This is a genomic window from Flexivirga sp. YIM B11880 (assembly GCF_058148645.1).
On the sequence record NZ_JBMAMH010000015.1, the window covers coordinates 1 to 57,671 of the forward strand.

The following is a 57,671-nucleotide window of genomic DNA, read 5'->3' on the forward strand; positions in this document are numbered from 1 at the left end:
GCGAGGTCAGCGCCCGTATGACGCCCGGCGCCGTCCCCCGCGTCGTCGTCGCCGGGGACGAGCGGGAAGTCGCCCGAGCCGGCGCCGCCGCACACGCGCACCTGCCGCCGGTCGCCTGGTCCACCGCGCACGCAGCGCTCGCCGACGGGCCGGTGCTCGTCCAGGTGCCCCGGCGCGGCTATCTGCCGACCCTGCGCTGCGGCCAGTGCCGGCAGATCGCACGGTGCGGCCACTGTCACGGCCCGCTCGGCCTGACCGCCCCGACCGCGCCGGCGGCGTGCCGGTGGTGTGGCCGGACGGCGAGCCCGTGGCGCTGCCCTGAGTGTTACGCCACCACCTTGCGCGCAGCCGTCGTCGGGGCGCGACGCACCGCGGAGGAGCTGGGCCGTGCGTTCCCCGGCACGAGCGTCGTGCGATCGGGAGCGGGTGAGGTCATCGGCTCGGTCGGACCGGAACCCAAACTGGTCATCGCCACCCCCGGGGCCGAGCCGGTCGCCAGATCCGGTTACACCGCAACGCTGTTGCTCGACGCGTGGGCCTTGCTCGATCGCTCCGCACTCGACGCCGGCGAGGAGACCTTGCGGCGCTGGCTGGCCGCCGCGGCGCTGACCCGGCCCGCCGCCGACGGCGGCACGGTCGTGGTCTGCGGTGCGGCATCCGGCGTCACCCTGCCGCCGGTCGAGGCGCTGGCCCGGTGGGCGCCCGCGGCGTTCGCCGAACGCGAGCTGGCCGCGCGCCGCGAACTCGACCTGCCACCCGCGTCGTGGATGACGCTGCTCAGCGGCGCCGCCCCAGACCTCGACGCGTTCGCGGACGCGGCCGGAGAGACACTCGGCAGCGACATACCGCTCGAACGCATCGGTCCGATGCCGGCGCCCGGCGGCGCGGAGGGCACCACGCTACTGCTGCGCACACAACCGTCCCACGCCACTGCCGCGACCCGGGCGGTCAGCGCGGCGCGGGCGGTTCGCAGCGCGCGCAAGCTGCCGGGCACGGTCACCGTGCGCGTCGATCCGAGCGGCGCACTGCTGTGATCGCGGCGGGAGCGCACTCCCGGCCGCCCGGCCAACCCGAGAGCAGCGACATGCGTCGACATCGCTAGTGTCTGGATGGTGAGCCAGCAGCAGTCCCTGTCCGCCGCGGAGGCAAACCTGAACCCGTCGCCGGTCGACGCCGTGGTCTTCGACCTCGGCAATGTGCTCATCGACTGGGACCCGCAGCCGGCGATCGCCGCAGGCGTCGGTGAGCAGCGTGCCCGCGCGTTCCTGGCGGCGGACGACTTCGATTTCGGCGCCTGGAACCACGAGCAGGACGCCGGCCGCAGCTTCGCTGAGGCGGAGGAGGCCGCGGTGGCGGCATACCCGCACTTCGAAGACGAAATCCGTTCCTACCGTGTCAATTTCGCCAAGTCGCTGCGCGGCGCCATCGACGGCACGGTCGCCATCCTGAAGCAGTTGCATGCCGCCGGCATCCCGTTGATCGCGCTGACCAACTGGTCGGCGGAGACCTTCCCGGTGGCGCTCGAGACCTATGACTTCCTCGACCTGTTCGACGACATCGTCGTCTCGGGCGAGGAGGGCGTCGCCAAGCCCGACCCGGAGATCTTCGAGGAGCTCGGCGACCGGATCCGGCACTTGGGCAGCCTCGACGACTGCCTCTTCATCGACGACAAGCTCGCCAACGTGCAGGCGGCGGCCCAAGCGGGCATGGACGCGATCGTCTTCACGACGCCCGAGGAGTTGCGTGCCGACCTGCTGGTGCGCGGGCTCCCGGTGGAACAGTAGGGACCACGCATGTCGATCACGCCGATCCGGCTGTACGGCGATCCGGTCCTGCGGACACCGGCCGCGCCGGTCACGACGTTCGACAAGGAGCTGCGAACGCTCGTGGCGGACCTGACCGAGACGATGCTGGACGCGCCCGGCGCCGGTCTCGCCGCGCCGCAGCTCGGTGTCGGCCTGCGCGTTTTCACCTATCACGTCGACGGAGTGCTCGGGCATCTGGTCAACCCCGACGTGGACCTGTCGGCCGAGCTCGAAGTGGACGACGAGGGCTGCCTGTCGATCCCGGACTTCTCCTGGCCGACCCCGCGGTCGTTGTCGGTCGTCGCCCGCGGTTTCGACATGTATGGCGAGCCGGTCGTCCTGGAAGGCAGCCACCTGCTGGCCCGGTGCATTCAGCACGAGACCGACCACTTGGACGGGATCCTGTTCATCGACCGGCTGGACAAGGAGCAGCGCAAGCTGGCCCTCAAGGAGATCCGCGCCGCCGAATGGGCCGGACTGCCCGGCCCGATCATCCGGGACAGCCCGCACACCAACCCGGCCTACGGAGCCTGACATGCGCGTCGTCTTCGCCGGCACACCCGACGTGGCGCTGCCCAGTCTGCGCGCGATCGCCGGCTCACCGCACGAGATCGTCGGCGTGGTCACCCGGCCCGACGCCCCGGCCGGTCGCGGCCGCAGCCTGCGACCGTCACCGATCGGCGAATTCGGCGCCGAGCTCGGTGTGCCCGTGCTGAAGCCGCGGTCGGCGAAGGACCCCGCCTTCGCCGCAGAGCTCGCGGAGCTCGAGCCCGACGTCTGCCCGGTCGTCGCCTACGGATCGCTCGTGCCGCGCAAGGTCCTCGACATACCGCGGTTCGGCTGGGTCAACCTGCATTTCTCGCTGCTGCCCGCCTGGCGCGGCGCGGCGCCGGTGCAGCACGCGATCCTGCACGGCGACGAGGTGACCGGCGCGACGGTCTTCCTGCTCGAGGAGGGAATGGACACCGGTCCGGTGCTCGGCACGATGACCGAGACGATTCGCCCGGCCGACACCAGCGGCGAGCTGCTCGGCCGGCTGGCGGACGCAGGCGCCGGCTTGCTGGTTGCCGCGCTGGACGGGTTGGAGAACGGCTCGATCACGCCTGTGCCACAGCCTGCCCAGGGCGTGTCGATGGCACCCAAGATCACCGTCGCCGACGGCGAGATTCGTTGGACTGAGCCCGCATTCGCGATCGACCGCCGCGTGCGCGCCTGTACTCCGGCGCCGGGTGCGTGGACGAATTTCCGGGACACCCGGCTGAAGATCGGCCGCGTCACCCTCGCCGCGCCGGATGACGTCCAGCTCGCACCGGGGGAGTTGCTCGCCACCAAGAAGGCGATGTATGCCGGGACCGGCACCACGCCCGTCCGGCTGGACGTCGTGCAGCCGCACGGCAAGAAGGCGATGTCTGCAGCGGACTGGGCGCGCGGCGTGCGTGTCGCAGAAGGAGAGACTCTCTCGTGACCGATGGTGACCGACGCGGTGGTTTCCGCGACGACCGCGGCCGGCAGCGCCCGGCGTCGCGACAAGCCGGCGGCAAGAACCGCACGGCAGTGCGCCCCGCCGACCGCAGGCGCGGCGGCGACCCGACCCGCAAGGCGGCCTGGCAGGTCAGCCGCGCCGTGGCCGACGGGGCCTACGCCAATCTGGAGTTGCCGAAGGTGCTGCGTGCGGCCGGCCTGCACGGGCGCGACGCAGCCTTCGCCACCGAGCTGACGTATGGCGCGATCCGGATGCGTGGCCTCTACGACGCCGTCATCGAGTTCGCGGCCGGTCGGCCGGTCGGGCAGATCGACCCCCCGGTCCTCGACACGTTGCGGATCGGCGCTCACCAGATCCTCTCGATGCGCGTCCCGCCCCACGCAGCCGCGTCCGAGACCGTCGCGCTCGCCCGTGAGGTGAACGGCACCGGTGCGTCGGGTTTCGTCAATGCGGTGCTGCGCCGGATCACTGAGCGCACCCGTGACGAATGGGTGCGGGAGGTGACTGCCGGCCGTCCGCGCGACGAGGCGCTGGCCGTCGAACACTCGCATCCGGCGTGGGTGGTGCGTGCCTTGCGCGGCGCGCTGCGCGCCGGGGGAGTGACCGACGAGGCGGAACTCGACACCGCGCTCGTGGCCCTGCTCGAGGCCGACAACGCGGCGCCCGCCGTGTCGCTCGTCGCCCGGCCCGGGCTGGCCACCGTGCAGGAGCTGGTCGACGCCGGAGCCGAGGCCTCGCAGCTGTCGCCGGTGGGTGCGACTCTGCCCGGCGGCGACCCGGCCGACATACCCGCCGTGCGGCAGACGCGAGCAGCGGTGCAGGACGAGGGATCCCAGCTCGTGGCGCTGGCGTTCGCCGCCGCTCCGCGCGGCGGTGCGGGCGCGCAGGAGTGGCTCGACCTGTGTGCCGGACCTGGCGGCAAGGCGGCGCTGCTCGCGGCCCTGTCGTTGGAGCAGCCCGACGTCACCGTTTTCGTCAACGAGCTGAGTGAGCACCGCACTGAGTTGGTACGCCGCACCATGCGCGCGGCGCTGGACGCGGGAGCCGAGGTGATGATCGGCACCGGAGACGGACGCGAGCTCGGTGCCGAGGAACCGAACACCTACGACCGGGTGCTGGTCGACGCGCCGTGCACCGGCCTCGGGGCCTTGCGCCGCCGTCCCGAAGCGCGCTGGCGGCGCAGCCCGTCCGACGTCACCGACCTGACGGCGATCCAGACGCAGTTGCTCGGCTCGGCGCTGGACGCGACCAAACCCGGCGGTGTGGTCGCCTACGTGACCTGCAGCCCGCACGTCGCCGAGACGACCGAGGTGGTGCGGTCGGTGACGCAGAACCGGAGCGACGTGACGATCGAGGACGCGCGTCCGCTCTTCCGCGACGCCGCCGGTCAGCAGCTTGCCGACCTCGGCGGCGGCCCGACCGTGCAGCTGTGGCCGCACCTGCACGGGACCGACGCGATGTTCTTCGCCTTGTTGCGCAAGGGCTGAACTCCTAGATGATCCAACCCGATTCGCTATGACACATCTGGAGGGCGCGTGTTGATCGCACCGAGCATCCTGTCGGCCGACTTCGCCAACCTCGAGCGCGATCTGCACGCCATCGCGAATGCCGACTGGGCGCACGTGGACGTCATGGACTACCACTTCGTGCCCAATCTGACCATCGGCCTGCCGGTCGTCGAGGCACTGCAGCGGGTCAGTCCGATCCCGCTCGACTGCCACCTGATGATCGACGACCCCGACCGGTGGGCGCCGTCGTATGCCGAGGCGGGTGCGCACAGCGTCACCTTCCACATCGAGGCCGCCCGCGACCCGCGCAAGCTGGCCAAGGACCTGCACGCCGCCGGCGCCAAGGCGTGTATGGCGCTCAAGCCCGGCACCCCGTTCGCGCCATACGAAGAGCTGCTCGACGTCGTGGACATGGTCCTGGTCATGACCGTCGAGCCCGGCTTCGGCGGCCAGAGCTTCATGGCCGACCAGATGCCGAAGGTGCGCGAGGTGCGCGAAGCGATCAACCGGCGCGGCGGCGAGATCCGCGTCGAGGTGGACGGCGGAGTGGCCGCCTCGACCATCGAGCAGTGCGCGGAGGCCGGGGCCGACGTATTCGTCGCCGGCTCAGCGGTTTACGGCGCCGATGACGCCGCGGCTGCGATCGACCAGCTGCGTGAGCTCGCCACGTCCTGCGCCCAGCACCACTGAGTGCCATCCCATCGCCGCGTGCCAGACGCGCGCCCACTGTGCCGAGAGGCTCACAACCACATCGACAGGCTCAGAACAATCGGGCGAGACGCCCGATTTTTCTGAGCCTGTCGGTCATTGCTGAGCCTCTCGGCAGGTATGCCGGTCGGTGAGGCTTGACTGGCCGTGGCATACTTGCTGCCGAACGTGCTCCGGGGTCGGTGAAATTCCGAGCCGGCGGTGATAGTCCGCGACCCGGCTGCTTCGGCAGCCGGTTGACCTGGTGAAACTCCAGGACCGACGGTTAAAGTCCGGATGGGAGGCGCACGTGGGGTGTGCCCTCTGGCAGACCCCGGCGGCAGTGCAACGTCAGCAGTTCTGGCGGATCGCGACCGCTCGTCATCCCCGGAGCCGGTGAGACCGGACCGGGAAGGAGTGGCGAGGCGGTGCACAATCCCTCAGTTTTCGAGCAGCCGATGCGTGCTGCGCTCGAACTCGCCGCGCGCGGACCGTTTGCCGACCCCAACCCACGGGTCGGCTGCGTCCTGGAACTGGACGGCGTCGTGGTCGGTCGTGGCTGGCACGCGGGTGCGGGCACGCCGCACGCCGAGGTCGTCGCCCTGGCCGACGCGGGGGAGCGCGCGAGAGGCGCCACGGCATACGTGACCCTCGAGCCGTGCGCCCACCAGGGCCGCACCGGTCCCTGCGTCGACGCCCTCGCCGCCGCCGGCGTGGCTCGCGTCGTCTACGCGCAGGCCGATCCCAACCCGGTGGCGCAGGGGGGTGCGGCGCTGCTGCGCGCGCGTGGCATCGAGGTGCACGGCGGCGTGCTGAGCGCGGAAGCGGGCGCGCTCAACGAGGTCTGGTCATTTGCCGTCAGGAACCAACGCCCTTGGCTGACCTGGAAATTCGCGATGAGCCTGGACGGTCGGTCCGCGGCTTCGGACGGCACCAGCCAGTGGATCAGCAACCCGCAGTCACGCGCCGAGGTGCACGAGCTGCGGACCCGGGTCGGCGCCGTCCTGGTCGGGACCGGCACCGCCCTGGCCGACGACCCGCACCTCACCGCGCGCTCCGCGACCGAGCGTGTCACGGGCCGCCAGCCGTTGCGCGTCGTGGTCGGGGAGCGGGAGCTGCCGGCCGGGGCAAGAGTGCTGGACGATGCGGCGCCCACCGTGCAGTTGCGCAGCCACGAGCCCGACGTCGTCCTCAAGGACCTGCACACCCGCGGCATCCGCTCGGTGCTGCTCGAAGGTGGCGCGACGCTCGGCGCGGCGTTCCAGCGGGCCGGGCTGGTCGACGAGGTGGTCGCCTACGTCGCTCCGGTGCTGCTCGGCGCGGGCACGGCCGCCGTCGGTGACATTGGCGTCGGAACCCTCACCGACGCCGCAACCTGGACCCTGCACGACGTCCGACGGCTCGCCGACGACGTGCGACTCACCTATCGGAGGAAGTGACGTGTTCACCGGCATCGTCGAAGAACTGGGTATGACGAAACAGATCACGCGAGAAGGAGACTCGGCTCGCCTCACGCTCGAGGCACACGCCGTGCTCGAGCAGGTCGAGCACGGCGCCTCGATTGCGGTCAACGGCGTCTGCCTGACGGTCGTGGAGCACAGCGCCGACGCATTCACGGTCGACGTGATGGCCGAGACTCTCGACCGGAGCAGTCTCGGGGCGCTCGCTCCGGGCCGGCCGGTCAACCTGGAGCGGGCGATGCGCGCCGACGGCCGGCTGGACGGCCACATCGTGCAGGGCCACGTGGACGGTGTCGTCGAGGTGGTCGGCCGGGAGGAGCACGAGCACTGGACCGAGGTCCGGCTGTCGCTGCCGGCGGGTCTCGCGCCATACGTCGCGGAGAAGGGCTCCGTGGCGCTCGACGGCGTCTCGCTGACCGTCGCCTCGGTCAGTGACGACGACTTCACCGTCTGCCTCATCCCGACCACGCTCGCGCTGACGACCTTCGGCGAGCGAGCGGTCGGCGATCCGGTGAACCTCGAGGTGGACGTGCTCGCGAAATATGTCGAACGAATGGTCGGCCTGCGGGCCGCGGAGGTGGCTGAGTGAACTTCTGGGAACATCTCTACGACGCGTCGATCACGATCGGCGGTCACGGCATCACGTGGCGCGAGATCATCGGCAACCTCTTCGGACTCGCCTCCGCCATCGGCGGCATGCGTCGCAAGGTCTGGGCCTGGCCGGTCGGCATCATCGGCAACGTCCTGCTCTTCACGGTCTTCTTCGCGCTGGGCTTCACCGCGCACGGTGGCCAGGTGATGTTCGGACAGGCGGGGCGCCAGGTGTTCTTCGTCCTGACGTCGATCTACGGCTGGTGGCTGTGGCAGCGCAACAAGGCCGGCCGGCGGACCGACGCACCGGCGGTGCAGCCACACTGGGCAACCTGGCGGCAACGTCTCACCATCCTCGGGTTCGTCGTCGTTGCAATCATTTTCGTGCAGTGGATCTCGCGCATCATCGGCGTCGGCTGGCCGGCCCCGAGCTGGTACTACTGGGCGGATGCCTGGATCTTCGTCGGCTCCATCGTGGCGACGTACGCGATGGCACGTGGCTGGAACGAGTTCTGGCTGGCCTGGATCGCGGTCGATCTCGTCGGCGTGCCGGAGCTGATCCATTTCCAGTACTACCCGTCGGCGGCGCTCTACGCCTTCTACGCCTGCTTCGTCATCTGGGGCTTCTTCGTGTGGTTGCGAGTGAGCCGTGCTGACCGGGCTGCCGCCGTCCACGAGGAGTTGGTGACGTCATGACTGATCGGATCGAGGCCGCGCTGGCCGAAATCGCTGCCGGTCGACCGGTGCTCGTCGCGGACGACGCGGACCGCGAGAACGAGGTCGACCTCGTGATGGCGGCGCAGCACGCCGACGAGCGGTGGATCGGCTGGGCCGTCCGGCACGGCTCCGGCGTCATCTGTGCGCCGATGCCCCATGCAACCGCCGACCGGCTCGGACTGCCGCCGATGGTGCGCGACAACCAGGACCCGAAGGGCACGGCATACACGATCTCGGTGGACGCGGCCGGGCTGGCCACCGGGATCAGTGCCGCTGAGCGCGCGAAAACGCTTGCGACGCTGGCAGATCCTGCCTCCGACGTGGCCGATTTCACCCGGCCCGGGCACATCTTCCCGTTGCGGGCGCGCGACGGCGGGGTGCTCGAACGAACCGGTCACACGGAGGCTGCGGTGGACCTCGCGCGGCTGGCCGGTTGCTCGCCGGTAGGTGCGATCGTCGAACTCGTGCACGACGACGGGTCGATGATGCGACTCGGCGACGCCGAGGTGCTCGCGGGGCGGGACGGCCTGGTGATCATCACCATCGAGGACCTCGTCGCGTGGCGCAAGCTGCACGACCGCGTCCTGTGCCGCGCCCGCACCAAGCTACCGACGTCGAACGGCACGTTCACGATGTTCGGATACACCGACCTGCTCACCGGGCACGACCATCTCGCGCTGGTGTCGCCGCACGGCATACCAGACGAATCTCCCCTGGTGCGAGTGCATTCCGAGTGCCTCACGGGCGACGCGTTCGGCTCGACGCGGTGTGACTGCGGGCCGCAGCTCGACGAGGCGATGCGCCGGCTCGGCGTCGAGGGGGGCGCGCTGGTCTACCTGCGGGGACACGAGGGCCGCGGGGTGGGACTCCTGGACAAGCTGCGTGCCTACGAGTTGCAGGACACCGGGTTCGACACCGTCGATGCCCAGACCGAACTCGGGCTGCCCGTCGACGACCGCGAGTTCGGCGCGGCCGCCGCGATCCTGCGTGATCTCGAGATCACCAGCCTGCGGCTGCTCACGAACAACCCGCAGAAGGAGAAGCAGTTGGAGGCTCTGGGCCTGCAGGTCCACCGGGTGCCGCTCGTCACCGGTCGGACCGTCAACAACAGCCGTTACCTCGACACGAAGCGCGACCGCCTGGGCCACCGGCTGGGAGATATTGCATGAGCGAGCGAAGCGAACGACCGAACAAGCACAGGGCGAATGGCAAGACCCGACGAAGGAGGGGCTTGGCATGAGCGAGCGAAGCGAACGACCGAACAAGCACAGGGCGAATGGCAAGACCCGACGAAGGAGGGGCTTGGCATGAGCGGGCACGGTGCACCGGATGCCGCGGCGGTCGATGGCAGTGGCCTGCGGGTCGCGGTCGTGGCCGCGTCCTGGCATGAACAGGTGATGGACGGACTGATCGACGGAGCACGTCGCGGTCTCGAGGCATGCGGGGTCGCGGACGCACCGGTGGTGCGCGTGCCGGGAACGTTCGAGCTGTCGGTGGCGTGTGCGCAACTGGCTCCGTCATACGACGCGGTTGTCGCGCTCGGTGTCGTGATCCGTGGTGGCACACCGCATTTCGACTATGTCTGCACGGCGGCCACCCACGGGTTGACCGAGGTCTCGGTCCGCACCGGGACGCCGATCGGTTTCGGTGTGCTCACGTGCGACAACGACGAGCAAGCACTCGATCGCGCAGGTCTGCCGGGATCCGCGGAGGACAAGGGATTCGAGGCGGCAACGGCGGCCGTCGCCACCGTCGTGGCGCTGAGCGGCCGATGAGCCGGCTCGTCATACGGCTCGACTCAGAGTGTGGTCCAGCTGCCGCCCTGGGGTGCGGTGCAATTAGCCTTGGCTGACGTGAAGACGTTCGATCAGCTGTTTGCTGAGCTACGGGCCAAGGCCCAGGACCGGCCGGCGGACTCCGGCACTGTGCGCGAACTCGACGCCGGCGTGCACTTCATCGGCAAGAAGATCGTCGAGGAGGCTGCCGAGGTCTGGATGGCCGCGGAGCATGAGGGTGTCGAGCGCACCGCCGAGGAGATCAGCCAGCTGCTCTACCACCTGCAGGTGCTGATGGTCGCCCAGGACATCGCGCTGGAGGACGTCTATGCCCACCTCTGAGCTGCTGCGGGTCGCCATGCCCAACAAGGGTGCGCTCGCCGAGTCGAGCGCGCAGATCATGCGCGAGGCGGGTTACCGCGTGCGGCGCGAGTCGAAGGAACTCGTCGTCGTCGACAGCGAGCAACGCGTCGAGCTGTTCTATCTGCGGCCACGGGACATCGCCGTGTATGTCGGCCGTGGCCACCTCGACGTCGGCATCACCGGCCGTGACCTGCTGCTCGACTCGGGCGCACCGGCAACCGAGGTGATGCAGCTCGGCTTCGGTGCGTCGACCTTCCGCTACGCGGCGCGCCCGGGCGACACCTCGTCCGTGGACGACCTGGCCGGCAAGCGCATCGCGACCAGCTTCCCCGGTCTGGTCCAGAAGGACCTGGCGGACAAGGGAATCGACGCGTCGGTCGTCCGGCTGGACGGCGCGGTGGAGACGGCGGTGACCCTGGGCGTCGCGGATGTCATCGCCGACGTCGTGGAGACCGGGACCACGTTGCGCAACGCCGGTCTGGAAGTGTTCGGTGAGCCGATCCTGCAGAGCGAGGCGGTGCTGATCCGCCCGCAGGACCGCCCGGATTCGGACCCGGCCGTCGAGGTGCTGATCCGGCGCCTGCAAGGCGTGCAGACGGCGCACCGCTACGTGATGATGGACTATGACATCCGCGTCGAGCTCGTCGAGGAGGCGTGCGCCCTGACACCCGGTCTCGAGTCACCGACCGTCTCACCGCTGCACCGCAAGGGGTATGTCGCAGTGCGCTCCATGGTGCCGCGCACCTCGACCAACTCGGTGATGGACCAGCTCTACGAGATCGGCGCACGCGCCATCCTGGTCACCGAGATCGCGGCCTGCCGATTGTGACTGCCGACCATAGTTCCGCCTATGCGACGTTCCGGCCGCGACGGTCGCGAATCGTCAGCATCGCCGTGGCGATTGCGGTCGTGGTGGTGTTTGCCGTCGTCGCGGTGCGGATCCCGCAGGGCGGCGTGACCGGCTGGACGACAGCCGACTCGGCGGCGCTGATCGCCTTCGCCGTGGCCGTCGCTGCGTTCCTGTTGCGGTTCGCGTTCGTGCGCGCCACACCGACGCCGAACGGTCTGCACGTCAGCAACCTGGTGGTGTCCCGAGACCTGGACTGGGCCCAGATCGTGAACGTCCAGTTCGGCAACGGAGCGCCCTGGCTCGTCCTCGAGCTGAGTGACACCGAAACGCTGGCCGTCATGGCGATTCAGCGGTCCGACGGTGACTTCGCGAATGCGGAGGCACGCCGTCTCGCGGCGCTGGTCGAAGCCAACAACCGCCCGCTCCGCGACGACTGACGGGTCGAGCGCCCGCCTGCTCGCTGAGTGGCACAGCAAACGCCGACCGGCACAGCTGCAGGTGTGCCACTCGGCGGTACCTGTGCGAGTCGGCCGCCAATACGGCCCGGCTTCTCCCGATCACTGGGTGCGCAGCACGAGGTGCGCTCGTTCGCGGGTGCGGTCGGCGGCGAAGAGTAGTTCTTCCTGGTCCGCCCAGCGTTGCCAGTGCGGCCGATAGGTCTCACCATCCCGGGCCAAGGCGCGGCGTTTGCGAACCGCTTCATCGGCCTCGAGCCAGACACGGACATCGGCATACCGACGCGCGGGACCGACACTGCTTCCGGCACCTTCCACGACGACAACGGCGGCAGCGGGCACACTAACAAGGCGCCCGAATTCCTCCTGCTCCCAGTCGAACTCACGGAATGCGGCAGGCTCACCGCGCCGGAGTGGCGCGAGCACCTGGGCGGCCACCAACGCCGGTGTGGGAGCAAGGCCGTCCCAGCCGGGGTAGATGTGGTCGAGGTGCACCACGGCGGCATCGACGAGCCGGTCGCGCAGCACCTCCGCGAACGTCGTCTTGCCGGAGCCGCTCCGCCCGTCGATCGCGACGATCACCGGCCGGCTGTGCGCTGCGAGGGCGAGTGCGGCGACGCGTTCCACCTGTTCCGGGGCCGGACCGTCTGTCACACCGAGCAACCTAGCGCCGCGGGCTGCACCGGCCGCGCGGTCCTGGCATCGGAATGCAGCTGAGCCGCCGACTAACCTTGTCGCTCATGACGGTTGCCGTGCGTGTGATCCCGTGCCTCGACGTCGACGCCGGACGCGTGGTCAAGGGAGTCAACTTCGAGAACCTGCGCGATGCGGGTGACCCGGTCGAGCTGGCCGACCGCTACGACCGGCAGGGCGCCGATGAACTCACCTTCCTCGACGTGACCGCGAGCTCCGCCGGGCGGGAGACGACATACGAAGTGGTCGGTCGCACGGCCGAGCAGGTGTTCATTCCACTGACCGTCGGTGGGGGAGTGCGCACCGTCGACGACGTCGACCGCTTACTGCGCGCCGGTGCCGACAAGGTGGGCATCAACACGGGTGCGATCGCGCGACCGGAGGTGATCTCCGAGATCGCCGACCGGTTCGGCTCCCAAGTCCTGGTCCTGTCAGCCGATGTACGACGATCCCAGCACGGCAATTTCGAGGTGACGACACACGGCGGGCTCAAGTCGGCCGACCTGGACGCGATCGAGTGGTGTGCTCGGGCGGCCCGACTGGGGGTGGGCGAGATCCTGCTCAACTCGATGGATGCCGACGGGACCAAGGACGGCTTCGATCTGGAGCTGATCCGCGCGGTGCGCGCGGAGGTCGACGTGCCGATCATCGCCAGCGGGGGTGCCGGCCGGGTCGAACACTTCGTGCAGGCCGTCGACGCCGGCGCGGACGCGGTTCTGGCGGCGTCCGTCTTCCACTTCCGGGAGCTGACCATCGGCCAGGTCAAGGACGCGCTGCGCGCCGCGGGCCACGAGGTCCGCTGAGGACGCCTCGGCGGACGCTCAGAAGCCGAGCGGGCTCTCCCGGAAGGCGTCGACGTCACCGGCCGAGCCGTCCAGCTCCACGTCGGTGACGGCGCGGCGGCCGGAGATGTAGAGCAGGACCTCGGCGGGAGAGGCGCTGAGCACCACGCTGCCGTGGTCGTCCCGGGCGGGGCGCAGGGTACGCCGCCCATGCCCCGCGCACTCGGCGACGACGCCGGTGCGGACATTGCGGAGCGTCAGTTTCCCGACCCGCGGCAGGATGCGCCAGAACGCGGTCTGCTCGCCCTCGGGCAGCTCTCGCCGTGCCTCCGGATGGTCGCCGGCCCGCAGCACGTCCTCGTGATGGATGAAGAACTCGGAGAGGTTCGCCTTCTCCCCGACACCGGGCAGCCGGAAGATGCTGAGCCGCGGCGGACCGGTGCGCACCGTCTCGACGAGCTGCTCCCAGGGCATCGCGGCGACCTTGCGCTGCACCGACTCGAGATGGCCGGCGAGCACCGGCAGGAACATTCCGGCAGCGGCGTCCGGGCGACCCTCCCGCACGACGAGGTGCGCCGCGAGGTCGCGAGTGGTCCAGTCGCCGCACAAGGTCGGCGCCTCCGGCCCGGTGGCGACGAACGTGTCACACAGTGCGATGCGTTCGGTGTGGGCGAAATTCGGCATGCCCCGATCATGGCGCAGTCGAGCACCCGGCACCGCATTCGGCCACGCACCGCGCGCGAGGCGCGCTGAAATCGGTGCGGCAGAATGACGGTCGTGAGTTCAACGGCGCTCGACCCAGGCATTGCGACGCGGCTGAAGCGGGATGACGCGGGCCTCGTGCCCGCGGTCATCCAGCAGCACGACACCGGTGAGGTGCTCATGGTCGGCTGGATGGACGACGAGGCGCTGCACCGCACGCTCACCACCGGACGGGTCACCTTCTGGTCCCGCAGCCGTGGCGAGTACTGGCGCAAGGGCGACACCTCCGGTCACGTGCAGCATGTGAAGTCGGTGGCGCTCGACTGTGACGGCGACACCCTGCTCGTCAAGGTCGACCAGGTCGGACCGGCCTGTCACACCGGCGCGCGCAGCTGCTTCTTCACCGACCTCGAGGCGGTCAAGGCGTGAATGCATTGCGAGCCGGTGAAGATGACCGGGGTCCCCACGAAGTATCGGGGGAGCGTAGCGGAGGAGAACTTCGTGGGGTGGACATCCACGCCGAGACCGGGTGGGGGCAGACCTGGCCGGGTCTGCCGCAGTTCCTCGAACTCGCGGCCGACCGGCGCGTCATACCCGTGGTGCGACGCCTCCTCGCGGACGGGGAAACCCCACTCGGCATCTATCGCAAGCTGGCCGACAACCGGCCGGGCACCTTCCTGCTGGAGTCTGCCGAGCACGGCGGTGTCTGGTCCCGCTATTCGATCATCGGTGCACAGAGCCGGGCGACGCTCACCGAGGAGGACGGTGAAGCCGTGTGGCTGGGCTCCCCGCCGGTCGGCGTTCCGCTCGACGGCACACCCACGGACGTGCTGCGCGACACGTTGCGCACTCTCGCGACCCCGCGCATCCCGGGCCTGCCGCCGCTGACCGGCGGACTCGTCGGAGCTATCACGTATGACGCAGTCCGGCGCTGGGAGCGGCTGGAGCACCCCGGCGTCGACGACCTGCAGCTGCCCGAGATCGGCATGGTGCTGGCGTCCGACCTCGCGGTGCTCGACCACACCGACGGCAGCGTGCTGCTCATCGCCAACGCCATCAACTACGACAACACCGATGCGCGTGCGGCGGAAGCGTGGAGGGACGCCGTCGACCGGTTGGACGCGATGCAGGAGGCGCTCGCGGCGGATGCGCCGAGCACCGTGTCCGTGCCCGAACCGGTGGAACTCACACCGGTGAGCACCCACACCCGGGAGCAGTACCACGACATGGTGGAGGCTGCGAAGGAAGACATCCGCGACGGCGAGGCCTTCCAAATCGTTGTATCTCAACGGTTTTCGGTGCCGTGTGCGGCGGACGCGCTCGACGTCTACCGTGCGCTCCGCGTCGGCAACCCGAGCCCCTACATGTATCTGTTGCGGCTGCCGCACCCCGACGGCTCGACATACGACATCGTCGGCTCCAGCCCGGAGGCCCTCGTCAAGATGACGGGGGAGCAGGTCATCACCCACCCGATCGCCGGTTCCCGGCCGCGTGGCAAGAGTCCCGAGCAGGACGAGGACCTCGCCGACGAGCTCCTGGCCGACCCCAAGGAGCGCGCCGAGCACCTGATGTTGGTCGACCTGGCACGCAACGACCTGCAGAAGGTCTGCGACGCCGGCACCGTCGACACCGTCGAGTTCATGCAGATCCGCCGCTACAGCCACATCATGCATCTGGAGTCGACGGTCGTCGGCGAGCTCAGCGAGGGGCGTTCGGCATACGACGTGCTCGTCGCGACCTTCCCCGCCGGCACGCTCAGCGGTGCGCCGAAACCGCGCGCGATGCAGATCATCGACCGGCTGGAGGGCATCCGCCGCGGTGTCTATGGCGGGGTCGTGGGTTACTTCGACTTCGCGGGCGACCTCGACATGGCGATCGCGATCCGCACCGCGCTCATCAAGGATCACGTCGCCCACGTGCAGGCCGGCGCGGGGATCGTCGCCGACTCGGTGCCGGAGAGCGAATACCAGGAGACCCGCACCAAGGCCGCGGCCGCGCTGCGCGCCGTCGCCATTGCGGGTGGGATGCGGGGGATCGGGTGAGCGCCGACCGAGCCGAGGACACGAACGAAGTGAGGCCCGGAGGCGAGGGCAGAGGCGCGACAGAAGACGTGAGCGCCGACCGAGCCGAGGACACGAACGAAGTGAGGACCGGAGGCGAGGGCAGAGGCGCGACAGAAGACGTGAGCGCCGACCGAGCCGAGGACACGAACGGTCGGGGTCCCCGCGAAGTATCGGAGGAGCGCAGCGGGGGAGAACTTCGTGGGGTGGCTGGTGTAAGGCCCGGAGACGAGGGAAGCGGCGCGACCTCGAGAGTGAGCTCGAAGCGGTCGGTGCTCGTCGTCGGCGCGGTCGCGGTGATCCTGCTGGTAGCGGCCAACACGCGCACCTGGGTCACCGGATCGGTGACCGACGCCGTTCTGCAGCACGCGCGTACGACCGCCTCCGCCAGCAAGGCCGCACCGGCCCTGCTCGCCTCTGCGCTGGTCGGCGCTGCCGCTGTCCTCGCGACCCTGACCACCGGGCGGGTGCCGCGCTGGATCGCCTCGGTCATCACCCTCGCCGCCGGTGTGGTCTGCGTCGTGGCGACGCTCGCCGTCGTGCGCGACCCGGCGCGGTCGCTCGGCGACGTCGCGACCTCGATGACCGGTCACACCGGCGACCGGACCGTCGACGCGACCCTGACGATCTGGCCCTGGGTGGCCGTGCTCGGCGGCGTGCTGCTCGTGCTCACCGGGGTGCTCGCGATCATCGGCGCGCGGACCTGGTCCGGCCTGTCCAGCAGGTATGACGCACCGGGTGCGGCACCGGTCCGAAAGCGCTCCGACTGGGACATGCTCTCCGAGGGTGAGGACCCGACGGACGTCTCGGACGGGTCTGACACAATCGGCAACGAAGATCGTTAGGCCGCTCGCGAGGAGTCGCGACCAATAACTCACCTAAGGAGCACCGGCTGATGGCCGAAGAATTCCACGAGGACCACGGACACAGCGTCGCTGCCTGGACCACTGTGGTGTTCCTGCTCGTCGCGTCCGTGTGTGTCGGCATCGGTGTGGCATGGGGCATTCACGCGCTCTACTACACCGGCGGCTCGCTCGCGGTGGTCGGTGTCGCGGTCGGCAAGATCCTGGCCAAGATGGGCTTCGGCAACCACCACCGGCTGACCTCCCCTCCGCTCACCCCGGAGGAGCAGGGCAACGTCGACGCGCGACGGGCGTCCTAGGTGTCCACGGTCCTCGACGAGATCATCGTCGGCGTCCGCGAGGACCTCGCCGGCCGCCGGCGGCAGACGTCCGCCCAGGAGATCGCCCGACGGGCGCAGGACGCGCCGGCGCCGTTGGACGCGTTGTCGGCGTTCCGCGCGACCGGTCCGGTGAAGGTCATCGCCGAGGTCAAGCGGCGCAGTCCGAGCAAGGGTGATCTCGCAGCGATCCCGGACCCGGCGCAGCTGGCCGCGGCATACGCCCGTGGGGGTGCGACGGCGATCTCGGTGCTCACCGAGCCGCGCCGCTTCGGCGGCTCGCTCGCCGACCTGGACGCGGTGCGTGCTGCGGTCTCGATCCCGGTGCTGCGCAAGGACTTCATGGTCGAGCACTACCAGCTCGACGAGGCACGCGCTCATGGCGCGGACATCATCCTGCTGATCGTCGCCGCTCTCGACGACGCGCAGCTGCGTGACCTCTTCCAGCACGCGTCCGCTCTCGGGATGACGGCGTTGGTCGAGACCCACGACGAAGCCGAGATCGACCGGGCGCTCGCCGTCGACGCCCGGCTGATCGGCGTCAACGCGCGCAACCTGAAGACTCTCGACGTCGACCGCGCGGTGTTCGCCCGGTTGGCGCCACGGGTGCCCGAGGACCGGGTGCGCGTCGCCGAGTCCGGCATCCGCGGCCCGCAGGACGTCGCCGACTACGTCGCCGCCGGTGCGGACGCCGTGCTCGTCGGCGAGGCGCTGGTCACCGGCGGTGACCCGGAGGCGTCGGTCGGCGCCATGCGCTCTCACACCGAAGGATCAGCATGAGTCAGACCACCCCCAAGCTCGGCCGGTTCGGCGCGTATGGCGGGCGCTATGTCCCCGAGGCGCTGGTCGCGGCGCTCGAGGAGCTCGACGAGCAGCGCGCCAAGGCAATGGCCGACCCGGCGTTCATCGGGGAACTGACCCGGCTGCAGCGCAGCTACACGGGCCGGCCGAGCATCATCACGCCGGCCCGTCGCTTCGGCGACGAGCACTGCGGCGGTGCCCAGATCGTGCTGAAGCGCGAGGACCTCAACCACACCGGGTCCCACAAGATCAACAATGTGCTCGGGCAGGCGCTGCTCACCAAACGGATGGGCAAGACGCGGGTGATCGCCGAGACCGGTGCCGGTCAGCACGGAGTCGCGACCGCGACCGCGGCGGCGCTGATGGGCCTCGACTGCACGGTCTACATGGGCCGGGTCGACACCGAACGCCAAGCGCTCAACGTCGCGCGGATGCGGCTGCTCGGCGCCGAGGTGGTGCCCGTGGACCACGGCTCCCGCACGCTGAAGGACGCGGTCAACGAGGCCTTCCGCGATTGGGTCGCCAACGTCGCGCACACCCACTACGTGCTCGGCACCGTCACCGGTCCTTACCCGTTCCCGGAGATGGTCCGCGACTTCCACCGGGTGATCGGTGTCGAGGCCCGCGCCCAGATGCTCGACGAATACGGCCGGCTGCCGGACGCCGTGCTGGCCTGTGTCGGCGGCGGCTCCAACGCGATGGGCATCTTCCACCGCTTCATCGACGACGCCGGCGTCCGGCTGATCGGCCTGGAAGGCGGTGGGGATGGGCCGGACAGTGGCCGGCACGCGTCGCGGTTCAGCGGTCAGGCGATCCCCGGTGTGCTGCACGGCGCCTACACCTACGTGCTGCAGGACGAGGAGGGCCAGACCATCGAATCCCATTCAGTGTCAGCCGGTCTGGACTACCCCAGCGTCGGCCCCGAACACGCCTACCTGCGCGACTCCGGTCGCGCGGAGTACTACCCGATCACCGACACCGAGGCGATGACCGCCTTCGAGGCGCTGTCCCGGACGGAGGGGATCCTGCCCGCGATCGAGAGCGCCCATGCGCTCGCCGGCGCGATGAAGATCGGCCGTGAGCTCGGTCCCGACGCGCTGCTGCTGGTGAACCTGTCCGGCCGGGGCGACAAGGACGTGCACACGGCCGCCCAGTGGTTCGGCCTGCTCGACGACGACGCGCGGGATACCCAGGTATGACGAGCACCGACCGCCTCACCCCGGTGACCACGACGCTCGCTCGCACCCGCGCGGAGGGCCGTGCGGCCCTGGTCGGCTACCTGCCGGTCGGCTACCCCGACGTGGACACCTCCATCGAGGCCATGCTGACGATGGTCCGGGCCGGTGTCGACATCGTCGAGATCGGCCTGCCCTACACCGACCCGCTCATGGACGGCCCGGTGATCCAGACCGCCGCGACCGGCGCGCTCGCCGCGGGCGTGCACGTGCGCGACGTCTTCCGGGCGGCCGAGGCGGTAGCCGGTGCCGGCGCCGCGTGCGAGGTGATGACCTACTGGAATCCCGTGCTGCGCTACGGGGTCGATGCGTTCGCGCGTGACCTCGCGGCCGCGGGCGGGTCCGGACTGATCACCCCCGATCTGGTGCCCGACGAAGCGGCCGACTGGATCGCCGCCAGCGACGCCCACGGCCTGGACCGGGTTTTCCTCATCGCGCCGAGCTCCACGCCGGAGCGGCTGGTGACGACCACGGCTGCATGCCGGGGCTTCATCTACGCCGCCTCGCTGATGGGTGTGACCGGCGCTCGGTCCGCGGTCGGCAGTGAAGCAGCCGCGCTCGTCCAACGTGCTCGGGCGGTCACCGAGACGCCGGTGTGCGTCGGCCTCGGGGTGTCCACGGGCGAGCAGGCCCGCGAAGTGGGCGGCTTCGCGGACGGCGTCATCGTCGGCTCCGCGCTGGTGGCCACCCTGGTCGATGCGACCGATCGGCAGGAGGGACTCGCCGCGCTGGCGAAGAAGGCCGCGTCGCTCGCCGACGGGGTGCGCGGGTGATCGCCGGCTCGTCATACTTCCCGAGCCCGACGGTCGGCGTCTTCTGGCTCGGCCCCTTCCCCATCCGGATGTACGCGCTGTGCATCCTGACCGGGATCGTGCTGGCCGTCTGGGTCGCCGGCCGGCGACTGGAGGACCGCGGCTACAAACGTGAGGTCATCTACGACATCGCGTGGTGGGCGGTGCCGTTCGGCATCGTCGGCGGCCGCATCTACAACGTCATCACCTCACCGCAGCCCTACTTCGGCAAGAACGGCAACCCCTGGGACGCGCTCGCCATCTGGCACGGCGGCCTCGGCATCTGGGGCGCAATCGCGCTCGGCGCGCTGGGTGGCTGGATCGCCTGTCGCCGCAAGGGTGTTCGCTTTCTGGACTTCGCCGACGCCGGCGCTCCCGGCGTCGCACTGGCGCATGCCATTGGCCGCTGGGGCAACTACTTCAACAACGAACTGCACGGCCGCAGCACCGACCTGCCCTGGCGGCTGAAGGTCTACCAGTGGGACGAGAGTGCCGGTCACGCGGTCAGGGACAGCGCCGGCCACCCGATCGTGGCCGGTTACTTCCAGCCCACCTTCCTCTACGAGTCGCTCTTCCTGCTGCTGCTCGCTCTGCTCATCGTCTGGCTGGACCGCCGCTACACGCTGGGTCGAGGCCGGTCGTTCTTCCTGTATGTCGCGCTCTATCCGTGCGGCCGGGTGTGGATGGAGCTGTTGCGCGACGACCCGGCGAACCACATCCTCGGCCAGCGGGTCAACGTGTGGGTCTGCCTGCTCGTCTTCATCGGCGGCGTCATCGGCTACGTCCTGTGCGCTCGGCGTTTCCCCAACGGCGTGCGCGAGCCGATCCCGGCCGCGACGCCGGCGGGCGCCGACCACGACGACGATTCGGATGCGGACGCGCCGGACCCGACCGACGCCCGCGTCACCGAGGAGCGTCCGACCGCGGAGACCGAGCACACGGCGGACCGCCGAGAATGACGGCCGAACCCATGGCTGACACCGCCGGGCCGGACCCCGGTCCGGCCTTCGGGGTGGTCGTCCTCACGCAGGGCAAGCGCCCCGAGGAACTGCGGCGTGGCATCGAGTCGGTGCTGCGCCAGCAGGGCGTGCGACTCGACGTCGTGGTGGTCGGCAACGGCTGGCAGCCGGTCGACCTGCCGGACGGTGTGAAGACGCTCGCCATACCCGAGAACGTCGGCATACCGGCCGGACGCAACGCGGGCGTCGACCAGGTCTCCGGCGAGCTGTTGTTCTTCCTCGACGACGACGCATGGCTGCTGGACGACGACTTCCTGGCGAGTTGCGCGACGGAGTTCGCGGCCGATCCGACGATCGGCATGATCCAGCCGCGCATCGAGGACCCGGCGGCCGGTGAGTTGCCCACGCGCTGGATCCCGCGGCTGCGCAAGGGCAGTCCCTACCGTTCGTCCAATGTCTTCTCCGTGGTGGAGATGGCGGTCGCCATCCGGCGGGACGTCTTCCAGCGGACCCTCGGCTGGCCGGCGCCGTTCTTCTACGCGCACGAGGGCATCGAGCTGGCCTGGCGCGTGTGGGGTGCGGGATATCGAACCGTCTACCTCGGACACCTCCGGGCGGGGCACCCGGTGATCGACCCTCGCCGGCACGACGACTACTACTCGAAGAACGCCCGCAACCGTGTCTGGCTCGCGCGGCGCAACCTCCCGTGGCCGGTCAGTTGGGGGTATGTCGGCACGTGGAGCGCCGTGCAGCTGGTCCGGTCCCGCACCGCTCCGGCGACGCTGCGTCCCTGGCTGGCGGGATGGCGCGACGGCTGGCGCTCGCAGCCGTGGGCACCGGGCGAACCCCAGCGGAAACTGCCCTGGTCGGCCGTATGGCGGATGGGTCGCCACGGCCGCTGGCCGCTCGTCTGAGTCTCATTATTCGAGACTGCCGGTCCACTTTGTGGGCACGCGAGAAGCCGGGTATCCTGAACGGGCCTTGGTGGCCAGCGTCGTCCTCGCAAGGTTCGGTTATCTCATCAGAACGGCGCTCCCACTGCCGTTCGCGACGACTGGACGGTGAGTTGGTTGACGGCGCAGGGAAGCTTTTCCGCGGTTCCGGCGGCACAGGGGCTCTACAACCCCCTTCATGAGCACGACGCGTGCGGCGTGGCGATGGTGGCCACGATGCGCGGCACGCCCGGGCACGACATCGTCGATCACGCCCTCACGGCACTCCGCAATCTCGAGCACCGCGGTGCGACGGGCGCCGACCCGTGCGTCGGCGACGGCGCCGGCATACTCACGCAGATCCCGGACGACTTCTTCCGGGCGGTCTGTGAGTTCGAGCTGCCGGCCAAGGGCACGTATGCCGTGGGCATCGCCTTCCTGCCGACCGACCCGGACGAGCAGTGGTACATCGGCGAGCGCTTCGCGCAGCTCGCCAGTGAGGAAGGACTGCGCGTCATCGGCTGGCGCGACGTCCCGACCGACCCCTCGCTGGTCGGCGCTGCGGCGCGTGAAGTCATGCCGGTCTTCCGGCAGGTCTTCGTCGCGGCCGCCGACGGCGCGCTGTCCGGCGTCGAACTGGACCGCAAGACCTACGCGCTGCGCAAGCGCATCGAGAACGAGCGCGAGATCTATTTCCCGTCCCTGTCCGGCCGGACCATCGTCTACAAGGGCATGCTGACCACCGGTCAGCTGGAGCCGTTCTACCCGGACCTGTCGGACCGGCGGTTCACCACCGAGATGGCACTGGTCCACTCGCGCTTCTCGACCAACACCTTCCCCTCCTGGCCGCTGTCGCACCCCTACCGGCTGATCGCCCACAACGGCGAGATCAACACCGTGCGCGGCAACCGCAACTGGATGCGCGCCCGCGAATCCACGCTGCACAGTGAGATTTTCGGCGGGGACATCGAACGGCTCTTCCCCATCTGCACGGAGTCGGGGTCCGACTCGGCGAGCTTCGACGAGGTACTGGAGCTCCTGCACCTGGGCGGCCGCAGCCTCCCGCACGCGGTGCTGATGATGATCCCCGAGGCCTGGGAGAACCACGAGACGATGGACCCCGCGCGGCGGGCGTTCTACGAATACCACTCGGCGATCATGGAGCCGTGGGACGGCCCCGCGTGCGTCGCCTTCACCGACGGCACCGTGGTCGGCGCCGTGCTCGACCGCAACGGGCTGCGACCCGGGCGCTACGCCGTGACCGACGACGGCCTCGTCGTGCTCGCCTCCGAGGCCGGTGTGCTCGACCTGGACCCCGCGCACGTCGTCCGCAAGGGCCGGCTGCAGCCGGGCCGGATGTTCCTCGTCGACACCGCCCAGGGGCGGCTGATCAGCGACGACGAGATCAAGCGCGACCTGGCTGCCCAGCACCCCTATGAGGACTGGCTGCACGCCGGCGTCATCAAGCTCTCGCAGCGGCCGGAGCGCGAACACGTCTGGCACACACCCGCGTCCGTGGTTCGGCGACAGCAGACGTTCGGCTACACCCACGAGGAGCTGCGGCTGCTGCTGACGCCGATGGCCACCTCCGGTGCCGAGGCGCTGGGGTCGATGGGCACCGACACCCCGATCGCCGTGCTGTCCGACCGGCCCCGGCTGCTGTTCGACTACTTCAGCCAGCTGTTCGCGCAGGTGACCAATCCGCCACTGGACGCGATCCGTGAGGAGCTGGTGACCTCGCTCGGCACCCTGATGGGTCCGGAGCACAACGCCCTCGAGGTCGGCCCGCAACACGCGCGCCAGGTCGAGCTGGACTTCCCGGTCATCGACAACGACGAGCTGGCCAAGCTGGTCAACCTCAACAACGAGGGCGACTTCCCCGGCTACCAGACCTACGTCATTCGCGGCACCTACCGGGTCGCCGGTGGCACCAGCGCGCTGCGCTCGCGGCTCAAGGGCATCTGCGCCGAGGTGTCTCAGGCGATCGAGGAGGGGCACCGCTTCGTCGTGCTGTCCGACCGGGAGAGCACCGCCGCGTTCGCGCCGATCCCGTCGCTGCTGCTCACCGCCGCGGTCCATCACCACCTGGTGCGGGAGAAGACCCGCACCCAGGTCGGTCTGATCGTGGAGGCGGGTGACGTGCGCGAGGTGCACCACGTCGCCTTGCTCATCGGGTATGGCGCCGCAGCCGTGAACCCTTATCTGGCAATGGAATCGGTCGAGGACCTGGTCCGCCGGGGCTTGATCTCCGAGGTCACTCCGGAGCAGGCCGTCAAGAACCTCATCAAGGCCCTCGGCAAGGGTGTCCTCAAGGTCATGTCGAAGATGGGCATCTCGACCGTTGCGTCATACCGGGGCGCGCAGGTCTTCGAGGCCCTCGGGCTGTCCCAGGGGGTCATCGACGAATACTTCACCGGCACCGTGTCCCGACTCGGCGGCATCGGGCTGGAGGAGATCGCCCGCGAGATCGCCGAGCGGCACCAGACGGCATACCCGAAGAACGGCCAGCAACTGTCGCACCGCACCCTCAACACCGGCGGCGAATACCAGTGGCGCCGGGAGGGTGAGCCGCACCTCTTCGACCCGGAGACCGTCTTCCGCCTGCAGCACTCGACCCGGTCACGGCGCTACGACATCTTCAAGAAGTACACCCAGCGGGTCGACGACCAGTCCGAGCGCCTGATGACGCTGCGCGGATTGTTCTCCTTCAAGCAGGCTCGGCCGAGCATCCCGATCGAGGAGGTCGAGCCGGTCAGCGAGATCGTGAAGCGCTTCTCGACCGGCGCGATGAGCTACGGCTCGATCAGCAAGGAGGCGCACGAGACGCTCGCCGTCGCGATGAACCGCCTCGGCGCTCGGTCCAACACGGGGGAGGGCGGTGAGGACCTCGACCGGTTGCTGGACCCCGAGCGCCGCTCGTCCATCAAGCAGGTCGCATCCGGCCGCTTCGGGGTGACCTCGGTCTACCTGACGCAGGCAGACGACATCCAGATCAAGATGGCGCAGGGTGCCAAGCCGGGGGAGGGCGGTCAGCTGCCGGGCCACAAGGTCTACCCGTGGGTGGCCAGCACGCGGCACTCGACACCAGGCGTCGGGCTGATCTCCCCGCCCCCGCACCACGACATCTACTCGATCGAGGACCTCGCCCAGCTGATCCACGATCTGAAGAACGCCAACCCGGCCGCTCGGATCCACGTCAAGCTGGTCTCCGAGGTGGGCGTCGGCACGGTGGCGGCCGGGGTGTCCAAGGCCCACGCGGACGTCGTGCTGATCTCCGGCCACGACGGCGGCACCGGAGCCGCGCCGCTCACCTCGCTCAAGCACGCCGGTGGGCCGTGGGAGCTGGGCCTCGCCGAGACGCAGCAGACGTTGTTGCTCAACGGATTGCGCGACCGCATCGTGGTGCAGACCGACGGTCAGCTGAAGACCGGCCGCGACGTCATCGTGGCGGCCCTGCTGGGTGCCGAGGAGTTCGGTTTCGCCAGCGCGCCACTGGTGGTCAGCGGCTGCATCATGATGCGGGTCTGCCACCTCGACACCTGCCCCGTCGGTGTCGCGACGCAGAACCCGGAACTCCGGGCCCGGTTCACCGGCAAGCCGGAGTTCGTGGAGACGTTCTTCGAGTACATCGCCGAAGAGGTTCGAGAACTGTTGGCGCAGCTCGGTTTCCGAAGCCTGGACGAGGCGATCGGCCAGGTCGATGTGCTGGACACGGAGCGAGCGGTCAAGCATTGGAAGGCCGCAGGGCTGGACCTGGCGCCGATCCTGGCGAAGATCGACCTGCCGGAAGGCACACCGCGCCGGCACGTCGTGCCCCAGGACCACGGTCTGGCCAAGGCGTTGGACCAGCAGCTCATCACGATGAGCCGCGACGCCCTGGAGGACCGGGCTCCGGTGCGCATCGAGTTGCCGGTCGCCAACGTCAACCGGACGGTGGGCACGATGCTCGGGCACGAGGTGACCAAGCGCTACCCGGACGGGCTGCCCGACGACACGATCGACATCACCCTGACCGGCGCAGCCGGCCAGTCGCTGGGGGCTTTCCTCCCGGCCGGCATCACGTTGCGTCTCTTCGGAGAGGCGAACGACTATGTGGGCAAGGGACTTTCGGGCGGCCGTGTCGTGGTGCGACCACTGCGCGACGCTTCGCTGGTTGCCGAACAGAACGTCGTCGCCGGCAATGTGATCGGCTACGGCGCGACCAAGGGCGAGCTCTTCCTGCGCGGTGTGGTCGGCGAGCGCTTCTGCGTCCGCAACTCGGGCGCGACCGCGGTCGTCGAGGGTGTCGGGGACCACGGGCTCGAATACATGACCGGCGGGACGGCGCTCATTCTCGGCCCGACCGGTCGCAACCTCGGCGCTGGTATGTCGGGCGGTGTCGCCTATGTGCTCGACCTCGCCGACCAGCTGGTCAACCGCGAGCTGGTGGACGTCAGCCCGCTGCGCGAGCAGGACCTGGCCGTCGTGCACCAGCTGCTCGAGAAGCACCGCGAATGGACCGGATCCGCAGTAGCCGCAAGGCTCCTCGCGGAGTGGCCGGTCAGTGCCGACCGCTTCTCGCTGGTGTTGCCGCGGGCTTACCAGCAGGTGCTCGACGTGCGAGCGCAGGCGGCCGACGAAGGACTCGATCCGGACGGCGATGCCGTCTGGGAACGCATCATGGAGGTGTCCCGTGGCTGACCCACGCGGCTTTCTGAAAGTCCGGGAGCGCAGCCTCCCGCAGCGTCGTCCCGTGCCGGTGCGCATCCGGGACTGGAAAGAGGTCTACGAGGAGCAGCAGCTCTCCGACCTGCAGCAACAGGCCGGCCGCTGCATGGACTGCGGCATACCGTTCTGTCACTCCGGATGTCCCCTCGGCAACCTCATCCCGGAATGGAACACCCTTGCCTGGCGCGGCGACTGGGCCGACGCGATCGACCGGCTGCACGCCACGAACAACTTCCCGGAGTTCACCGGCCGGCTGTGCCCCGCGCCCTGTGAGACCGCCTGCGTGCTCGGCATCAGCGAGCCGGCGGTGACCATCAAGCAGGTGGAGCTGACCACGATCGAGGAGGCGTTCGCGGCCGGCACGGTCGAGCCGATGCCACCGGAGCGGCTCACCGGACGGACCGTCGCAGTCGTCGGATCCGGCCCAGCTGGACTTGCGGCCGCCCAGCAGCTCACCCGCGCCGGACACACCGTCGCTGTCTTCGAACGCGCCGACAAGCCGGGCGGATTGCTGCGCTACGGCATCCCCGAGTTCAAGATGGAGAAGTCGGTCGTCGACCGCCGCATCGAGCAGATGACCGCCGAGGGCACCCGCTTCCGCTGCAACACCGAGATCGGCAAGGACATCACCTGGGCGCAGCTGCGCGCGCGGTATGACGCCGTCGTGATCGCGGTCGGCGCGACCGTCCCCCGCGACCTGTCCGTGCAGGGCCGGGAACTCGAGGGCTTCGTGCAGGCCATGGACTTCCTGCCGCCGGCCAACCGGGTCGCACTCGGCGAAACGGTGTCCGGCCAGATCACCGCGGAGGGCAAGCACGTGGTGGTCATCGGTGGCGGCGACACCGGTGCCGACTGCATCGGCACGTCGCACCGGCAGGGCGCCGCATCGGTGACCTCGCTGGAGATCCTGCCGCGGCCCGGTGAGGAGCGGTCGCCCCAGCACCCGTGGCCGACCTACCCGATGATCTTCCGGGTGGCGAGCGCCCACGAGGAGGGCGGCGAACGCGTCTACTCGATCAGCACGAAGGAGGCGCTCGACGACGGGAACGGACGGATCCGGGCGCTGCGTGTCGTCGAAGTGCGTTCCGGCGCGGGCGGTTTCGAGGAGGTCGAAGGGACCGAGAAGGAACTGAAGGCCGACCTCGTCCTGCTGGCCATGGGCTTCCTCGGTCCGTTCACCGAAGCACTGGTCGAGGAGTTCGGCGTCGAGCTGGACGAGCGGTCCAACGTGCGCCGGGACAGCGACTTCATGTCGTCCGTGCCCGGCGTGTTCGTCGCGGGTGACGCAGGACGCGGCCAGTCGCTGATCGTCTGGGCGATCGCCGAGGGGCGCGCCGCCGCCCGCGGCGTCGACGCGTTCCTCTCCGGCGGTCACTCCGATCTGCCCGCGCCGATCGCGCCGACGGACCGGCCGCTGGCCGTCTGACCGAATCCCACCCCGGAAACCCGTTCCGTATCCCGGACCGTATGCCGGACCTCGTGTCCGGCATACGGTCCGCTCACTAAGGTTGAGGTATGCGTCGAGCCAAAATCGTTGCCACTCTTGGACCTGCCACTTCGTCCCCGGAGAAGGTGCGGCAGCTCGTCGACGCCGGGATGGACGTCGCACGGCTGAACCTCTCGCACGGCGCCTACGAGGACCACGAGAAGGTCTACCGGGCGATCCGGGCGGCGGCCAAGGACTCCGGTCGCGCCGTGTGCGTCATGTGCGACCTGCAAGGTCCGAAGATCCGCACCGGCCGGTTCGCCGACGGGCCGGTCGAGCTGGCCAGGGGCGACGAGTTCACGATCACCGTGGACGACATCCAGGGGGACCGGCAGCGAGTCTCCACCACCTACAAGGGTTTGCCGGGCGACGTCGAAGCCGGTGACATGCTGCTGATCGACGACGGCAAGGTGTCCCTGCGAGCGAAGGAAGTGACTGCGAGCGAGGTGCGTGCCGAGGTCGTCGAGGGCGGCACCGTCTCCAACAACAAGGGCATCAACCTGCCCGGCGTCGCGGTGAGCGTGCCGGCGTTGTCCGGGAAGGACGAGGCCGACCTGCGCTGGGCGTTGCAGCTGGGCGCAGACGTCGTTGCCCTGTCGTTCGTGCGGGACGCGTCCGACATCCGCCGTGCGCACGAGATCATGGACGAGATGGGCCGCCGGGTCCCGGTGATCGCGAAGGTCGAGAAGCCGCAGGCCGTGGACAATCTCGAGGCCATCATCGACGCGTTCGACGGAGTCATGGTCGCTCGTGGCGACCTGGGCGTCGAGTTGCCGCTCGAAGAGGTGCCGATCGTCCAGAAGGTCGCCATCGAGATCTGCCGGCGCAACGCCAAACCGGTCATCGTCGCGACCCAGGTGCTCGAGTCGATGATCGACAACTCCCGCCCGACCCGGGCCGAGGCGAGTGACTGCGCCAACGCCGTGCTCGACGGCGCGGACGCGATCATGCTCTCCGGCGAGACCAGCGTGGGCGCGTGGCCGATCGAGGCCGTGCAGACGATGGCCCGGATCATCGACAGCACCGAGGAACACGGCCTCGACCGGGTCCCGCCGCTCGGCACCCGCCCGCACACCAAGGGCGGTGCGGTCACCGCTGCGGCCGCCGAGGTCGGCGACCTGCTCGACGTGCGGTTCCTGGTGACGTTCACCGAGTCCGGTGACTCCGCCAAGCGGATGGCCCGGCTGCGCAGCCCGCGGCCGATGCTTGCGTTCACGCCCAAGGAGTCGACACGGTCGCAGCTGGCGATGGTCTGGGGCGTCGAGACCTATCTCGTGCCGCAGGTCAAGCACACCGACATGATGGCCATGCAGGTCGACGAGATCCTGCTCGGCTCGGGCCGGGTCGAGGAGGGCGATGTCGTGGTCATCGTCGCCGGCTCGCCGCCCGGCATCCCCGGCTCGACCAACGCACTGCGCGTCCACCGCATGGGCGACGCCAAGAACAAGGTCGCCCCTGCCTACCACTGAGTCTTCTGCTTGATTGAGCGGCATACCCGCGCATCGAGCGGCATACCGATCAGCGCCCAATCCGTATGCCGCTCGATCATGCGGTGTGCCGCTCGATCAGTGCCGGCCTCCACCGCGGCCGCGGACGCTGCTGGCTTGAAGCGGCCGATTGGAGGCGCGAGCGGCATCTCCCGTACACTGGCGCCGCACTCCCGCCGGAGTGGTGGAACGGCAGACACGGAGCACTCAAAATGCTTTGCTCGCAAGGGCGTGCGGGTTCAAATCCCGCCTCCGGCACCAAGATTTTCCAGTTCTGAGGTCCAGTAGAACGTGCGCCATACCGCACCTTCTACTGGACACAAAGTAAGGGCGACGCCACCTTCGCTCGTGTCGGCTGACGGCCTCGCCTCGCGCGTCGCAATTCCGGCGTGCGGACGTCGTCGGCATCGGTCGCTACAGTGCGACGGGTGGACGTGTTGGCCTGGAGCGCGTGGACCGGCAATGCCATCGCGCTCGCCGGCATCGGCTACACGTGGTGGTCCGGCCGGGGCACGAAGCAGGCGGCAGCAGCAGCCGGTGAGCGGGCCGACGAGTCACTGCACACCGCCCAGGAGGCGGCCGCAGCGCAGCAGCGGATGGCCGACGTGCTGGAGAAGATGTACGAGGCTCAGGAACGGCATACGACCGGCGCCTTGCGCTCCCAGGCCATCGCGCCAGGAGCCGCGCCCTCAGCTGCAGCCTCGCGTCCGCCTTGGCTGGTGGAACGCACCGGTGCCGAGGAATACGCGCTCACCAATGCCGGCCCGGACACGGTGTATGACGTGCACGTCGTAGCGGCCAGTGGTGTCGCGCGGCTCGATCCACCGCTTCCCGAGGGTGATTCCTGGGTAGCTGGAACTTCACGGTCGTTCGAAGTCGTCGCCTCCTGGCAGACCGGCACACCGCAGATCGTGGTGACCTGGCGGGACGCGCCGGACGGCGCTGAGCGTCGCTGGGAGCGCGTCGTACCGCAGTGACCGGGCGATCAGAACGACCGGGCCACAACAGGTTCGACGACACGAGAGCTCCGGAGGTGCGACGGACGTGATGCACACGATGCTCGGTGCGGCTCACGGCCAGGGCACGCTCCAGGTCGGCGAGCTGTTGCTGGCGTTCGTCCTCTCCGCGGTGGTGGGGTTGGAGCGACAACTGCGCGGCAAGGCAGCCGGCCTCCGCACGCAGACCATCGTCGGCACGTCGTCCGCGTTGATCCTGCTGGTGAGCAAATACGGGTTCAGCGATGTCCTCGGCGAGCACGTGACGCTGGATCCGTCCCGTGTCGCCGCGCAGATCGTCTCCGGGATCGGCTTCCTCGGCGCCGGCCTGATCATCACCCGCCGCACGACGGTCCGCGGCCTGACCACTGCGGCCTCGGTGTGGGAGACCGCGGCGATCGGCATGGCCGCCGGAGCCGGGCTGCCGCTGCTCGCGGTGGTGGTGACCGGGCTGCACTTCGTCGTCGTGCTCGGCTTCACGCCGCTGTCCATCTGGCTGGGGGACAGGGGCAACGGCGAGCGCCGCTTCCTGGTCACGTATGCCGACGGCCGCGGCATCCTCCGCGAGGTGCTGGCCGCGTGCTCACGCCACCAGTGGGTCATCGGCTCACTGTCGGTCGAGAGGGGCCGCAAGCCGATCGGCGAGGAGGAGGGGGACGGCTGGGACGACACCGCGGTCGTCGCCGTGGCCATCACTCTCTCGGGACGTGCTCTGGACCGGGTGGTTCCGGTGCTGGGAGAGGTGGACGGCGTCATCCGGATCGATCGGGAGGAAGCCGATGACGACTGAGCCGTGCCGCCGGCGTACGGCAAGTCAGCCGCTGACGATGCCTGCGACCAGGTTGATGGTCGCCGCCAGGATGACCGTGCCGAACAGGTAGGACAACAGGCAGTGCCGCAGCACCACGGAGCGGAAGGCCGAGCCGGAGATGCTGGTGTCGGAGACCTGATAGGTCATGCCGAGGTTGAAGCTGAAGTAACTGAAGTCCTTGTATGACGGAGGGTCGTCGTCGTTCCAGTCGATCCCGCCGACCGGCTCGGTGTAGTAGAGCAGCGCGTAGCGGGCGGCATACATCAGGTGCAGCATGGCCCAGCACATGAAGACGCCGAGCAGGCCGACCGCGGCCGCCGCGTGGCCGGTGGTCGAGCGCCCCAGGATCAGCAGCACCACGATCCCGGCCAGGGCACCGAGCGCCGTTGCGACGATGACCAACTCCTCCACGACCGGCCGGAAACTTTCCCGCCGTGTGTGGCGCCGCGTGGCGGCCGCGTCCATCGGCCACAGCGCCACGAACCCGGTGACCACGAATGTCGTTGCCATGGCGGCGATCCCACTCAGGACGGCAAGCGGCAGATTGGTCACCAGCGCCACGGCGACGCCCGCCAGGATGCCCACCAGGACCGCTGTCCCCAAGCGCGGCAACGGCGTGCCGAGCAACCGCATACCTTTTCCTCTCCTGCGCAGCGCGCGAGCCGGCGCTACGCGCAGCCTAGGTGCACGCGCTGCACAGCGGACGAGACCGTCGCAGCAGGGCGGTGGCGCCGGTGTTGTTGGATGACCCCATGGCACTTTTCGGCAAGCGGCGCGACACGAGTGGCGAGGCGATCCAGGACTTCTGGGCGTGGTGGACCGACGGTGGGTCCGGCCAGGTGGCGATGGCCGACGCCCCCGCTGACCAGGTCGCCCTGCTCGGACCTCGGGTCTCGGCGATCGCGCCGGGGCTCGCTTGGGAGCTGGCGCCCGGGAGCGAAGCCGCGCACCTGCTGGTGGTCACCGCCGACGGTGATCCGGAGCTACGAGCGATCGCCCGGCGCTGGCTCGCTGCCGCCCCGCCGGCCGACTTCGTATGGTCGTATGCCGACAGCCGGCAGCCCGCCGCCGCCATCGACGGCCGGCGGATCAGCTTGGAAGGGCACGAGATCGACCTCGGCGGGGTGCAGGTCGGCGTGCGACGCTCCGGCAGCCGGCTGGACGTCACGGTGTTCCACCCGGACATGGAGCAGGTGCCCGAGAACAAGCGGATCACCCTGTGTTTCCTCGCCCTCGACACGGCGCTGGGCGAGGAGATGACCGAGACCTGGATCGGTGAGCTGGCGCCGGTGACGGCTCCGCCGTTGGACGGCTTCGGCCTCGCCGGCCTGCGTGCGGTCGTTCGCGACCTGCGTGAGGAGTTCACCGACGAAAACGGTGACCCGCAGTGGATCTCCTTGCAGGGCAACGGTCCTCGGGGTCCCGTGATCGCCGGTGCACAGGTGCCGCTGGCCGCTGCGTGGGCGCCGCAGCTCGATCAGCACATCGTCGTCGCGGCGCCATACCGCGACCGGGACGACGACGGGTTGCCCGGTGAAGCGGCCAGTGAAGAGCTCGACCGGTTGCGGCACCACGTGTCCGACCGATTGGAGGGTCAGGGCCGCGTGGTCGCCTACGAATGCAGCGGCGGACTGTGCCTGGTGCACGTGTATGCCGACGGCTCCACGCCGGCCGCCGACCAGATCAAGGCCGCGGTGACCGGCTGGGCGGACGGCGCCGTGAAGGTCAACGTGGAGGCGGACCCGGGCTGGTCCGGGGTAGCGCACTTGCGGGGGTGAGCTGTCCCACACCGCGAGTAGCCGGGCGGCACCGCCACGGGCAGCGTGCTTAGCTGGTCGCCGTGAGCAACGAACAGGCCGCTGTGCGAGTGCTGGTCGCCGAGGACGAAGCGATCATCCGGCTCGATCTCGCCGAGATGCTCCGCGAAGCCGGTTACGACGTGATCGACGAGGTCGGTGACGGGCGGCAGGCCGTCGACCGGACGCGCGAGCTGCGACCCGACCTGGTGGTCCTCGACGTCAAGATGCCCGTCCTGGACGGCATCAGCGCCGCGGACGAGATCGGTCGCGACGGCATCGCACCGATCGTGATGCTGACCGCGTTCTCGGACAAGGAACTCGTCGAACGAGCATCGGACGCGGGCGTGATGGCGTATGTGCTCAAGCCGTTCACCATCGAGGACGTCCGGCCGGCCATCACCGTGGCGCTCTCCCGCTGGTCGGAGCGCAAGGCGCTGGAGAAGGAGGTCGCCGACCTCGGCGGCCGGCTCGAAACCCGCAAGCGGATGGACCGCGCGAAGGGCATCCTGATGCAGCAGCTCGGCCTGGACGAGCCGGGTGCGTTCCGGTGGATCCAGAAGACCGCGATGGATCGCCGCCTCGGCATGCGGGAGGTCGCCGATGCGGTCATCGCGGGGGCGGTCGGCGGAGACGAGTGATCGGGCGGCGAGCAGCAGATGTTGGCGATCGGCCCGGCCCTGACGGCGCGCCCGAAGCTGCTGCTGCACGGTGAGCCGTCGATGGGTCTGGCGCCGGGTGCGTCTCGCGGTTCGGACGCCGAGGGCGTACGCTTCGGTCTGCATCTGCTCTTCGGGGGCCGGTTACGACGGAGGAAAGTTGAATGGCCAGATCGGCCGTGCAGGTCACCCGGGTGACGTCCGGGGACGAGGAGTCCTTCATCTCCTTGTGGCGGCATTCCAAGCTCACCGAGGGGCACTCTGACGACCAGATCGAGCGCGCCTTGCGCGAGGGCCGGCTGACCCGTGCGTGTGCCCGCTCCGATGTGCGGATCTACGCCGCGTCGGTCGACAGCGAGCCGGTCGGTTACACCGTGGTCATGTCCGGGCCGGTCTCGGCGCTGCAGGAGACACTGGCGGTCTGGGTCGACGTGCTCTGGGTCAAGCCGGGTCGCCGGCAGCGTGGCGTCGCGGCCGCGCTGCTGAAGGCCGTTGCGGCATACGCGGAGCACATCGGTGCCCCGGAGATCATCTCCTGCGTGCCCTCGTCCAGCCGGGACGCCAACCGGTTCTTCGCCCGACTCGGTTTCGCGTCGGTGGTGACGGAGCGCACCACGACACCGGCAGCGCTGCGGCGCCGGCTCGCCGGCCCCGGGCTCACAACGGTGAGCGACGCGGTCCGGTTGCGCCGGTCGCTGCGCGCCCGGTCCCGCGCCCGCGGGCGTGAGGTGCTCACGCCCGCGGACTGACGCGGCCGGTCCGAGCCCTACTTCGCCTTCGGCGCGCCGTCGCGCAGCAGACAGGTGATCCGGCTGGTGCACAGCCGGTTGCCGTCCTCGTCGGTGATGACCACTTCGTATGACGCCAGCGTGCGCCCCAGCGACAGCGGCGTGGCGGTGCCGGTCACCAGGCCCGACCGGGCGCCGCGGTGGTGAGTGGCGTTGATGTCCAGGCCGACGGCGATCCGGCCCTCGCCCGCGTGCAGGGCCGCGCCGACCGAGCCGAGCGTCTCGGCGAGCACCACGCTGGCGCCCCCGTGCAGCAGTCCGTAGGGCTGGTTGTTGCCCTTCACGGGCATGGTGGCGACGATGCGCTCCGGGCTCGCCTCGACGAAGGTGATGCCCATCCGCTCGCTCAGCGTGCCGGCGCTCAGCTCGTTGAACAGCGCGACCAGGTCGGTGCCGGCGTCGGCGGCGGGGGACTGCGTGGTGTTGTCGGTCATGACCAATAGGCTGCCAGGTGTGAAACGCCTGCTGCTCCTCGACGGTCACTCGCTCGCCTACCGCGCCTTCCACGCCCTGCCCGTCGAGAACTTCTCCACCACCACCGGGCAGCCCACCAACGCCGTCTACGGCTTCACCTCGATGCTGATCAACGTGCTGCGCGACGAGGAGCCCACCCACGTCGGCGTGTGCTTCGACGTGTCCCGGCAGACGTTCCGCGCCGACGAATACGCCGAATACAAGGCCGGTCGCGCCAAGACACCGGACGAGTTCAAGGGGCAGGTCTCGCTCATCCACGAGGTGCTCGACGCGCTCCGGATCCGCTATGTCGAGCTGGCCGGCTGGGAGGCCGACGACCTCATCGCGACGCTGTCCACTCAGGCCGAGGCGCAGGGCTTCGACGAGGTGCTGATCGTCTCCGGCGACCGCGACGCGATGCAGCTGGTCACCGACAAGGTCACGGTCCTCTATCCCGCCAAGGGTGTGTCGGACCTGTGGCGGATGACGCCGGCCAAGGTCGAGGAGCGTTATCTCGTCACGCCGCAACGCTATCCGGACCTGGCTGCGCTGGTCGGCGAGAAGTCCGACAACCTGCCGGGAGTGCCCGGCGTCGGCGCCAAGACCGCCGCGAAGTGGATCACCCTCTACGGTGACCTGCCCGGCATCGTCGACCATGTCGGCGAGATCAAGGGCAAGGTCGGCGACGCGCTGCGCGAGCACCTCGACGGAGTGCTGCGCAACCGCCGGCTCAACCAGCTGGTCCGTGACGTGACGCTCGACGTCACGCCGGACGACCTCGAGCGTCAGGTGTGGGACCGCGACCAGGTGCACCAGGTCTTCGACGGGCTGGAGTTCCGGGTGCTGCGCGAGCGGCTCTTCGCGACTCTCGAGGCCGCCGGCAACGAGGCCGAGGGCGCGGTGGAGGTCGAGGGTTCGGTGCTCGCGCCGGAGGAGGTGGCCGGCTGGGTCGCGGACAACCTCGCGACGCAGGAGCGTGCCGGGCTGCACGTCGTCGGCGACTGGGCGCGCGGCACGGGGGACGTGCGTGCCCTCGCGGTCGCGGTCGGGGAGGAGGAGGCCGCGCGCGCGGCATACATCGACGTCGCGGAGCTGACGCCGGCCGCCGAGAAGGCGGTCCGTGACTGGCTCGCCGATCCGGGCCGGCCCAAGGTGATGCACGATGCGAAGGGCCCGCTCCAGGCACTGTATGCCGCGGGCCTCCCGCTCGCCGGGCTGGTGAGCGACACGGCGCTGGCGGCATACCTCGTGCGGCCCGACCAGCGCGCCTACGACCTCGGCGACCTGGTGTTGCGCTTCCTGCGGCGCGAGCTGCGCCCCGAGCAGGACAACCCGGCCCAGGGCATGCTCGACCTGGACGGGCACGACCACCAGGCCGACGAGGCGATGGTGCAGGCGCGTGCCGTGCTCGACCTGTCGGTGGCCCTCGACAGCCAGGTCGCCGACACCGGCGGCACCGACCTGCTGCGCGATCTGGAGCTGCCGCTGGTCGAGCTGCTCGCCCAGATGGAGCGGGTCGGCATCCACGTCGACCCGGAGCTGCTCGACCGGCTGGAGGGCGACTACGCCGATGCGCTGGACCGCGCGGCCGAGGACGCCTACGAAGCCGCGGCGGGTGAGCGGATCAACCTGGGCTCCCCGAAACAGTTGCAGGTGTTGCTCTTCGACAGGCTCGGCATGCCCAAGACCAAGAAGACCAAGACCGGTTACACCACCGACGCCGACTCCCTGACCGAGCTCTACGCAAAGACCGAGCACCCGTTCCTGGAGGCGCTGCTGCGGCACCGCGACGCGTCCCGGCTGCGGGTCACCGTCGAGGGGCTCACCAAGTCGATCGCCGACGACGGGCGCATCCACACCACCTACCAGCAGACGATCGCCGCCACCGGCCGGCTGTCGTCCACCGACCCCAACCTGCAGAACATCCCGATCCGCACCGAGGAGGGCCGCCGGATCCGGGAGGCGTTCGTCGTCGGGGAGGGTTACGAGTCGCTGATGTCGGCCGACTACAGCCAGATTGAGCTGCGCATCATGGCGCACCTGTCCGGTGACGAGGGGCTGATCGAGGCGTTCCGCAGCGGCGAGGACCTGCACCGCTACGTCGGGTCGCGGGTGTTCGGCGTCGAGCCGGCCGCGGTCACGCCCGAGATGCGCGCCAAGGTCAAGGCGATGTCCTACGGCCTGGCCTACGGATTGTCGGCATACGGCCTGTCCAAGCAGCTGGCGATCAGCACCGGCGAGGCGAGCACGCTGATGGAGGAATACTTCCTGCGGTTCGGCGGCGTGCGCGACTACCTGCGCGAGGTCGTCGACGTCGCGCGCAGGACCGGATACACCGAGACGATGCTGGGCCGTCGGCGCTACCTGCCCGACCTCACCTCGGACAACCGGCAGCGTCGTCAGGCCGCCGAACGTATGGCGCTCAACGCGCCCATCCAGGGCTCGGCCGCCGATGTGATGAAGCTGGCGATGCTGCACCTGCGGGCCGCGCTCGACGCGGCCGACGTGAAGTCACGGATGCTGCTGCAGGTCCACGACGAGCTCGTCATCGAGATCGCGCCGGGCGAGCGCGAGCAGGTCGAGCAGATCGTGCGTCGCGAGATGGGCGGCGCCGTCGACCTCGACGTGCCGCTCGACGTCAGCATCGGCATCGGCGACTCCTGGCACGCCGCGGCGCACTGACGGCGCGGCGCGACTGTTTCGCCAGAGCCGGCGACTCACTTCTCGTCGCTCAGGATTCGCTGGATCTGTGGCGCCAACCAGCCCCACAGGATCGCACCCGATTGTGCGGTGTAGTGCAGGCCGTCCTGGTAGAGCGGGGTGCCGTTGATGGTGTCGTCATACCCCTTTCCGCACAACAGCTGATGGAAGTCGATCACCGGTGTGCCGCTGGATGCGCCCCAGCGGCGGACCTCGTCGTTGATCGTGGCGACCCGCCGGTCGTTGTTGACGTCACGTAAGTCGTCGGTGAGAGCCGGCAGTCGGTGACAGCTCAGCGTGCCGACGGCAAAGTGCGTGGCACCAGCGGCAAGCGCCTGACGACGCATCGTGGACAGCATTCCGCCGAGCCAGTGCAGGTAACCCGGACTGCCGAACTTCAGGACCGCCCCGCGGACCGACATGTCGCTGGTGATGCTTTGCGGCACGGTGAAGATCGCGAGGTCCGGCCGCACCGTGCGGAGTAGCTGCTGCCATTTCGTTCGAAACCCGGGGCAGGACGCGAGCACCGGTTGCGCTTGCCCGTCGACCACCTTGGTCCCTTCGAAGGGATCACAGCCGAAGTTGACGTCGGGCGTCACCGTCAGATCCGGGAACCGGGCCTGCGGGAAGGCGGTCTCCAGGCTGGCCGGGATCGAGTTGCCGATCAGCGCGACCGGGTGCTTCTTTCCCGGGTGGTACGGCGGGATCGTGACCCGGATGCCGACACCATGTGCTGCGGCGGCGCCGACGCTCGACCGTGGGAGGGCGACCAGGGCGACGGTCAACGCGGCGACGGTCAGTGCGGCGACGGGTCGCCCCCATCGGGGTCGGTGCGGGACCAGCGCACGGAGTCCACCGGCGCGCACCGGTCGTTCCACATACCGGTGGGTGAGGTAGGCGAGTGCCATCGACACGGCGAGTTCGAGGATCCCCCGGGGGATCGCGGGCAGGTCCACCCGGCCGTCGTTCAGGAACACGATCACCGGCCAGTGCCAGACGTACAGCGCGTAACTGAGCAGACCAATGCGACGCAGCGGCTCGCTCCCGAGAAGCTGCTGGACACGTGAGCGGATCAGCGAGGAGGCCGCGACGATCGGGGCGACGGTGAGCACGCACAGGGCCGCCAATCCGCCCTGGAACGGGACCGGCGAGGCGTCGTCGAGGACGACGAAGCCGAGCATCAGGATCAGCAGCACGGGACCCGCCAGCCATCTCGCGATCCGGTCGATGCCGGCGGCGAGCCGGTCCCGTTGACCGCCTCCGTCGCCGAAGCCGCGTCCGGCCATCAGCACAGCGAACACGGCACCGAGGAGCAGCTCGAAGGCCCGGGTGTCGGTGCCGTAGTAGACGCGGCTCGGATCGGCGCCGGGGACATAGAGGACCGCCATCCGCCATACCGACAGAGCGGCGAGCGCGGACAGCGCTCCGGCGACGATCCAGTGCCGTCGTTTGCTGCGGCCGGCCAGCGCGAGCAGGCCGATCAACAGCAGCGGGAAGACCAGGTAGAACTGCTCCTCGATCGCCAGCGACCAGGTGTGCACCACCGGGGACGGCATCGACAGGGAGCTGAAGTACTGGTCGTCGGAGAGCAGCAGTCGCCAGTTGGCGACGTAACAGAAGGCGCTGAGGATGTCCCAGGCTGTCGCGGTTCGCCGGGACGCGGGTGCCCAGAACGCCGCGACCATCGAGGTCGCGAGCAGCATCAGCACCAGTGCCGGCAGCAGTCGCCGGGCTCGTGCGAGCCAGAATCCCGGCAGGTCGATCCGTCCCCACCCGCGACGTTCGTGCAGCAGCAGGGAGGTGATCAGGAAGCCGGAGAGGACGAAGAAGACGTCGACGCCGAGCCAGCCACCGTGCAGCCACGGAATGCCGAGGTGATAGCCGACGACCGCGAGGACGGCAACGCCGCGCAGTCCGTCCAGCGCCGGACGGTAGGACAGTCCGTGACGGGGTCTGCGGTCGCGCGCGACCGTCAGCGGTCGCCCGGGATGCTTCGGCGTCGCTCGCGGTTGTCGTCGCGCAGGTCGTCGGTCTCGCGTCGTCGGCTGGATCGCTCGTCATCCTCGTCGTCGTATCGCCGATAGTCGGCGCCCGGCTGCCCGGATCGACCATCGATGTCGTCCCGGCGGCTGTGGCGCCGGTCGGGTTCGTCCTCGGGTTCGGTGGCGTAGCGCTCTCGCCGGGCCCGGCGCTCGCCGGGCCAGTCGTGGTCGAGTCGCTGGTCATCGAGGTCGGCACCACGGAGGCCGTGGTGGTCGTGCGGGATCTGCCGCTGTTCCTCGCGGCGGTCGACTCCGAACAGCGCACCACCGGCGACGATCGTGATGAGTCCGACGGCGAGTGCGGCGAACGCGCGGTAGCGGTTGGCGTCCGCGACCCGCCAGCACACCCCGTCGGCGAAACTGCCGTGGCTGGGGCTCATCGCCGTGCCACAGCCGAAGACCGCGCCGGACGTCGTGCGAACGCTGGTGATCGGGACGACGAAGAAGTAGATCGCCAGCACGATGAAGGCCAGACCGATCAGCACGCAGATCTTGGTCCCCGTGCGCAGGGTCAGCACCGTGCGCGTCTCGACGTCGTCCATGGCGCGTATGTTACTCAAGAGTTGCCTTCCGTTGGTGCCTATGCTCGCGCCGGCTCACCTGCGCCCCGTTGCCGGTATGGCGATCCAAAGCCGAATGCTCGCGGCGGGTCCCGAGGGCAGCGGGACTTCGACGGCGTGTGGTCCGGGATGAGCGTCGCCCACCGACCCCGCGTCGGCGAGTGTCACGACCACGGCGTCCCGCGGTGCGGTGGTGACGTACCAGGAGGCGTTGTCCTCCGGATACGGCCAGGTTCCGAGGTAGTGGGCGGGGTGGTCGTCGCGGACCAGCTGGAACGCCAGCGCGGGGGCCAGACTGATCCAGGACTGCAACCCGTGCGAGTCGATCCGCACAGCGGCGCTGCGCTGGTCGTGGGTGTCGAGGTATCCGGTGACGGCGTTCGAGACGGCGCGGGCCCGGTCGGAGTTCTCCGCCGACGGCGCAGTCGCGAGCGCGGACGCGCACACCGCCGCGATGCTGACGGCGACGACGCCCGCGATCGGCGATGTCACACGCGCCAGGAGCGCCCGGTGCTTCGGGAAGCGCTCCGTCCACCGGAGACCGCGGACCACTTCGATCGCGCGGAGCGCGAGGACGCCATACACCAGCGGCGTGATCACGAGCACCGGAAGCAACCAGAGCCGAGCTGACAGCGAGTCCGTCTTGGACGACACCGCCACCGACTCGGCCGCAATGGTGACCAACATCAGCCAGCTCGCCCGCGACGCGGCCGTGCGGGGCAGTCGTGGACCGGCTGCCGCGGCAAGCAGTAACGACACGAGGACGACCATCCCGAGAGCGACTGCCACCCCGTCCGGCGTGTGTTCGATGCTCGGGCCGAACCGGCCGAGTTCTGTGGGCGACAAACGCCCCACCAGGTAGCCGAAGCCGCCGGGGACACCCGTGGAGGTGCCCTGGGTGCGGGAGGAGTTGGTCAGGAGGCGGAGCACGAGGTGGAGGTTGTTGGGGTGGATCAGCAGCAACTCGAGGAGTGCCGGGAGCCAGGCCAGCAGCACGGCACCACCGGTGAGCAGTCGTCGCCTCCGTTCCTTCCGGGTCCTGCCACGGGACGCGGTGGACTGCCACCCTCGGCTCTCCCGCCAGGCCCGGCGGCCGGCGACAACACAGGCGGTGCCGGCGACGACCAGCACCACCGGGCAGAACGCGAGTTCGGTCTGCGCGGCGAACGATCCGGCGAGCAGCGTGACGCACAGGCCGTGCGGATCCCGGTCGAGGACGGCCCAGGCGCCGACGATCATGAGGAGGAGCGGCAGGGTGCCCGCTGACGGGTTGAGCGGCCGGGCGAGCACGTCGGGCCCGAGCTGCCACTGCGCGAGGAGCAACGCACCGACGACGGGCAGTGCCGTGCGCATGCCGCGCATCCGATACGCCAGGATCGCCACGCCCACGACCGACATGATGTTCAGCAGCGCAGTCGCGGCGACGATGCCCGCGCCGGTGTAGCCGGTGACTGCCGCGATCGGCGCCTCCAGGTAGAACTCCAGCGGCCCCGGATGGTGCGTGCTGAGCTCGGCCCCGAAGAAGTTGCTGGTCGAGCGCATGCCCTGCAACGGCGGGTTGGCGGTGAAGACGTCGTGAATGCGGGTGGTGAGCATCGCGTCGTCGCCCTCGGGAATCCAGCCGATGGCCATCTCGCGCAGCGCGGCGATCACGACCGGGAGCGCGGAGCCCACGCACAACCAGGTGAGAGGCGAGCGCAGCAGTGCCCGGGAGCGACGCCGGATCGATGCACGGCTCGACCCGCCGGCCCGTGGCCGCCGGGTGATCGTCATCGATGCCATGGTGCGTGCAGGGTAACCGAGCGGCCGACCGGCCATAATGCGACCGTGACAGTCGGTGCGATCGTGCTCGCCGGGGGTGAGGGCAGCCGGATGCGTCCGCTGACCGACGACTGCCCGAAGCCGCTGCTGCCGCTCGCCGCGGCACCGCTGGTCGGATATCAGCTGCGCAGGTTGGCTGCCGTCGGTGTCCGGCGGGTCGTGATCGCCACCGGCTACTTGGCCGGTCTGTTCTCCGACGTCCTCGGGGCCGGCGACCGGTGGGGAGTCCGGCTCGGCTACAGCGTGGAGCGGGAACCGCTCGGCACCGGTGGCGCGTTGCGGGCCGCCGTCGCGCAGCTCCCCGACGTCGACCGGGTGATCGTGGTCAACGGTGATCTGCTCTCGAGCCACGACCTGTCGCAGCAACTGCTCGCCACAGCGGCGGGCGCAGTGTCGGTGCATGTGCGGGCCGTGCGCGATGTCGCGCCATACGGACAGGCGATCTGCGACCAGACCGGACGGGTGAGCGCGTTCGCGGAGAAGAGCGGTACTGGTCCCGGGCTGGCCAACGCCGGGACGTATGTCGTGCCGGCCGCGCTGCTGCGTTCGCTGCCGACGGGTCGGTCCTCCTGGGAGCGAGACCTGCTGCCCGCGTTGATCACGGCCGGCGAGGTAGTCCTCGGGTGGCGGGGCGACGGATATTTCCGCGATGTCGGCAACCCCGAGGCCTATCGGCTGGCGTGTGTGGACGCAGTGACCGGCGCGTTGCCGGGAGCGGAGTCCTTCCCGGATGGGTCGTATGTCGGGACCGGTGCGTCGGTGTCACCCGATGCCCACCTGTCCGGCGGCACCAGCGTTCACGAGCGCGCGGTCGTGGAGACCGGTGCTCACCTCGACGGCTGCGTCGTGCTGCCCGGAGCACGCGTCGGTGCCGGCGCCCGGCTCGAACGGTGTGTGGTGGCGACCGGTGCTGCGATTTCGCCCGGCTCGAGCTGCCAGGACCGCGTCCTCAGCGGCATACTTACTCATCGGTAAGCCCACGCATGTGACCCAGGTCGCGGCAAGTATGCTGACGCGACCCCGAGCCCCGAGCACCCCGTGACCAGATGAGCCCACGACCCACCGGCAGTCAATACCGCCCGGCGCTCGATGGACTGCGCGCGATTTCGGTGCTGACGATCCTCGCCTATCACGTCCCGATCTCCTGGGCGAAGGGTGGTTACTGGGGCGTCAACACTTTCTTCGTCGTCTCCGGCTACCTGATCACCGGCCTGCTGTTGCGGGAGTACGACCAGTGGGGCTCGATCGACCTACCGGGTTTCTATCTCCGGCGGGCCCGCCGCTTGTTGCCGGCACTGTTGCTGCTCCTGACGTCCGTTTCCCTGGTCGTCCCTCGGCTTCTCGGCGAGGACACCCCGTCCACGATCCGGGGCGATGGGCTGGCGTCGCTGTTCTACGTCGCCAACTGGCGCTACATCATCACCGGGCAGTCGTACTTCGCGCAGTTCGGCAATGTGGTTCCCTCGCCGTTCAAGCACACCTGGTCGCTCGCGATCGAGGAGCAGTACTACCTGCTCTTTCCGTTGGTGTTGCTCACCGTCCTGCGGCTGGGTGGCCGACGGGCGAAGTCCCGAGCGCTCGTGGTGGTTGTCCTGTTGGCGATCGCGTCCGCCATCGCGATGGCCGTGCTGTACACGCCCGGTGGCGATCCGTCGCGGGTCTACTACGGCACCGACACCCGCATGCAGGATGTGCTCGTCGGCGCAGCGCTTGCCATCGGGCTCTCGCGGCTGCCCGTTCACCGTCTCCAGGTATGGGCGGCTCGGCACCGGGCGGCGCTCGGCGCAGCGGGCTGGTCCTGCCTGGCCGGAGTCCTGGCGTGGTGTGCCACCGTGCCGGTGTCCGGCTGGGTCTTCGACGGCGGTTACCTGACGTTCGACCTCATCGCGGCCGGCCTCGTGCTCGTGGTCGAGTTGCTGCCGGCCGGTCCAGTGGCACGGGCCCTCGGCTGGCGGCCGCTGGCCTGGATGGGGATGGTCTCCTACGGGTTGTACCTGTGGCACTATCCGATCTTCGTCGTGCTGACGGCCGATCGCGTCCATCTGTCCGGCATACCGCTGCAGTTGCTGCGTTTCGGTCTGACCTTCGGCATCGCCGCCGCCTCCTACTATCTGGTGGAGAACCCGATCCGGACCGGCGCGCTGCGCAGGTTCGGATCGAAGCTGCGGCGCGCGCTTCCGCTGGCTGCCGTTGCCGTGACGGCCGTCATTGTGGCGGTCTCGGTCAACGGCATGCGGCTCGCGCCGACCGCGCAGGCCGGCTCGAACACCGTGGTCAGCGGCGCAGGCGACGGGCGCTACCGCGTGCTCATCGTCGGTGACTCGGTCGGCTTCTCACTCGGTTACAACTTCCCGGCAGCCGTCTTTCCGGATGTGAAACCCACTGCGGACGTCGACTTCGGCTGCGGCACGGCCGAGCAGCACATCGTCGTCGACGGCACGGCGCAGCCCGCGGAGCAGGGCTGCGACAACGTCTTCCTGCAATGGTCGGACGGTGTCGCCAGCACTCGGCCGAATCTTATCGTCTGGAGCTTGGGCGCCTGGGAGGTCTACGACCACGACGTCGACGGCAAGATCCTCACAGTCGGCAGCGCCGCCTATGCGGCATACCTCAGAAGCAGGCTCGACGACGGGCTCGCCGCGATGCAGCGGGCCGGTGCACGCGCCCCGATCATCATCCCGAAGGTGCCCTGTTACGGGCAGCCGAAGTATGTCGTCGGTGGCGTCAACATGGCGACCGCGCGCAACGATCCGAGGCGGGCGGCAGCAGTGAACAGGGTGCTGGAGGCGTTCGCCGCCGATCACTCCTCATCGGTGCATCTGGTCGATCCGGACGAATTGGTCTGTCCGGCCGGGAAGTTCACCGAGAAGGTGCACGGCGTGCAGTTGCGAGACGACGGCGTGCACTACACCAAGGCCGGGGCAACAGCCTTCTGGAAGTGGCTCATGCCGCAGCTCGTCAAGTGGGCGCCCAACGTCCCGAAGGCCGCACCGTGAGAGGAACACCTGTCATTCGTCGCCTCGCAGCCCTCGACGGGATACGCGGCGTCCTCGTCATCTTCCTGCTCTGCTACCACTTCGGGTTCACCCAGTTGAGGGGTGCCTGGCTGACCCTCAACGTCTTCTTCGTGCTGTCCGGCTTCCTCATCGTCCGGTTGCTGGTCCAGGAACGGGCCCGCACCGGGCGGATCAGCTTCCTGGCGTTCTACGCCCGACGCGCCCGTCGACTGTTCCCGGCGCTCGCGGTCCTGCTCGCCACCGTCGTCGGCTACGGTCTCCTGTTCGCTCCCGGCACAGTGCGGAGTTCGCTTCGCTGGGACGTGCTGGCGACCATGGGCTACTTCATGAACTGGCGCCTGATCGCCCAGAGCAACCAGTACTTCGCCCAGTTCGCCGAGCCGTCCCCGCTGCAGCACGCGTGGTCACTCTCGGTGGAGGAGCAGTTCTATCTGGTTGTCCCGGCGTTGGTGCTGCTGCAGATGGCGGTGCTGCGCACCCGCCGAGCATTGATGCTGACCCTGCTCGGGCTGGCGCTGGTCTCGGCGGCCTGGATGGCGTACGTCGGGGTCGGCAACGATGTCGCCCGCTCGCACCTCTACTACGGCACCGACACGCGCGCGCAGTCGCTCCTCCTCGGAGCGGTGGTCGGTGTCCTCACTGCACAGCTGGGAACCGGTGAACGGCGGAACCCGTTGCCAGCGAAGACCGTTCAGCTGCTCGGCTGGACCGGCCTAGCCGTCACGGTCGTCGGTTTCGTCGTCGCGGTCCCGCAGACGCCACTCATGGCGGACGGCGGGATGTTCGCCCTGTCCGTGCCGGCCGTCGCCTGGGTCTGGGCAGCAGCCGACGAGCGGATCGGGCCGCTGCAGCGAACACTCTCCGTATGGCCGCTCGCTGCGCTGGGCCGGATCTCCTACGGCGCGTATCTCTGGCACTGGCCGATCGGCCTGTGGCTCGACGAGCTCTTGCCGGACGGCACGACCGTGCTGCGGGTCGTGCTGGGCTTCGTCCTGACCATCGGTGTCGCGACCGTCTCCTACCAGCGCATCGAGCGGCCCATCCACGACCGCGGCTGGCGCTCGATCGCCGGCGGCGTCTTCCGGGCCCGGTCGATCGCAGCCGCCACAGTGGCTGTTCTCGCGATTGCCGCAGCGGGCATCGGGGTGGGCGCACCGAGTGCCGGTGCCGGTCAGCCGGCGCTCGCCAGCACGGCACGGATCATCCCCCTGCTGCCCGGGCAGCCGGCGTTCCACGAGCCCGCTCACCCCTACACCGTTGCGCTGTATGGCGATTCGGTGCCATACCTGTTGGTCAAGAACTACCCCTCGGGTGCATTTCCCGGAGTCACCGCGCGAGCTGTTGCGCTGCCGGGTTGCGACTTCTTGCCACAGCCGTGGATCGACCCGGCCCACGGGGACCCGTGGCCCGCCTCGTCCGAGTGCCGGAGCTTTCAGCAGACCCTGAATTCGAACGTCGCCGATGCACACAGCGATCTGCTGGTCATTTTCCCGGGCGCCCTCCTCGCGTTTCGGCACGAATTCGGCAACGACGTCCTCTGGTGGGGGGACAAGCGGTATGAGGACGCCGTCGCGCAGCGGCTCGATGCGGTCGTGAACGCCGCGCACCGTGCCGACTCACGAGTGGCCGTGGTGACCGGAAGCTGTCGCAGCACCGTACCCAAGGACCTCCGAGCGATCATCGGCTCCCTGCAGAAGACCGACCCCGAGCTGATGCGCGAAGTGAAGTCCGGCGACAAGATGAACGCGTTCATTCGTCGGTGGGCCACATCGCGAGGGGTGCCATTGGCAGACCTGCACCGGGCTGTGTGCCCGAACGGCACGCCACGCTCCATCCCCGGCATGCCGATCTTCGGCGATGACATCCACTTCTCGCCACAGTTCACGCCGAGCGTCTGGGCCTTTCTGATCGCGGAGTTGGGCAAGGATCGATGAGCCGACCGGGCCTTCGCGCTGCGCCGAGCCGCCGGCGCTACGACGCCATCGACGGCTACCGGGGGCTGTTCGTCGTCCTCGTGATGCTCTATCACGTCGGCGTGACCGCGCTGGTCGGCGGTTGGGTCGGCATCAACCACTTCTTCGTGTTCTCCGGGTTCCTGATCACCCGCATGCTGGTGAAGGAGTTCGGGCGGACCGGGCGAGTCAGCCCGCTCGACTTCTACCGGCGCCGGGTCCGGCGCATCGTGCCGGCGATGGTCGTCCTCGTCGTCGCGGTTCTGCTGCAGGCCGCGCTGTTCGCGGATCCGGTGGACCGGGAGCAGACCGGCGGCGACTCGGTCGCCACCCTCGGGTTCTTTCTCAACTGGCGACTGATCAGCCGGCACGACGCCTACTTCAGCATGTTCGGCGAGCCGAGTCCGTTGCGTCACGCCTGGACGTTGTCCGTCGAGGAGCAGTTCTACGTCGTCGCCCCCTTCGTGATCGTGCTGATCTGCTGGTTCCTGCGCTCCCGCCCGTCCCGGGCGGCGTGCGCGTTCGCACTCGCCGTGCTGTCGGCGGCGTGGTCGGCACATCTGCACTATGGCGGACTCGGCGACGAAGCACGCTTCTACTACGGCACCGACATCAGGGCCCAGGCGCTGCTCGTCGGCGTCGCCGCCGGTCTCCTGCTGTCCGTGGATCGCCATGGAAAAGAGCCCATTTCACTGCCGCGCGGCACCACCCATGTGCTCGCGTGGATCGGCTTCGGCACGTCGCTGGCGGCATTGTTCGTGCTCAGCCCGACCAGTGCCTGGGTCTACAACGACGGCGGCATGCTGCTCTTCGCGGTCGCCGCCGCGTTGATGGGCTTCGCAGCGATCGACCAGCGGGGGCTACTGATCAACCGGATGTTCTCGTGGCCGCCGCTGGTCTATCTCGGGCGGATCTCCTATGGGCTCTACCTCTATCACTGGCCGATCCATCTTTGGCTCACCATGCCGGTCCTACCGCGCTGGCTGGCCGGCGCGATTCAGCTCCTGCTGGCGCTTGCCGTGGCATCGGTCTCGTTCCGCTACCTGGAGCTGCCGATCATGCGCTCCGGCCTGCGCGGTGTATGGCGCCGGCGGCGCGCCCGCCGGACGATCCCGATCGGGATGCTCATCGCCTCGCTGCTCGGCGGCATGGTGCTGTGGCAGGGGAGCGCGGGAGCAGCTGCGTCGACGCCCGGCCTCGTCCCCGGACAAGCGGCGTACCGCCCGAGCGACACCGTCTATCGGGTGGGGGTGCTCGGCGACTCGGTCGGTTCGTCGCTCATGGCGGGCTGGCGACCGGCCCAGTATGGCGATCTGCGGCTGACCGATCAGACGCTCATCGGTTGTGATCTGATCGCCGACCCCACCTGGCACGACGGCTCGGTGGGCGAGCCGGAGCCGCAATGTGCCTCGTGGCGGCGCGACTGGCCCCGGCAAATGCGCGACGCGCACGACGGCTCGATGATCCTGGTGGCCGGTGCGCAATTCCTGACCGGGCACCAGGTCGCCGGTCACGCGGTGCGACCCGGCACGACCGCCATGCGCGACCTGATCGACGGCACCTTGACCGGTATCCGCGATCAGGCACGCCGTGCCGGTGTCGCGACGATCACGCTGGTGAACCTGCCGTGCCGGCGCATCGACCCGAACGAGCTGGATCCCTCGTTGCGTTTCTTCGCCGCGCAAGGAAGCAACGACACCACGGTCGAATGGACGAACGACGTAATGTCTCAATGGGTTTCCGCGCACGCTGGGGTACGTCTCGCCGACCTCCACGCTCGGCTGTGTCCGCACGGCTTCCAGCCGGCGGTCCACGGTGTGCAGCTCTACCACGACACGCTGCACTTCACGCCGGACGCCGCCACGATGATCTGGACCTGGCTCGCACCCGTCGCACGGTCTGCGGCTCAGCGCTGAATCTCCCCGGTGAGTGATCCGGGACCGGTCGCACTGCTGCCCGCGGAGTGGCATCCTGCGCTGGTGAGCGAACTGAGCGCCGACGAGCGGCGCGTACTGGAGCAGCTGGACGACGCGGCCATCCTGGCCGATCTCGCGGCGCTCGTCGGTATTCCGTCGGTCGGCGGCACCGCCGGTGAAGTGGCTGCGCAGCGGTGGTGTGCCGAGCGGTTACGGATGCTGGCGTTCGACGTCGACGAGTGGCGGATCGACCTTCCGGAGTTGACCGCGGATCCGGATTTTCCGGGCGCGGAGGTGGACCGGACAGAGGCACTGGGTGTCGTCGGTGTGCTTCCTCCGACGAGTGCCGCCACGGCAACACAGCTTCCGGCACTCGCCTTCTGCGGACACACCGACGTGGTGCCCCCGGCCAGCGTCGGCGCGTGGACGAGCGACCCGTTCGTGCTGCGGATCCAGGACGGCATCGGCTACGGCCGAGGGGTCTGTGACATGAAGGCCGGAGTGGTCGCGATGATCGCCGCCGTCGATGCGCTGCGGCGAGCAGGCATCGACCGGACCCGACCGATCGCGATCCACTGCGTGAGCGGCGAGGAAGACGGTGGTCTCGGCGCGTTCGCGACGCTGCGCAGGGGGCACCGGGCAGCGGCGTGCGTCATCACTGAACCGACCGCGGAGGCCGTTATCCCGACCAATGCCGGCTCGTTGACCTTCCGGATCGAGGTGCCGGGTCTGGCGACCCACGGCTCCCAGCGCTGGCAGGGGGTGAGCGCTCTCGACAAACTGGACGTGGTGCAAGACGCGCTTCGTCGCCTGGAGAGAGATCGAAACGCTGAAGTACCAACGGAGTTCTCGCATCTCGAACTGCCCTGGCCACTGTCGATCGGAGTGGTGCGCGCAGGCGACTGGGCGAGCACCGTTCCGGACCTGTTGGTCGCCGAGGGTCGTTACGGAGTGCGGCCGGGGGAGGCGATCGGGGACGCGCAGCGGGCCTTCGAGCAGGCGGTGGCCGCAGCGTGCGAGCAGGACCAGTGGCTGCGCGATCACCCGGTGCGCGTCAGCTGGCCCGGCGGCCGGTTCGCGGCCGGGCGGTTGCCGGCCGGGCACCAGCTCCTCGGCCGGGTCAGCGAGGCGGTGGCTGCCGTGCGCGAGAAGGCGCCCGCGGTGGCCGGGGCGCCATACGGCTCCGACCTGCGGTTGTATGCCGCCGCCGGCGTGCCCACCCTGCAGTACGGCCCGGGACGCGTCGAGCAGGCGCACGCGGTGGACGAATCGGTCGAACTCGCCGACGTGCTGGCGTGCGCGCGGGTGTATGCACTGCTCGCCGCGCAAGCGGTTGCGAAACGGGACGGATGATCTCGCCGGTCGGTAGGTTTGGGGTGACATCCAGAAAGGCGGACGACGATGATGGGCCGACTGCCCGTGCTCGACTGGTTCGACGACAAACTCGGCAGCGGCGTCGAGGCCGCGGTCGCCGCCGAGCACCGGTTCCGCTTGCGGCGACACGGACACTCCGAACTGACCCGCCCGCCGGCTGCAGCCGATCCTCCTGGGTGGGTCGACGGCGTCCCGGTGCGCACGGGCAACCGGATGGAAGTTCTGGTCGACGGCGAGGAGGCGCTGGCGCGGATCCAGGACGCAATCGCGGGAGCGCGGTCGCACGTTCACATCGCGGGCTGGCACACCAGCCCCGACTTTCTCCTTCGTCCCGAGGGGCCGCCGTTGCGCGATCTCCTGGCCCAGAAGGCGGAGAGCGTTCCGGTCCGGTTGCTCATGTGGGCGGGTCCACCGCTGCCCGTCTTCTCGCCTTCTCGCGGCCACGTGGCGAAGGACCGGCTTGAGTTCCAACGGGATTCACGCATCGAGTGCGAGTTGGACAAGCGGGAGCGGACACTGCACTGCCATCACGAGAAGTTGGTCATCGTCGACGGCGAGGTCGCGTTCGTCGGCGGCATCGACCTGACGCACCTGGGCGGCAACCGGCTCGACGGCAACCGGCACCCGAAAGCCGGGCAACTGGGCTGGCACGACTGCGCGAGCGTCATCCAGGGACCGGCTGTAGCCGATGTCGAGCGTCACTTCGTGGACCGCTGGCGCGAGCTGACCGGTCACGAGCTAACCGTCTCGGGTCCGAGTGAGCCGGTCGGCGAGGTCGACCTCCAGGTCCTGCGAACGGTGCCGAATGACGTCTACGGCTTCCTACCCGACGGCGAATTCTCGGTCCTGGCCGCCTATCTGCAAGCGCTGCGCGGAGCACAGCGGTTCATCTATCTGGAGAACCAATTCCTGTGGTCCGTGGAAATCGTCGACATCCTGATCGACAAGCTGCGCAATCCACCGACCCCGGATTTCCGGTTGTTGCTGGTGCTTCCGCTGCGCCCCAACAACGGCAAGGACACCACGCGCGGGCAGTTGGGCCGGCTGATCGACGCCGACGACCACGGCCGAATGCTCGCCGCGACGGTGCTGGGCCCCACTGCGGCAAGCCCGGGCGTCTACGTGCACGCGAAGATCGGCATCGTCGATGACCGCTGGCTCACACTGGGCTCGGCGAACCTCAACGAGCACTCGCTCTACAACGACACCGAGATGAACCTGCTCACGCTGGACGGAGAACTCGCCCGCACCACCCGGATCCGGCTCTGGAGCGAGCACCTCGAGCTGCCGGCCGAAGAGCTCGATGGTGATCCGGCGTCGCTGATCGACACGGTCTGGCGCAAGCAGTGCGATGCACAGGACGCCATCTCCGACGAGCACGCAGACCCGATCCACCGAGTCCGGCACATCTCCGGGTTGTCGCACCGGCTGGACCGGTTGCAGGGCCCGTTGCGTGGGCTGCTCGTCGACGGGTGATCGAGCGACACGAATATCGAACTCGTCGGTAACCCGCCGGAGAGCCGGCGCTAGTCTCTGCGCTCATGCAGACCTCTCGCGTCTTCGACGCCTTGGCCGACGCATTCCCCGGTGACCCACGGTCGACCGACCCGGTCGACGCTCGCTGGCAGCAGCTGACCGAGCAGGTTGCCGGCTACACCGGCCGCAACGAGCTCGCGGTCCTCAATGCCGCGGCCGGCGCGCTGCCGGACGGCGAGGCCTACCTCGAGGTCGGCACCTTCAAAGGGCGCTCCCTCGTCGCCGCCGTCCAGGGCAACGAGGACAAGACGTTCTTCGCGATGGAGAACTTCCTGGAGTTCGGTATGGCGGGCCACGAGGCCCGGGCCGAACTGACCGACAATCTCAGCCGATTCGGCGGAGCAGCCGACATCCGGCTGCTCGAGGGTGACGCATTCACCCTGATGGCGCAGCCCGGCGTCGTCGACCGCCCGGTCGGCGTCTATTTCTACGACGGCGAACACACGCTGCTGGCGCACTACCTGGCACTCGCCGTGGTGGAACCGGTGCTGGCCGACGAGGCGCTCGTGCTGATCGACGACGCCAGCTGGCCGGTGGTGCAGCGGGCCCACCGGATCTTCCTGCGCCGCCACCCGGGCTGGCGCATCGCGGCCGCCTGGGATGCGGAGCACGCCGACGACCCGCGCTGGTCCAACGGACTGCACGCACTGGTCTTCCGACGCACCGACGGTCGTCGGCGCCCCAGCCGCACGGACGAACTGTTGCGCCACTACCAGACCTCGGTGCAGGACCGGGTCAACAAGGTCGCGTGGGGCTTCGCCGACCGGTTCCCGGGCCCGGTCAGGAGTCTCGCGGGACTCGTGCTATCCCGCTCGCGGGCCATCGGCAGCGACGATCACTGACTCGTCGGGCAGCGCGGACGCCTGATGCCGCAGCACGACACGCACCAAACCGGCCACGGCGACCACCAGCGCACCGACGAAACAGACCCCGATGATCTGTTCCGGTGAGTGATGCCAGACGCCGGCGATCGCGACGACCTCCGCGGCGATCACCGCCCAGGTCAGGCCGCCGAGCAGGCCTGCGTTGCTGCCCATCTCGGAGAAGAGCCACACCTGGGCCAGCGCCCACGCGACCCCGAGCACGACGCAGAGCAGCGCGAGATGACCGAACTCGCCGTAGTCGGTGCCGCCCGCGACGGTGATCCACATCCGCGGCGAGATGGCGACGACACCGAAGCCCACCACCCCGATGGCGGCGACCACGGCGCTCGCCCGGAGCAGTGTGCGGCTCGGCCGGGAGCCCTGCATGCGGGGCACGATGATCAGCGCGACGAACTGCGTCCCCCAGCACATCGCCCGCGCGAACGTCGACGCCAGCGCATAGCCGCCGGACTGATGCGGGTTGAGGAAGTGCCGGGCGAGCAGCATGTCGACGTTGGTCAGGGCGATGTATGCCGCCAGGGTGCTGTTGGACCGCAGCAGCTCGTGGGCGATCCGGCCGGAGCGCGGCAGCAGCCGCAGATCGGCACGGCACAGCCATGCTCCGACGAGCGCGGTGGCGCCGCCGGCGATCAGCATCGCGGCGAACACGCCGGTGACGTCGGCGCCGGCGAGTGCACTGGCCGCGGCGGCGAGCAACCGGGTCACCGCGTTGACGAGGTAGAGGCCGCCGAGCGTCCGCAGCCGGCCACGGCCGAGCAGGATCCCCTGGAAGCAGCCGGTCGCCATCATCGGCACGAGCATGCCGCCGAGCAGCACCGCCGCCCACCCGGACGGCAGGTGGAACCAGCGCGCGAGCGCGGGCGAGATCAGCGCCGTGACCAAGAAGCAGGCTGCGCCGATGAGCAACGCCGGTTGCAGCGCACTCGTCGGCTGCTCGGGATCGTCCCCCGAGAGACGTCGTGCCACCACGATCTGGAAGACGCCGGCCGGGATGGCCAGCAGCACGCCATACGTCGACAGCGCGGTGTAGCCGCCGAACTCGCCGGGGCCGAGTGGGCGCGACAGCAGCATCACGACGAGGTAGCCGAGCCCGTTCGCCATACCCATCGCCAGACCGAGCAACGCGCCCATGGTCGCCGTCGAGGACGGTGCCCGAAGGGCGCTGCGTGTGCTCACGACCACAAAGGTTACTCGCGAGTTATATTTGGGTGCTCGTAACCGCAAGCACCGCCGCTGCGCCGGCGACGAAAGCCGAACTCGACCCTGGGAGCCGACTCACGTGCGCCGACTGATGACCGGCTATCGGCTGGCCGTGTTCGCACTGACTGTGCTCCTCGCGCTCGTCGTCGTACTCAACGGACTCGGGCACTTCTACACCGACATCAAGCCCGAGGTCTATCTCGCGCCGGGTCGGATGATCCGCCAATACCTGTCCGCATGGACCGGCACGCCATACCTCGGCTCGCCGAACTTCAACGTCGGCCTGGTGCCGGTCCTGCTCGTCACCGGTGCGCTGCGCGGCATCGGCCTGTCGCCGGAGTGGACGTTCAAGGTCTTCCACTTCGCGCTCTGGCTGGCGACCGCTTGGGGGACTGCGCGACTGACCCGCCGGCTCCTGCCTCGCGGCGGAGTGTGGGCCGGGCTCGCGGCGGGCGTGTTCGTCCTCGCGAACCCGTACACGATCCAGGCCGGCAGCACCCTTGCGATCGCACTGCCCATGGCGCTGCTCCCGTGGTCGCTGCTCGCCTTCGTCAACGCGCTGTCGGAGCCGGGGGACCGGTGGTTCTCCTGGCGCGGGCTCCGCTGGCCGGCGGTGTTCGGGCTGGAGTTCTTCGCCATGAGCGGTATGAACGTCGCCGTGGTGCCGATCTTCCAGTTGCTCGGCCTGCTGCCGGTGCTCTGGGTCGCGCGGCGGGTATGGCGCCTCCGGTGGCCGGTGATCCTCGGTGCGCTGGCCAAGTGCGCGGTCTTCGTGGTGGGCGTGTCGCTCTACTGGCTGATCCCCGGCTTCGGTGCCATCGCGACCGGCAGCCAGATCGTCGAGGAATCGGAGTCGCTGACCGGCATCGCCAAAGTGTCGTCCTTCCCCGAGGTCCTCCGTGGCATGGGGCTGTGGTCGCTCTACGGGCAGGACAACCACGGCGCGTGGGTGCCGCAAGACGCGGTCTACTTCACCAGCACCACGGTCATGGTGCTGACCATGCTGTGGCCGGCGCTCGCGTTGCTCGCCATGCGCTGGCTGCACGGCGCGGCACGTGTGGTCGTCGCCGGCACGGTCGCTGTCGCGGCGGTGACGATGGTCGGCATGTTCCCGGCGGCCGGGCACGCGGCGTCACCGTTCGGCGTCGTCTTCCACTGGCTGGTCGAGTTGCCCGGCATGGGAGCGTTCCGGACGCCCAACAAGGCGGGCGCCCTGCTTGCCCTGGCTTTCGCGATCGCACTCGGTGCGGGCGCCGCCGCCGTCGGCCCCCGGGTGATGCGACGCGACGGGCTTGCGCCCATCGCCGCCGTCTCCGTCGCGATGCTGTTGATGGCATGGACACTGCCGGCGCTGACCGGCCGGCTCTACACCTCGCCGATGGACATCCCCGGCTACTGGAAGCAGGCCGCCTCGGCCATCGACCGTGGCAACCACGAGGCAGCCGTGCTCTTCCTGCCCGGACAAACCCGGGCGGCATACCGATGGACCCTCGACCGGCCCGACGACGTCGCCAACTCGCTCTTCGACCGGCAGGTGATCCTGCCGGAGACCAGCCCGAACGCCTCGCCGCCCGGCGGCAACTTCCTCGCCTCCCTGGACTCGACCCTCGAGAACGGTGTCGTGCCACCCGGCATGATTTCCGCCTACGCCCGCTACCTCGGCGCCGACACCGTCCTGATGCGACACGACACCGACTGGGAGGACACCGACGGCGTACGGCCCAGCGTGCTCTCGGCGATCGCCGCCCAGGACAAGGGCTTGTTCGGCGTCGCCAACTACGGCCTACCGGGTGAGTATGTCGCCAGCGGTGACAGCTCCGCCGAGGAACGCCAGCTGCCGCCGCTGCAGCGCTATGCGGTGAACAACCCGACGTCCAGCGTCCGGGTGGAGTCCACGAAGCACGCACTCGTGGTTGCGGGCGACGGCTTCTCCGTGCCGGCGATGGTGAGCGCCGGACTGCTGCGCAGCACACCGAGTTTCCGCTACGCCCAGGACCTGAGCGCTGCCCAGCTGGCCGACGACCTGGGCAGCGGACACACCCTGGTGCTGACCGACACCAACGCCCGGCGGGACGCCATCGCCAACCGGTTGTCGAACAACCAGGGTCCCCTGCTGGCCGCGGATCAGCCGCTCGGCGTGACCCGGACGCTCGGGAACGACCCGGACGACCAGACCGTCCTGGAACGAAGCGGCGCCACGGTGACGGCCACCTCCGAGGGTGGAGCGTTCTTCGACCAGCCCTACGCCGTGCCGGAGAACGCCGTGGACGGCGACCCCACCACGTCCTGGTTGTTCGGAGACTTCCGCCGAGCGCCCGGCAACCGGCTGATGATCACCGAGCCGACACAGCACGAACTCGGCACGATCCGGATCGCCCAGGCACAGATCGGCAGGGTGAAGATCGACAAGGTGACCGTCCGTGCCGGCGGCAGATCGGTGACGCGCCGGCTCCCGTCGACCGGCTACGCCGACTTCCCGATGGGCGGCACGACCGCCAAACAGGTCACCGTCACGATCGACTCCATCCGGGGCAAGGGCTACAACCTGGTGGGCCTCACCGACGTGCAGCTGCCCGGTCAGCCCGCGATCCGGTCGGCGCGCGCGCCGCTCACTTTCGACCGGCTCTACCAGCGACTGAGCCCCGCCGTGCGGACCGCGTTCGACGCCACCCCGCTGGACGTGTTGCTGACCCGGGAGCAGGGCACGTCCGACCCGTATGACGACTCCGAGACGCAGCTACGTCGGGTCGTCAGCCTTCCGGACAGTCGCACCTTCCACGCGACCGCCGCCGTCCGGGTCGACGGATCCCTCGAGCCGATCTACGACAAGCTGGCCGGCCTGTCGTCCGCTGTGCGGGCCACCTCGTCCGACTTCTACTTCCGGCTGGCGGGGACGCGGGCCGCGATGGCCGCCGACGGCAGCTCGTCCACGGCGTGGCAGCCCGGCGGGAAGCTCGTCGGAGCCTGGTGGCAGCTCGCCGGGCCGGAGCGGGACATCACCTCCGTCAAGGTCACCCAGCAGTCCGGGGCCGGGGACACCTCCAACCCCGCGGACCCCTATGCCAAGCACGTCACCATCACCGTCGACGGCAAGCAGGTCGCCACCGCCGTGCTCAAAGCGGCCGGCACCACGCGGATCGCCATCCCGAAGGTCAACGGAAAACCGGTGCGCGGCAAGAAGATCCGCATGACCATCGACTCCATCACCGGGAACGGCAGCGGAGTGCCGCCGCGCTTCCCGTCGATCGACACGGGCCTGCGGATGCGGCAGCTGAATCTCGGTCCGGTCGCCCACGCTGGCACGTCCGACCCCCGGTGCTTCACCGTTGCAACGGTGGACGGCGGGCCGATCCGGATGCGACTCACCGGCGCGCAGCTCAGCAGCCCGTCCGATCAGGGCACCAGCTGGGCGCTGTGCGGCTCGCTCCACCTGGCGAAGGGCACGCATCGCATCGAACCGGTCGCCGGCTTCACCCTCGACAACCTGCAGCTGACCGACGCGCAACGAGCCGCGGCGCCGGTCTCGACCGGGCAACCGGTCACCCACATCAGGGATGACTCGAGCACGCAGAAGACGCTTCGCGTCACGACCGACGGGCCGGCAGCCATCGTGCTCGGTCAGAGTCTGGCGCCGGGGTGGCACGCGACCGCCAACGGC

Annotated in this window: 48 protein-coding genes, 1 tRNA gene, 2 pseudogenes and 1 riboswitch (1 of these 52 running past the window's edge); of the genes and pseudogenes, 43 read left to right on the forward strand and 8 right to left on the reverse strand. The window is 69.5% G+C overall.

The window, feature by feature from the left end:
• The 14 genes and pseudogenes from ACN8HC_RS16835 to ACN8HC_RS16900 form a co-directional block, all read left to right on the forward strand.
• Positions 1 to 1,034 (forward strand): annotated as a pseudogene (locus ACN8HC_RS16835) (primosome assembly protein PriA); the annotation flags it as partial.
• Between the two features lie 78 nt (positions 1,035 to 1,112).
• Positions 1,113 to 1,784, forward strand: coding sequence for an HAD family hydrolase (locus ACN8HC_RS16840; protein WP_490076000.1), 672 nt, complete (start codon positions 1,113 to 1,115; stop codon positions 1,782 to 1,784).
• A gap of 9 nt (positions 1,785 to 1,793) precedes the next feature.
• Positions 1,794 to 2,339: a peptide deformylase gene (gene def / locus ACN8HC_RS16845; RefSeq protein WP_490076001.1), complete on the forward strand. Its 546-nt coding sequence runs from the start codon at positions 1,794 to 1,796 to the stop codon at positions 2,337 to 2,339.
• A gap of 1 nt (position 2,340) precedes the next feature.
• The gene (gene fmt / locus ACN8HC_RS16850; protein WP_490076002.1) at positions 2,341 to 3,270 is read left to right on the forward strand and encodes a methionyl-tRNA formyltransferase; all 930 of its coding nucleotides are present in this window, start codon (positions 2,341 to 2,343) and stop codon (positions 3,268 to 3,270) included.
• Positions 3,267 to 4,775, forward strand: a complete 1,509-nt coding sequence (locus ACN8HC_RS16855) for an RsmB/NOP family class I SAM-dependent RNA methyltransferase (RefSeq protein ID WP_490076003.1) — start codon at positions 3,267 to 3,269, stop codon at positions 4,773 to 4,775. The genes fmt and ACN8HC_RS16855 overlap by 4 nt, the downstream gene beginning before the upstream one ends.
• Positions 4,776 to 4,823: 48 nt before the next feature.
• Positions 4,824 to 5,486 carry a ribulose-phosphate 3-epimerase gene (gene rpe, locus ACN8HC_RS16860; RefSeq protein WP_490076004.1) on the forward strand — a complete coding sequence of 221 codons (663 nt, stop codon included), beginning with the start codon at positions 4,824 to 4,826 and terminating at the stop codon, positions 5,484 to 5,486.
• A 183-nt stretch (positions 5,487 to 5,669) separates the two neighbouring features.
• A riboswitch (FMN riboswitch) is annotated at positions 5,670 to 5,796 on the forward strand.
• Between the two features lie 115 nt (positions 5,797 to 5,911).
• Positions 5,912 to 6,922: a bifunctional diaminohydroxyphosphoribosylaminopyrimidine deaminase/5-amino-6-(5-phosphoribosylamino)uracil reductase RibD gene (gene ribD / locus ACN8HC_RS16865; RefSeq protein WP_490076005.1), complete on the forward strand. Its 1,011-nt coding sequence runs from the start codon at positions 5,912 to 5,914 to the stop codon at positions 6,920 to 6,922.
• 1 nt (position 6,923) lies between these two features.
• The gene (locus ACN8HC_RS16870; protein WP_490076006.1) at positions 6,924 to 7,532 is read left to right on the forward strand and encodes a riboflavin synthase; all 609 of its coding nucleotides are present in this window, start codon (positions 6,924 to 6,926) and stop codon (positions 7,530 to 7,532) included.
• Positions 7,529 to 8,230, forward strand: coding sequence for a nicotinamide mononucleotide transporter family protein (locus ACN8HC_RS16875; protein WP_490076007.1), 702 nt, complete (start codon positions 7,529 to 7,531; stop codon positions 8,228 to 8,230). Before ACN8HC_RS16870 ends, ACN8HC_RS16875 begins: the two co-directional genes overlap by 4 nt.
• A complete protein-coding gene (gene ribA / locus ACN8HC_RS16880; RefSeq protein ID WP_490076008.1) occupies positions 8,227 to 9,420 on the forward strand; it encodes a GTP cyclohydrolase II in 1,194 nt (397 codons plus the stop codon). Before ACN8HC_RS16875 ends, ribA begins: the two co-directional genes overlap by 4 nt.
• A 138-nt stretch (positions 9,421 to 9,558) precedes the next feature.
• Positions 9,559 to 10,026: a 6,7-dimethyl-8-ribityllumazine synthase gene (gene ribH, locus ACN8HC_RS16885; protein WP_490076009.1), complete on the forward strand. Its 468-nt coding sequence runs from the start codon at positions 9,559 to 9,561 to the stop codon at positions 10,024 to 10,026.
• A 78-nt stretch (positions 10,027 to 10,104) separates the two neighbouring features.
• The gene (locus ACN8HC_RS16890; RefSeq protein ID WP_490076010.1) at positions 10,105 to 10,368 is read left to right on the forward strand and encodes a phosphoribosyl-ATP diphosphatase; all 264 of its coding nucleotides are present in this window, start codon (positions 10,105 to 10,107) and stop codon (positions 10,366 to 10,368) included.
• Between the two features lies 1 nt (position 10,369).
• Positions 10,370 to 11,218, forward strand: coding sequence for an ATP phosphoribosyltransferase (gene hisG, locus ACN8HC_RS16895; RefSeq protein ID WP_490076058.1), 849 nt, complete (start codon positions 10,370 to 10,372; stop codon positions 11,216 to 11,218).
• A 65-nt stretch (positions 11,219 to 11,283) separates the two neighbouring features.
• Positions 11,284 to 11,676 (forward strand): PH domain-containing protein, encoded by a 393-nt coding sequence (locus ACN8HC_RS16900; RefSeq protein WP_490076011.1) that lies wholly within the window; start codon positions 11,284 to 11,286, stop codon positions 11,674 to 11,676.
• Between the two features lie 120 nt (positions 11,677 to 11,796).
• Here the strand turns inward: ACN8HC_RS16900 and ACN8HC_RS16905 are convergent, their stop codons facing one another.
• A complete protein-coding gene (locus ACN8HC_RS16905; protein WP_490076012.1) occupies positions 11,797 to 12,348 on the reverse strand; it encodes an AAA family ATPase in 552 nt (183 codons plus the stop codon).
• 86 nt (positions 12,349 to 12,434) lie between these two features.
• On the opposite strand from ACN8HC_RS16905, the gene hisF reads away from it, so the two are divergent.
• Positions 12,435 to 13,190, forward strand: a complete 756-nt coding sequence (gene hisF / locus ACN8HC_RS16910) for an imidazole glycerol phosphate synthase subunit HisF (protein WP_490076013.1) — start codon at positions 12,435 to 12,437, stop codon at positions 13,188 to 13,190.
• Positions 13,191 to 13,208: 18 nt separating this feature from the next.
• Here the strand turns inward: hisF and ACN8HC_RS16915 are convergent, their stop codons facing one another.
• On the reverse strand, positions 13,209 to 13,853 hold the full coding sequence (locus tag ACN8HC_RS16915) for a TIGR03085 family metal-binding protein (protein ID WP_490076014.1): 645 nt from the start codon (positions 13,851 to 13,853) through the stop codon (positions 13,209 to 13,211).
• Between the two features lie 93 nt (positions 13,854 to 13,946).
• Between ACN8HC_RS16915 and hisI the strand changes: the two genes are divergently transcribed.
• From hisI to ACN8HC_RS16990, 15 genes are all read left to right on the forward strand, one after another.
• Complete coding sequence (hisI, locus tag ACN8HC_RS16920) at positions 13,947 to 14,300, forward strand: phosphoribosyl-AMP cyclohydrolase (RefSeq protein ID WP_490076015.1); 354 nt, start codon at positions 13,947 to 13,949, stop codon at positions 14,298 to 14,300.
• 77 nt (positions 14,301 to 14,377) lie between these two features.
• The gene (locus tag ACN8HC_RS16925; protein WP_490076016.1) at positions 14,378 to 15,913 is read left to right on the forward strand and encodes an anthranilate synthase component I; all 1,536 of its coding nucleotides are present in this window, start codon (positions 14,378 to 14,380) and stop codon (positions 15,911 to 15,913) included.
• A gap of 272 nt (positions 15,914 to 16,185) precedes the next feature.
• Positions 16,186 to 16,776 carry a Trp biosynthesis-associated membrane protein gene (locus tag ACN8HC_RS16930; protein ID WP_490076017.1) on the forward strand — a complete coding sequence of 197 codons (591 nt, stop codon included), beginning with the start codon at positions 16,186 to 16,188 and terminating at the stop codon, positions 16,774 to 16,776.
• A 50-nt stretch (positions 16,777 to 16,826) separates the two neighbouring features.
• Positions 16,827 to 17,093, forward strand: a complete 267-nt coding sequence (locus tag ACN8HC_RS16935) for an HGxxPAAW family protein (RefSeq protein WP_490076018.1) — start codon at positions 16,827 to 16,829, stop codon at positions 17,091 to 17,093.
• Positions 17,094 to 17,891 (forward strand): indole-3-glycerol phosphate synthase TrpC, encoded by a 798-nt coding sequence (gene trpC / locus ACN8HC_RS16940; RefSeq protein ID WP_490076019.1) that lies wholly within the window; start codon positions 17,094 to 17,096, stop codon positions 17,889 to 17,891.
• Entirely contained in the window at positions 17,888 to 19,111 is a 1,224-nt protein-coding gene (gene trpB, locus ACN8HC_RS16945) for a tryptophan synthase subunit beta (protein WP_490076020.1), read from the forward strand. The genes trpC and trpB overlap by 4 nt, the downstream gene beginning before the upstream one ends.
• On the forward strand, positions 19,108 to 19,920 hold the full coding sequence (trpA, locus tag ACN8HC_RS16950) for a tryptophan synthase subunit alpha (protein ID WP_490076021.1): 813 nt from the start codon (positions 19,108 to 19,110) through the stop codon (positions 19,918 to 19,920). The genes trpB and trpA overlap by 4 nt, the downstream gene beginning before the upstream one ends.
• Positions 19,917 to 20,897: a prolipoprotein diacylglyceryl transferase gene (gene lgt, locus ACN8HC_RS16955; protein WP_490076022.1), complete on the forward strand. Its 981-nt coding sequence runs from the start codon at positions 19,917 to 19,919 to the stop codon at positions 20,895 to 20,897. The genes trpA and lgt overlap by 4 nt, the downstream gene beginning before the upstream one ends.
• 11 nt (positions 20,898 to 20,908) lie before the next feature.
• A complete protein-coding gene (locus ACN8HC_RS16960; protein WP_490076023.1) occupies positions 20,909 to 21,811 on the forward strand; it encodes a glycosyltransferase family 2 protein in 903 nt (300 codons plus the stop codon).
• Positions 21,812 to 21,958: 147 nt separating this feature from the next.
• Positions 21,959 to 26,509 carry a glutamate synthase large subunit gene (gene gltB / locus ACN8HC_RS16965; protein ID WP_490076024.1) on the forward strand — a complete coding sequence of 1,517 codons (4,551 nt, stop codon included), beginning with the start codon at positions 21,959 to 21,961 and terminating at the stop codon, positions 26,507 to 26,509.
• Entirely contained in the window at positions 26,502 to 27,962 is a 1,461-nt protein-coding gene (locus tag ACN8HC_RS16970) for a glutamate synthase subunit beta (protein WP_490076025.1), read from the forward strand. Before gltB ends, ACN8HC_RS16970 begins: the two co-directional genes overlap by 8 nt.
• An 89-nt stretch (positions 27,963 to 28,051) precedes the next feature.
• Positions 28,052 to 29,491: a pyruvate kinase gene (gene pyk, locus ACN8HC_RS16975; RefSeq protein ID WP_490076026.1), complete on the forward strand. Its 1,440-nt coding sequence runs from the start codon at positions 28,052 to 28,054 to the stop codon at positions 29,489 to 29,491.
• 193 nt (positions 29,492 to 29,684) lie between these two features.
• Positions 29,685 to 29,770: transfer RNA gene (locus tag ACN8HC_RS16980), tRNA-Leu, on the forward strand.
• 167 nt (positions 29,771 to 29,937) lie between these two features.
• Complete coding sequence (locus ACN8HC_RS16985) at positions 29,938 to 30,486, forward strand: hypothetical protein (RefSeq protein WP_490076027.1); 549 nt, start codon at positions 29,938 to 29,940, stop codon at positions 30,484 to 30,486.
• Positions 30,487 to 30,556: 70 nt separating this feature from the next.
• Positions 30,557 to 31,294, forward strand: coding sequence for an MgtC/SapB family protein (locus ACN8HC_RS16990; RefSeq protein ID WP_490076059.1), 738 nt, complete (start codon positions 30,557 to 30,559; stop codon positions 31,292 to 31,294).
• Positions 31,295 to 31,318: 24 nt separating this feature from the next.
• Here the strand turns inward: ACN8HC_RS16990 and ACN8HC_RS16995 are convergent, their stop codons facing one another.
• Complete coding sequence (locus ACN8HC_RS16995; protein ID WP_490076028.1) at positions 31,319 to 31,948, reverse strand: DUF1345 domain-containing protein; 630 nt, start codon at positions 31,946 to 31,948, stop codon at positions 31,319 to 31,321.
• A 119-nt stretch (positions 31,949 to 32,067) separates the two neighbouring features.
• Between ACN8HC_RS16995 and ACN8HC_RS17000 the strand changes: the two genes are divergently transcribed.
• From ACN8HC_RS17000 to ACN8HC_RS17015, 4 genes and pseudogenes are all read left to right on the forward strand, one after another.
• Positions 32,068 to 33,093 (forward strand): DUF695 domain-containing protein, encoded by a 1,026-nt coding sequence (locus ACN8HC_RS17000; protein WP_490076029.1) that lies wholly within the window; start codon positions 32,068 to 32,070, stop codon positions 33,091 to 33,093.
• A gap of 53 nt (positions 33,094 to 33,146) precedes the next feature.
• Positions 33,147 to 33,752 carry an ANTAR domain-containing response regulator gene (locus ACN8HC_RS17005; RefSeq protein WP_490076060.1) on the forward strand — a complete coding sequence of 202 codons (606 nt, stop codon included), beginning with the start codon at positions 33,147 to 33,149 and terminating at the stop codon, positions 33,750 to 33,752.
• Positions 33,753 to 33,848 (forward strand): annotated as a pseudogene (locus ACN8HC_RS17010) (ABC transporter ATP-binding protein); the annotation flags it as partial.
• Positions 33,849 to 33,934: 86 nt separating this feature from the next.
• Entirely contained in the window at positions 33,935 to 34,519 is a 585-nt protein-coding gene (locus tag ACN8HC_RS17015) for a GNAT family N-acetyltransferase (protein WP_490076030.1), read from the forward strand.
• A 17-nt stretch (positions 34,520 to 34,536) separates the two neighbouring features.
• Here ACN8HC_RS17015 and ACN8HC_RS17020 read toward each other — a convergent pair whose 3' ends face one another.
• A complete protein-coding gene (locus ACN8HC_RS17020) occupies positions 34,537 to 34,992 on the reverse strand; it encodes a PaaI family thioesterase (RefSeq protein ID WP_490076031.1) in 456 nt (151 codons plus the stop codon).
• 19 nt (positions 34,993 to 35,011) lie between these two features.
• Between ACN8HC_RS17020 and polA the strand changes: the two genes are divergently transcribed.
• Positions 35,012 to 37,693 (forward strand): DNA polymerase I, encoded by a 2,682-nt coding sequence (polA, locus tag ACN8HC_RS17025; protein ID WP_490076032.1) that lies wholly within the window; start codon positions 35,012 to 35,014, stop codon positions 37,691 to 37,693.
• 35 nt (positions 37,694 to 37,728) lie between these two features.
• Here polA and ACN8HC_RS17030 read toward each other — a convergent pair whose 3' ends face one another.
• From ACN8HC_RS17030 to ACN8HC_RS17040, 3 genes are read right to left on the reverse strand one after another with little or no spacing between them, the layout of a single operon-like run.
• Positions 37,729 to 39,762: an acyltransferase family protein gene (locus ACN8HC_RS17030; protein ID WP_490076061.1), complete on the reverse strand. Its 2,034-nt coding sequence runs from the start codon at positions 39,760 to 39,762 to the stop codon at positions 37,729 to 37,731.
• Positions 39,684 to 40,295: a DUF308 domain-containing protein gene (locus ACN8HC_RS17035; protein WP_490076033.1), complete on the reverse strand. Its 612-nt coding sequence runs from the start codon at positions 40,293 to 40,295 to the stop codon at positions 39,684 to 39,686. Before ACN8HC_RS17035 ends, ACN8HC_RS17030 begins: the two co-directional genes overlap by 79 nt.
• A gap of 54 nt (positions 40,296 to 40,349) precedes the next feature.
• Positions 40,350 to 42,086, reverse strand: a complete 1,737-nt coding sequence (locus ACN8HC_RS17040; protein ID WP_490076034.1) for a hypothetical protein — start codon at positions 42,084 to 42,086, stop codon at positions 40,350 to 40,352.
• A gap of 54 nt (positions 42,087 to 42,140) precedes the next feature.
• Between ACN8HC_RS17040 and ACN8HC_RS17045 the strand changes: the two genes are divergently transcribed.
• The 7 genes from ACN8HC_RS17045 (at position 42,141) to ACN8HC_RS17075 (ending at position 52,771) form a co-directional block, all read left to right on the forward strand.
• Positions 42,141 to 43,109: a nucleotidyltransferase family protein gene (locus ACN8HC_RS17045; RefSeq protein WP_490076035.1), complete on the forward strand. Its 969-nt coding sequence runs from the start codon at positions 42,141 to 42,143 to the stop codon at positions 43,107 to 43,109.
• Positions 43,110 to 43,180: 71 nt separating this feature from the next.
• The gene (locus ACN8HC_RS17050; RefSeq protein ID WP_490076036.1) at positions 43,181 to 45,130 is read left to right on the forward strand and encodes an acyltransferase family protein; all 1,950 of its coding nucleotides are present in this window, start codon (positions 43,181 to 43,183) and stop codon (positions 45,128 to 45,130) included.
• Positions 45,127 to 47,085: an acyltransferase family protein gene (locus tag ACN8HC_RS17055; protein WP_490076037.1), complete on the forward strand. Its 1,959-nt coding sequence runs from the start codon at positions 45,127 to 45,129 to the stop codon at positions 47,083 to 47,085. The genes ACN8HC_RS17050 and ACN8HC_RS17055 overlap by 4 nt, the downstream gene beginning before the upstream one ends.
• Positions 47,082 to 49,019 (forward strand): acyltransferase family protein, encoded by a 1,938-nt coding sequence (locus ACN8HC_RS17060; RefSeq protein ID WP_490076038.1) that lies wholly within the window; start codon positions 47,082 to 47,084, stop codon positions 49,017 to 49,019. The genes ACN8HC_RS17055 and ACN8HC_RS17060 overlap by 4 nt, the downstream gene beginning before the upstream one ends.
• Before the next feature lie 9 nt (positions 49,020 to 49,028).
• Entirely contained in the window at positions 49,029 to 50,372 is a 1,344-nt protein-coding gene (locus tag ACN8HC_RS17065; protein WP_490076039.1) for an ArgE/DapE family deacylase, read from the forward strand.
• Positions 50,373 to 50,420: 48 nt separating this feature from the next.
• Positions 50,421 to 51,869, forward strand: coding sequence for a phospholipase D-like domain-containing protein (locus ACN8HC_RS17070; RefSeq protein ID WP_490076040.1), 1,449 nt, complete (start codon positions 50,421 to 50,423; stop codon positions 51,867 to 51,869).
• 65 nt (positions 51,870 to 51,934) lie between these two features.
• Positions 51,935 to 52,771, forward strand: a complete 837-nt coding sequence (locus ACN8HC_RS17075) for a class I SAM-dependent methyltransferase (RefSeq protein WP_490076041.1) — start codon at positions 51,935 to 51,937, stop codon at positions 52,769 to 52,771.
• Here the strand turns inward: ACN8HC_RS17075 and ACN8HC_RS17080 are convergent.
• The gene (locus tag ACN8HC_RS17080) at positions 52,733 to 53,989 is read right to left on the reverse strand and encodes an MATE family efflux transporter (RefSeq protein ID WP_490076042.1); all 1,257 of its coding nucleotides are present in this window, start codon (positions 53,987 to 53,989) and stop codon (positions 52,733 to 52,735) included. The genes ACN8HC_RS17075 and ACN8HC_RS17080 overlap by 39 nt on opposite strands.
• Before the next feature lie 103 nt (positions 53,990 to 54,092).
• Between ACN8HC_RS17080 and ACN8HC_RS17085 the strand changes: the two genes are divergently transcribed.
• On the forward strand, positions 54,093 to 57,671 hold the 5' portion of the coding sequence (locus ACN8HC_RS17085; RefSeq protein WP_490076043.1) for an alpha-(1->3)-arabinofuranosyltransferase domain-containing protein. Its footprint extends 792 nt past the window's final position; the window shows 3,579 of its 4,371 coding nt (coding positions 1-3,579); it begins with the start codon at positions 54,093 to 54,095; the stop codon falls past the right edge of the window.

Excerpts from the sequence above, each read along its gene's own strand:
- def (WP_490076001.1), top strand. The coding sequence starts at position 1,794 with ATGTCGATCACGCCGATCCGGCTGTACGGCGATCCGGTCCTGCGGACA.
- fmt (WP_490076002.1), top strand. The coding sequence starts at position 2,341 with ATGCGCGTCGTCTTCGCCGGCACACCCGACGTGGCGCTGCCCAGTCTG.
- ribA (WP_490076008.1), top strand. The coding sequence starts at position 8,227 with ATGACTGATCGGATCGAGGCCGCGCTGGCCGAAATCGCTGCCGGTCGA.
- ribH (WP_490076009.1), top strand. The coding sequence starts at position 9,559 with ATGAGCGGGCACGGTGCACCGGATGCCGCGGCGGTCGATGGCAGTGGC.
- hisF (WP_490076013.1), top strand. The coding sequence starts at position 12,435 with ATGACGGTTGCCGTGCGTGTGATCCCGTGCCTCGACGTCGACGCCGGA.
- ACN8HC_RS16915 (WP_490076014.1), bottom strand. The coding sequence starts at position 13,853 with ATGCCGAATTTCGCCCACACCGAACGCATCGCACTGTGTGACACGTTC.
- ACN8HC_RS16935 (WP_490076018.1), top strand. The coding sequence starts at position 16,827 with ATGGCCGAAGAATTCCACGAGGACCACGGACACAGCGTCGCTGCCTGG.
- trpB (WP_490076020.1), top strand. The coding sequence starts at position 17,888 with ATGAGTCAGACCACCCCCAAGCTCGGCCGGTTCGGCGCGTATGGCGGG.
- trpA (WP_490076021.1), top strand. The coding sequence starts at position 19,108 with ATGACGAGCACCGACCGCCTCACCCCGGTGACCACGACGCTCGCTCGC.
- ACN8HC_RS16960 (WP_490076023.1), top strand. The coding sequence starts at position 20,909 with ATGGCTGACACCGCCGGGCCGGACCCCGGTCCGGCCTTCGGGGTGGTC.
- pyk (WP_490076026.1), top strand. The coding sequence starts at position 28,052 with ATGCGTCGAGCCAAAATCGTTGCCACTCTTGGACCTGCCACTTCGTCC.
- ACN8HC_RS16990 (WP_490076059.1), top strand. The coding sequence starts at position 30,557 with ATGCACACGATGCTCGGTGCGGCTCACGGCCAGGGCACGCTCCAGGTC.
- ACN8HC_RS16995 (WP_490076028.1), bottom strand. The coding sequence starts at position 31,948 with ATGCGGTTGCTCGGCACGCCGTTGCCGCGCTTGGGGACAGCGGTCCTG.
- ACN8HC_RS17000 (WP_490076029.1), top strand. The coding sequence starts at position 32,068 with ATGGCACTTTTCGGCAAGCGGCGCGACACGAGTGGCGAGGCGATCCAG.
- ACN8HC_RS17015 (WP_490076030.1), top strand. The coding sequence starts at position 33,935 with ATGGCCAGATCGGCCGTGCAGGTCACCCGGGTGACGTCCGGGGACGAG.
- ACN8HC_RS17020 (WP_490076031.1), bottom strand. The coding sequence starts at position 34,992 with ATGACCGACAACACCACGCAGTCCCCCGCCGCCGACGCCGGCACCGAC.
- ACN8HC_RS17035 (WP_490076033.1), bottom strand. The coding sequence starts at position 40,295 with ATGGACGACGTCGAGACGCGCACGGTGCTGACCCTGCGCACGGGGACC.
- ACN8HC_RS17040 (WP_490076034.1), bottom strand. The coding sequence starts at position 42,086 with ATGACGATCACCCGGCGGCCACGGGCCGGCGGGTCGAGCCGTGCATCG.
- ACN8HC_RS17050 (WP_490076036.1), top strand. The coding sequence starts at position 43,181 with ATGAGCCCACGACCCACCGGCAGTCAATACCGCCCGGCGCTCGATGGA.
- ACN8HC_RS17060 (WP_490076038.1), top strand. The coding sequence starts at position 47,082 with ATGAGCCGACCGGGCCTTCGCGCTGCGCCGAGCCGCCGGCGCTACGAC.
- ACN8HC_RS17070 (WP_490076040.1), top strand. The coding sequence starts at position 50,421 with ATGATGGGCCGACTGCCCGTGCTCGACTGGTTCGACGACAAACTCGGC.
- ACN8HC_RS17075 (WP_490076041.1), top strand. The coding sequence starts at position 51,935 with ATGCAGACCTCTCGCGTCTTCGACGCCTTGGCCGACGCATTCCCCGGT.